Origin of the sequence: Spirillospora sp. NPDC052269, from assembly GCF_040679435.1 — a bacterium.
Classification (GTDB): domain Bacteria; phylum Actinomycetota; class Actinomycetes; order Streptosporangiales; family Streptosporangiaceae; genus Spirillospora.
The window spans coordinates 114798-170098 of sequence record NZ_JBFAUU010000019.1; the positions used below are offsets into that span (position 1 = coordinate 114798).

At 72.1% G+C, this 55301-nt stretch carries 57 protein-coding genes (1 of these 57 only partly in view); 23 read left to right on the forward strand and 34 right to left on the reverse strand.

What is annotated here, in order from left to right; translation table 11 throughout:
• The 7 genes from trpB to AB0L06_RS34330 form a co-directional block, all read right to left on the reverse strand.
• Window positions 1-310 carry the 5' end (the start) of a tryptophan synthase subunit beta gene (trpB, locus tag AB0L06_RS34300; RefSeq protein WP_500235320.1) on the reverse strand. Its footprint begins 968 nt before the window's first position, so 310 of the gene's 1278 nt are visible here — the first part of the coding sequence; it begins with the start codon at window positions 308-310; its stop codon lies off the left edge, out of view.
• Window positions 311-595: 285 nt separating this feature from the next.
• Entirely contained in the window at window positions 596-1402 is an 807-nt protein-coding gene (gene trpC, locus AB0L06_RS34305; RefSeq protein ID WP_500235401.1) for an indole-3-glycerol phosphate synthase TrpC, read from the reverse strand.
• A 150-nt stretch (window positions 1403-1552) separates the two neighbouring features.
• Entirely contained in the window at window positions 1553-2026 is a 474-nt protein-coding gene (locus AB0L06_RS34310) for a DUF2752 domain-containing protein (protein WP_500235321.1), read from the reverse strand.
• Window positions 2027-2112: 86 nt separating this feature from the next.
• On the reverse strand, window positions 2113-2793 hold the full coding sequence (locus AB0L06_RS34315) for a response regulator transcription factor (protein ID WP_500235322.1): 681 nt from the start codon (window positions 2791-2793) through the stop codon (window positions 2113-2115).
• 12 nt (window positions 2794-2805) lie between these two features.
• Window positions 2806-3516, reverse strand: coding sequence for a Trp biosynthesis-associated membrane protein (locus tag AB0L06_RS34320; protein ID WP_500235323.1), 711 nt, complete (start codon window positions 3514-3516; stop codon window positions 2806-2808).
• Window positions 3513-3902 carry a phosphoribosyl-AMP cyclohydrolase gene (hisI, locus tag AB0L06_RS34325; RefSeq protein ID WP_500235324.1) on the reverse strand — a complete coding sequence of 130 codons (390 nt, stop codon included), beginning with the start codon at window positions 3900-3902 and terminating at the stop codon, window positions 3513-3515. Before hisI ends, AB0L06_RS34320 begins: the two co-directional genes overlap by 4 nt.
• A gap of 363 nt (window positions 3903-4265) precedes the next feature.
• On the reverse strand, window positions 4266-4472 hold the full coding sequence (locus AB0L06_RS34330) for a cold-shock protein (RefSeq protein WP_018657218.1): 207 nt from the start codon (window positions 4470-4472) through the stop codon (window positions 4266-4268).
• Window positions 4473-6061: 1589 nt separating this feature from the next.
• Between AB0L06_RS34330 and AB0L06_RS34335 the strand changes: the two genes are divergently transcribed.
• From AB0L06_RS34335 to AB0L06_RS34350, 4 genes are all read left to right on the forward strand, one after another.
• Window positions 6062-7888, forward strand: a complete 1827-nt coding sequence (locus AB0L06_RS34335; protein ID WP_500235402.1) for an ABC transporter ATP-binding protein — start codon at window positions 6062-6064, stop codon at window positions 7886-7888.
• The gene (locus tag AB0L06_RS34340) at window positions 7885-9669 is read left to right on the forward strand and encodes an ABC transporter ATP-binding protein (protein WP_500235325.1); all 1785 of its coding nucleotides are present in this window, start codon (window positions 7885-7887) and stop codon (window positions 9667-9669) included. Before AB0L06_RS34335 ends, AB0L06_RS34340 begins: the two co-directional genes overlap by 4 nt.
• Window positions 9670-10228: 559 nt before the next feature.
• A complete protein-coding gene (locus tag AB0L06_RS34345; protein WP_500235326.1) occupies window positions 10229-11542 on the forward strand; it encodes a hypothetical protein in 1314 nt (437 codons plus the stop codon).
• A gap of 66 nt (window positions 11543-11608) precedes the next feature.
• Window positions 11609-12778 carry a winged helix DNA-binding domain-containing protein gene (locus AB0L06_RS34350; protein WP_500235327.1) on the forward strand — a complete coding sequence of 390 codons (1170 nt, stop codon included), beginning with the start codon at window positions 11609-11611 and terminating at the stop codon, window positions 12776-12778.
• 39 nt (window positions 12779-12817) lie between these two features.
• On the opposite strand, the gene AB0L06_RS34355 is transcribed toward AB0L06_RS34350, so the two are convergent.
• From AB0L06_RS34355 to AB0L06_RS34375, 5 genes are all read right to left on the reverse strand, one after another.
• Window positions 12818-13993, reverse strand: coding sequence for a hypothetical protein (locus AB0L06_RS34355; protein ID WP_500235328.1), 1176 nt, complete (start codon window positions 13991-13993; stop codon window positions 12818-12820).
• Between the two features lie 184 nt (window positions 13994-14177).
• Window positions 14178-15521 (reverse strand): sigma-70 family RNA polymerase sigma factor, encoded by a 1344-nt coding sequence (locus AB0L06_RS34360; protein WP_500235329.1) that lies wholly within the window; start codon window positions 15519-15521, stop codon window positions 14178-14180.
• A 256-nt stretch (window positions 15522-15777) separates the two neighbouring features.
• Window positions 15778-16041, reverse strand: a complete 264-nt coding sequence (locus AB0L06_RS34365) for a hypothetical protein (RefSeq protein WP_500235330.1) — start codon at window positions 16039-16041, stop codon at window positions 15778-15780.
• A gap of 59 nt (window positions 16042-16100) precedes the next feature.
• Complete coding sequence (locus tag AB0L06_RS34370; RefSeq protein WP_500235331.1) at window positions 16101-17324, reverse strand: hypothetical protein; 1224 nt, start codon at window positions 17322-17324, stop codon at window positions 16101-16103.
• A complete protein-coding gene (locus tag AB0L06_RS34375; protein ID WP_500235332.1) occupies window positions 17321-17851 on the reverse strand; it encodes a sigma-70 family RNA polymerase sigma factor in 531 nt (176 codons plus the stop codon). Before AB0L06_RS34375 ends, AB0L06_RS34370 begins: the two co-directional genes overlap by 4 nt.
• Window positions 17852-17920: 69 nt before the next feature.
• On the opposite strand from AB0L06_RS34375, the gene AB0L06_RS34380 reads away from it, so the two are divergent.
• The 5 genes from AB0L06_RS34380 to AB0L06_RS34400 are packed head-to-tail and all read left to right on the forward strand — an operon-like array spanning window position 17921 to window position 22982.
• Window positions 17921-19027: an acyl-CoA dehydrogenase family protein gene (locus AB0L06_RS34380; protein ID WP_500235333.1), complete on the forward strand. Its 1107-nt coding sequence runs from the start codon at window positions 17921-17923 to the stop codon at window positions 19025-19027.
• 1 nt (window position 19028) lies between these two features.
• Window positions 19029-19967 carry an acyl-CoA dehydrogenase family protein gene (locus AB0L06_RS34385; protein ID WP_500235334.1) on the forward strand — a complete coding sequence of 313 codons (939 nt, stop codon included), beginning with the start codon at window positions 19029-19031 and terminating at the stop codon, window positions 19965-19967.
• Between the two features lie 23 nt (window positions 19968-19990).
• A complete protein-coding gene (locus tag AB0L06_RS34390; RefSeq protein ID WP_500235335.1) occupies window positions 19991-21652 on the forward strand; it encodes a CocE/NonD family hydrolase in 1662 nt (553 codons plus the stop codon).
• A gap of 9 nt (window positions 21653-21661) precedes the next feature.
• Window positions 21662-22513 carry a GNAT family N-acetyltransferase gene (locus AB0L06_RS34395; RefSeq protein ID WP_500235336.1) on the forward strand — a complete coding sequence of 284 codons (852 nt, stop codon included), beginning with the start codon at window positions 21662-21664 and terminating at the stop codon, window positions 22511-22513.
• A gap of 55 nt (window positions 22514-22568) precedes the next feature.
• Window positions 22569-22982, forward strand: a complete 414-nt coding sequence (locus AB0L06_RS34400) for a VOC family protein (RefSeq protein WP_500235337.1) — start codon at window positions 22569-22571, stop codon at window positions 22980-22982.
• 33 nt (window positions 22983-23015) lie between these two features.
• Here AB0L06_RS34400 and AB0L06_RS34405 read toward each other — a convergent pair whose 3' ends face one another.
• Window positions 23016-23354, reverse strand: coding sequence for a HEAT repeat domain-containing protein (locus tag AB0L06_RS34405; protein ID WP_500235338.1), 339 nt, complete (start codon window positions 23352-23354; stop codon window positions 23016-23018).
• A 189-nt stretch (window positions 23355-23543) separates the two neighbouring features.
• Here AB0L06_RS34405 and AB0L06_RS34410 point away from each other — a divergent pair, with 189 nt between their 5' ends.
• Both AB0L06_RS34410 and AB0L06_RS34415 read left to right on the forward strand, forming a co-directional pair.
• Window positions 23544-23891: a VOC family protein gene (locus tag AB0L06_RS34410; protein ID WP_500235339.1), complete on the forward strand. Its 348-nt coding sequence runs from the start codon at window positions 23544-23546 to the stop codon at window positions 23889-23891.
• A 49-nt stretch (window positions 23892-23940) separates the two neighbouring features.
• Window positions 23941-24915 carry an alpha/beta fold hydrolase gene (locus AB0L06_RS34415; protein WP_500235340.1) on the forward strand — a complete coding sequence of 325 codons (975 nt, stop codon included), beginning with the start codon at window positions 23941-23943 and terminating at the stop codon, window positions 24913-24915.
• A 101-nt stretch (window positions 24916-25016) separates the two neighbouring features.
• On the opposite strand, the gene AB0L06_RS34420 is transcribed toward AB0L06_RS34415, so the two are convergent.
• Genes AB0L06_RS34420 through AB0L06_RS34430 form a run of 3 tightly spaced genes read right to left on the reverse strand, consistent with a single transcriptional unit; the run spans window position 25017 to window position 26465 of the window.
• The gene (locus tag AB0L06_RS34420) at window positions 25017-25682 is read right to left on the reverse strand and encodes a DUF899 domain-containing protein (protein ID WP_500235341.1); all 666 of its coding nucleotides are present in this window, start codon (window positions 25680-25682) and stop codon (window positions 25017-25019) included.
• A gap of 11 nt (window positions 25683-25693) precedes the next feature.
• On the reverse strand, window positions 25694-26044 hold the full coding sequence (locus AB0L06_RS34425) for an ArsR/SmtB family transcription factor (protein ID WP_500235342.1): 351 nt from the start codon (window positions 26042-26044) through the stop codon (window positions 25694-25696).
• Window positions 26034-26465 carry an SRPBCC domain-containing protein gene (locus AB0L06_RS34430; RefSeq protein ID WP_500235343.1) on the reverse strand — a complete coding sequence of 144 codons (432 nt, stop codon included), beginning with the start codon at window positions 26463-26465 and terminating at the stop codon, window positions 26034-26036. The genes AB0L06_RS34425 and AB0L06_RS34430 overlap by 11 nt, the downstream gene beginning before the upstream one ends.
• Before the next feature lie 131 nt (window positions 26466-26596).
• Between AB0L06_RS34430 and AB0L06_RS34435 the strand changes: the two genes are divergently transcribed.
• The 5 genes from AB0L06_RS34435 to AB0L06_RS34455 all read left to right on the forward strand — a co-directional run bounded on the left by AB0L06_RS34435 (window position 26597) and on the right by AB0L06_RS34455 (window position 32620).
• Window positions 26597-27634 (forward strand): hypothetical protein, encoded by a 1038-nt coding sequence (locus AB0L06_RS34435; protein WP_500235344.1) that lies wholly within the window; start codon window positions 26597-26599, stop codon window positions 27632-27634.
• A 39-nt stretch (window positions 27635-27673) separates the two neighbouring features.
• A complete protein-coding gene (locus AB0L06_RS34440) occupies window positions 27674-28396 on the forward strand; it encodes an N-acetyltransferase (protein WP_500235345.1) in 723 nt (240 codons plus the stop codon).
• Window positions 28397-28512: 116 nt separating this feature from the next.
• Window positions 28513-30924: a beta-glucosidase family protein gene (locus tag AB0L06_RS34445; RefSeq protein ID WP_500235346.1), complete on the forward strand. Its 2412-nt coding sequence runs from the start codon at window positions 28513-28515 to the stop codon at window positions 30922-30924.
• Window positions 30925-31014: 90 nt separating this feature from the next.
• Window positions 31015-31443 (forward strand): hypothetical protein, encoded by a 429-nt coding sequence (locus AB0L06_RS34450; RefSeq protein ID WP_500235347.1) that lies wholly within the window; start codon window positions 31015-31017, stop codon window positions 31441-31443.
• Window positions 31444-31609: 166 nt separating this feature from the next.
• Window positions 31610-32620 carry an SMI1/KNR4 family protein gene (locus tag AB0L06_RS34455; RefSeq protein ID WP_500235348.1) on the forward strand — a complete coding sequence of 337 codons (1011 nt, stop codon included), beginning with the start codon at window positions 31610-31612 and terminating at the stop codon, window positions 32618-32620.
• A 118-nt stretch (window positions 32621-32738) separates the two neighbouring features.
• Here AB0L06_RS34455 and AB0L06_RS34460 read toward each other — a convergent pair whose 3' ends face one another.
• The 3 genes from AB0L06_RS34460 to AB0L06_RS34470 all read right to left on the reverse strand — a co-directional run bounded on the left by AB0L06_RS34460 (window position 32739) and on the right by AB0L06_RS34470 (window position 34105).
• Window positions 32739-33500: a DUF6193 family natural product biosynthesis protein gene (locus tag AB0L06_RS34460; RefSeq protein ID WP_500235349.1), complete on the reverse strand. Its 762-nt coding sequence runs from the start codon at window positions 33498-33500 to the stop codon at window positions 32739-32741.
• Between the two features lie 190 nt (window positions 33501-33690).
• A complete protein-coding gene (locus AB0L06_RS34465; RefSeq protein ID WP_500235350.1) occupies window positions 33691-33876 on the reverse strand; it encodes a pentapeptide repeat-containing protein in 186 nt (61 codons plus the stop codon).
• Window positions 33857-34105, reverse strand: coding sequence for a hypothetical protein (locus AB0L06_RS34470; protein WP_500235351.1), 249 nt, complete (start codon window positions 34103-34105; stop codon window positions 33857-33859). The genes AB0L06_RS34465 and AB0L06_RS34470 overlap by 20 nt, the downstream gene beginning before the upstream one ends.
• A gap of 320 nt (window positions 34106-34425) precedes the next feature.
• Here AB0L06_RS34470 and AB0L06_RS34475 point away from each other — a divergent pair, with 320 nt between their 5' ends.
• Window positions 34426-34836, forward strand: a complete 411-nt coding sequence (locus AB0L06_RS34475; protein ID WP_500235352.1) for a toxin-antitoxin system YwqK family antitoxin — start codon at window positions 34426-34428, stop codon at window positions 34834-34836.
• 227 nt (window positions 34837-35063) lie between these two features.
• Here AB0L06_RS34475 and AB0L06_RS34480 read toward each other — a convergent pair whose 3' ends face one another.
• A complete protein-coding gene (locus AB0L06_RS34480; RefSeq protein WP_500235354.1) occupies window positions 35064-35603 on the reverse strand; it encodes a hypothetical protein in 540 nt (179 codons plus the stop codon).
• 159 nt (window positions 35604-35762) lie between these two features.
• On the reverse strand, window positions 35763-36251 hold the full coding sequence (locus tag AB0L06_RS34485; protein ID WP_500235355.1) for a MarR family winged helix-turn-helix transcriptional regulator: 489 nt from the start codon (window positions 36249-36251) through the stop codon (window positions 35763-35765).
• Between the two features lie 210 nt (window positions 36252-36461).
• Between AB0L06_RS34485 and AB0L06_RS34490 the strand changes: the two genes are divergently transcribed.
• Window positions 36462-36812 (forward strand): antibiotic biosynthesis monooxygenase family protein, encoded by a 351-nt coding sequence (locus tag AB0L06_RS34490; RefSeq protein ID WP_500235356.1) that lies wholly within the window; start codon window positions 36462-36464, stop codon window positions 36810-36812.
• A gap of 245 nt (window positions 36813-37057) precedes the next feature.
• Entirely contained in the window at window positions 37058-37486 is a 429-nt protein-coding gene (locus AB0L06_RS34495) for a DUF4267 domain-containing protein (RefSeq protein WP_500235357.1), read from the forward strand.
• Window positions 37487-37621: 135 nt separating this feature from the next.
• Here the strand turns inward: AB0L06_RS34495 and AB0L06_RS34500 are convergent, their stop codons facing one another.
• From AB0L06_RS34500 to AB0L06_RS34545, 10 genes are all read right to left on the reverse strand, one after another.
• On the reverse strand, window positions 37622-38464 hold the full coding sequence (locus tag AB0L06_RS34500; protein WP_500235358.1) for an ATP-grasp domain-containing protein: 843 nt from the start codon (window positions 38462-38464) through the stop codon (window positions 37622-37624).
• Window positions 38461-39222 (reverse strand): imidazole glycerol phosphate synthase subunit HisF, encoded by a 762-nt coding sequence (gene hisF / locus AB0L06_RS34505; RefSeq protein ID WP_500235359.1) that lies wholly within the window; start codon window positions 39220-39222, stop codon window positions 38461-38463. The genes AB0L06_RS34500 and hisF overlap by 4 nt, the downstream gene beginning before the upstream one ends.
• Window positions 39219-39605, reverse strand: coding sequence for a RidA family protein (locus tag AB0L06_RS34510; RefSeq protein ID WP_500235360.1), 387 nt, complete (start codon window positions 39603-39605; stop codon window positions 39219-39221). Before AB0L06_RS34510 ends, hisF begins: the two co-directional genes overlap by 4 nt.
• On the reverse strand, window positions 39602-40321 hold the full coding sequence (gene priA, locus AB0L06_RS34515) for a bifunctional 1-(5-phosphoribosyl)-5-((5-phosphoribosylamino)methylideneamino)imidazole-4-carboxamide isomerase/phosphoribosylanthranilate isomerase PriA (protein ID WP_500235361.1): 720 nt from the start codon (window positions 40319-40321) through the stop codon (window positions 39602-39604). The genes AB0L06_RS34510 and priA overlap by 4 nt, the downstream gene beginning before the upstream one ends.
• Before the next feature lie 43 nt (window positions 40322-40364).
• Entirely contained in the window at window positions 40365-41006 is a 642-nt protein-coding gene (hisH, locus tag AB0L06_RS34520) for an imidazole glycerol phosphate synthase subunit HisH (RefSeq protein WP_500235362.1), read from the reverse strand.
• Between the two features lie 2 nt (window positions 41007-41008).
• Window positions 41009-41602 (reverse strand): imidazoleglycerol-phosphate dehydratase HisB, encoded by a 594-nt coding sequence (hisB, locus tag AB0L06_RS34525; RefSeq protein WP_500235363.1) that lies wholly within the window; start codon window positions 41600-41602, stop codon window positions 41009-41011.
• A complete protein-coding gene (locus AB0L06_RS34530) occupies window positions 41599-42699 on the reverse strand; it encodes a histidinol-phosphate transaminase (RefSeq protein ID WP_500235364.1) in 1101 nt (366 codons plus the stop codon). Before AB0L06_RS34530 ends, hisB begins: the two co-directional genes overlap by 4 nt.
• Window positions 42696-44003: a histidinol dehydrogenase gene (gene hisD / locus AB0L06_RS34535; RefSeq protein ID WP_500235365.1), complete on the reverse strand. Its 1308-nt coding sequence runs from the start codon at window positions 44001-44003 to the stop codon at window positions 42696-42698. The genes AB0L06_RS34530 and hisD overlap by 4 nt, the downstream gene beginning before the upstream one ends.
• Before the next feature lie 516 nt (window positions 44004-44519).
• Window positions 44520-45341 (reverse strand): PhzF family phenazine biosynthesis protein, encoded by an 822-nt coding sequence (locus AB0L06_RS34540; protein WP_500235366.1) that lies wholly within the window; start codon window positions 45339-45341, stop codon window positions 44520-44522.
• A 74-nt stretch (window positions 45342-45415) separates the two neighbouring features.
• Window positions 45416-45733, reverse strand: coding sequence for a hypothetical protein (locus tag AB0L06_RS34545; protein WP_500235367.1), 318 nt, complete (start codon window positions 45731-45733; stop codon window positions 45416-45418).
• Between the two features lie 261 nt (window positions 45734-45994).
• Between AB0L06_RS34545 and AB0L06_RS34550 the strand changes: the two genes are divergently transcribed.
• Both AB0L06_RS34550 and ybaK read left to right on the forward strand, forming a co-directional pair.
• Window positions 45995-46741 (forward strand): LON peptidase substrate-binding domain-containing protein, encoded by a 747-nt coding sequence (locus AB0L06_RS34550; RefSeq protein WP_500235368.1) that lies wholly within the window; start codon window positions 45995-45997, stop codon window positions 46739-46741.
• Window positions 46742-46784: 43 nt separating this feature from the next.
• Window positions 46785-47285: a Cys-tRNA(Pro) deacylase gene (gene ybaK, locus AB0L06_RS34555; RefSeq protein ID WP_500235369.1), complete on the forward strand. Its 501-nt coding sequence runs from the start codon at window positions 46785-46787 to the stop codon at window positions 47283-47285.
• A gap of 24 nt (window positions 47286-47309) precedes the next feature.
• Here the strand turns inward: ybaK and AB0L06_RS34560 are convergent, their stop codons facing one another.
• On the reverse strand, window positions 47310-48236 hold the full coding sequence (locus AB0L06_RS34560) for a hypothetical protein (RefSeq protein ID WP_500235370.1): 927 nt from the start codon (window positions 48234-48236) through the stop codon (window positions 47310-47312).
• 244 nt (window positions 48237-48480) lie between these two features.
• Here AB0L06_RS34560 and AB0L06_RS34565 point away from each other — a divergent pair, with 244 nt between their 5' ends.
• Together AB0L06_RS34565 and AB0L06_RS34570 are read left to right on the forward strand one after the other, a co-directional pair.
• A complete protein-coding gene (locus tag AB0L06_RS34565; RefSeq protein ID WP_500235371.1) occupies window positions 48481-49242 on the forward strand; it encodes a DUF6882 domain-containing protein in 762 nt (253 codons plus the stop codon).
• A 58-nt stretch (window positions 49243-49300) separates the two neighbouring features.
• Entirely contained in the window at window positions 49301-50185 is an 885-nt protein-coding gene (locus AB0L06_RS34570; RefSeq protein WP_500235372.1) for an LLM class flavin-dependent oxidoreductase, read from the forward strand.
• Window positions 50186-50240: 55 nt separating this feature from the next.
• On the opposite strand, the gene dnaE is transcribed toward AB0L06_RS34570, so the two are convergent.
• Complete coding sequence (gene dnaE, locus AB0L06_RS34575; RefSeq protein WP_500235373.1) at window positions 50241-53771, reverse strand: DNA polymerase III subunit alpha; 3531 nt, start codon at window positions 53769-53771, stop codon at window positions 50241-50243.
• Window positions 53772-54004: 233 nt separating this feature from the next.
• Window positions 54005-55195: an AI-2E family transporter gene (locus tag AB0L06_RS34580; protein ID WP_500235374.1), complete on the reverse strand. Its 1191-nt coding sequence runs from the start codon at window positions 55193-55195 to the stop codon at window positions 54005-54007.
• Window positions 55196-55301: the final 106 nt, after the last annotated feature.

Sequence of the window (55301 nt, forward strand, 5' to 3'; positions counted from 1 at the left end):
CGCGCTTGAGCAGGATCCGGGCTCCCCCGGCGTGCCCGGCGAACCGCTTGGCCTCGGTCAGCAGGCTGGAGCGTCCCGCGTAGTTCGTGAGCAGGTCGTCCAGCTCGGCGATGAAGGACGGGTCGGCCTTGGCGGCGTCGAACTCGCGGGTCAGCTCGTCCAGGGCGGCCATGAGGGCCTCGGGGGCGAACCGCCCGCCGAAGGCCCCGAAGTGGCCGGTCGCGTCCGGGACCGGTGACCCGGACGACAGGGTCGTCCGCGAGGAGACGGCGGGAACGCCGGAAGCGCCGCGCGCGGCGTCGATGGTCATGGGTTGTTCTCGTCTCTGGGTGAGAGGGCTCGTCGGGTCAGTGAGATGCCGGACGAGCGCGCCATCGTTCGCGCAGCGGTTCAGCGAGCATGCCCGTACCCTACAGCCCACGGACCAGGCGCACTGCGATCCGGGGTGGGACGAGAGGCCGCCTTCGGGGAACGCGGACGCCCGGCCCCCCTCAGGGAGACCGGGCGCGGTGAGCGGAAGCGGCTCGGCCGCTCCGGACGAAGTGGATCAGCCGCTCCGGGCGGAAGCGGGTCAGGCGCTCCGGGCGGAGGCGGGTCAGCCGCTCTGGCGGAGGGCCGGGTGGGCGCCGGCGGCGACGAGGTCGGCGACGGCCGAGCGCGGGTCGCGGCCGATGACCAGGCTCTCGCCCACCAGGACGGCGTCCGCGCCGGACGAGGCGTAGGCGAGCAGGTCGTGCGGGCCGCGCACGCCGGACTCGGCGATCTTCACGACGCCCGCCGGGACGCGCGGGGCGATCCGGGCGAAGGTCTCGCGGTCGACCTTGAGGGTCCGCAGGTCGCGGGCGTTGACGCCGATGACCTTGGCCCCGGCGTCCACGGCGCGGTCGACCTCCTCCTCGGTGTGCACCTCGACGAGCGGCAGCAGGCCGATCGACTCGGCCCGCTCGACGAGGGAGACCAGCGCGTCCTGCTCGAGCGCGGCGACGATCAGCAGCGCGACGTCCGCGCCGTACGCGCGGGCCTCCCACAGCTGGTAGGAGGTGACGATGAAGTCCTTGCGCAGGATCGGGATGTCCACGGTGGCGCGGACCGCGGCCAGGTCGTCCAGGCTGCCGCCGAACCGGCGGCGCTCGGTCAGCACGCTGATGATCTTCGCGCCGCCCGACTCGTAGTCGCGGGCCAGCGCGGCCGGGTCGGCGATCGCGGCGAGCGCGCCCTTGGACGGGCTGCTCCGCTTCACCTCGGCGACCACCCCGACGCCGGGCGCGCGCAGCGCCGCCAGCGCGTCCCGGGGCGCCGGCGCCTTCGCCGCCCGGGCCTTGAGGTCGTCGAGCGACACCGTCCGCTGCCGGTCGGCGAGATCGGCCCGGACCCCCTCGATGATCTCGTCCAGCACGCTCACGCCGTGCCCACGCTCGCCCTCGGTCACGCAGGAGCCCCCTATTTTCCGGTCGATCCGTGCCCCGATCGTAGCCTCACCCGCAGGCGCCGCCCGCACCCGGGGGCGGCCTCGGAACCGCCCTTCCGGCGGCCTTCGAGGCCAGACCTCCACTCATGGGGCCAGGGCATGCGCGAACGGCAGATTCCGGACGACCCAGTACACCAGCAGCAGCCCGACGACCCCCGCCAGGGCGCCGCGCCGCAGCAGCACCGACGTGACCGGCTCGCCGCGCGCCGCGCAGTACGTCCAGCGCGCCCACAGGTATCCGGCCACCGGCATCAGCAGGAACGCGAGCGGGTTGAGGCCGAACGCCGCCGCCACGTGCCCGTGGGTCAGCGAGTTGACCATGCGCAGCCCGCCGCAGCCCGGGCAGTAGTACCCGGTCAGGAACAGGAACGGGCAGGTCGGATAGTGACCGGGCGAGTGCGGGTCGACGAACGTGACGACCACGGTGGCCGCCGCCGCCGTCCCGAGCAGGGCCAACGGCATCCAGGCCCGCCGGATCGCGGGCGGCGCCGGCCGTCCTCCGCCCGGAGGCGTCCCCCGCCTCTCCGCGCCGACCGTGTCAGGTGTTCCCTGGCTCACCCGACCAGCCTAAGCCGTCCCCGGCCCGCGGTTCAGGCGGCCGACCGCGAAACCGCCCACCCGATCCACCGGCCTCACTCTGAAGGTCAGGCGTCCAGGCGGTAGCCGACGCCGCGGACGGTGCGGATCGGGCTGGCCTCGCCGAGCTTGGCGCGGAGCTGGGCGATGTGGACGTCCACGGTGCGGCTTCCCGCGCCCGCGCCCGGGCCCCACACCGAATCCAGGAGCTGTTCGCGGGTGAAGACGCGGCCGGGATTGCGGGCCAGGTAGCCGAGGAGGTCGAACTCGGTGGCGGTCAGGCTGACGTCCGCGCCGTCCGCGTCGCAGGTGCGGGCGGCGGTGTCGAGGACGAGCCCGCCCGCGCGCAGTTCCCGCGTCACCTCGGACACGCTGTGCCGCAGCGCGCCCGCGACCGCGCGGACCAGGGCGCGGGGCCCGAACGGCCGCTCCAGGCGGTGCGCGCCGAGGTTGCGGGCGAGGGCGGGGTCGATCGGGCCGACGACCGCGACGACGCGTCCGCCGGGCGGCGCGGGGCGGGTGACCAGGGCCGACGCGACCCGCCGGTACAACTCCACGGGCGTCGTGGTGGTGGACAGGTCGAGGACCACCGCGTGCGGACGGAGCCGGGCGGCGGTGTCGGACGCGCCGGACAGGTCGGGCTCGACCTCGACCCGGTAGCCCTCGCGGGTCAGGCAGCGCCGCTGGAGTTCGGCCACGGCGGGGTCGTGCTCGACGACCAGGACGAGTTCACCCGCGCCGCCCGCCACTCCGCTCCCGCCTCACCGACGCCGCGAGGCGGCGTCGGTCGAGGCGTCCGTGTCGTGCTCCGTGTCGTCCGCGTGGTCCGTGTCGTCAATGTCGTCCGTGTGGTCCCCGGTCTCGGTGGGGTCCTCGCCCCGGTCGAGGGACTTCCAGAGGGCGGACGCGTCGTCACCGGACGCGGCGGGCCGGGCGGCGCCGGTGTCCGCGGCGTTCTGCCCGGTCACCGGCTTGGCGGCCTGCTCGGGGCGGGCGTACCGGGCGGACAGCCCGGGCCAGCGCGCGCCGCGCACCAGGACGATCAGCCCCGCCGTGGCGAGCAGCACGCCGCCCGCCATCGACAGGCCCCACCAGGGCTCGATGTGGACGGCGGGGTGCGCGCCGAGCTTCATCAGCGCGCTCTTCTCCCCCGCGATCCTCGCGACGTGCGCGGGGCGGGAGGCGGTCACCGACGTCGCCACGACACCGGCGCCGAACAGCGCGAGGAGAAGCCCGATGGCCGCGCGGAGGCGTCCGGACGTCGCGAACAGCGCGGCGAGACCGGCGAGACCGGCCCAGCCGAGCGCGGACGCGAGCTGCCCGACGTCGTGGCCGGTGAGGTGCTGGGTGTAGGGCGTGATCGCGTCCTCGGCGCGGACCGTGGCCCAGCGCTGCCCGGCGGCGAGCAGGGTCAGCCCCGCGCCGGCGGCGCACACCAGGGCCGCGACGCCTCTTTCCCGCGCGGGGGTCACGGCCGCTCGGCGGGCCGTTCCCCGACGACGGCGTCGAGGGCGTCGGCGTCGAAGCAGGTCCGGTCGCCGGTGTGGCAGGCCGCGCCGACCTGGTCCACCTTGATCAGGATCGCGTCCTTGTCGCAGTCGAGCGCGACCGACTTGATCCACTGCTGGTGGCCGGAGCTCTCGCCCTTCACCCAGTACTCCTGGCGGCTGCGCGACCAGTAGGTGGCGCGGCCGGTGGTGAGGGTGCGGTGCAGCGCCTCGTCGTCCATCCAGGCCAGCATCAGCACCTCGCCGGTGTCGTACTGCTGGGCGATGGCGGGGACGAGCCCGTCGGCGTCACGCTTGAGCCGCGCGGCGATCTTGGGATCGAGTCGAGACTCGGAAGGGGCAGCGGACATGCGTCCATTCTGCCGCAGGCCGCGGGCCGTCCGCGTCCAGGGCCCGGTTTCCCTCACCCTTCCTGGTCAGGACCGTCACGCCGGAGGGCGGTCGCCGGGGGCAGGGCGCGGCGTGGGCGCGGGGCGGGGCGCGGCATGCGCGCGGGGTGTGGCGGGGCGTCCGGGTGACGAAAAGCACAGCGTCGGAGTTCGCGACCGTGAGGCGGGGCCGAAGCGGGATCGAGGCGGCGCCGAGGCGAGGGCGAAGCGGCGTCGGATGCGGCTTCGGAGCAGCGTCGGATGCGGCGTCGGATGCGGCGTTGAAACGCAACGCAGCCCGCGTTCCGAAAAGCGGAACGCGGGCTGCGCGGACGACTACGGGTGTTACAGGGGGACGACCTGGTCGGCCTGCGGACCCCGGTTACCCTGCGTCACCTCGAACTGGACGCGCTGGTTCTCGTCCAGCGTGCGGTACCCGGAGGACTGAATCGCCGAGTAGTGCACGAAGACGTCGGGGCCACCGCCGTCGACGGCGATGAAGCCGAAGCCCTTTTCGGCGTTGAACCACTTCACGGTGCCCTGCTGGGGCATGTCTTTCTCCTTGCGGCAAAACGTGGGCCCACACCTCGTGAGCCCAGCGCGGCTGCTAGCGGAACGTCCTCGCCCCTGGGAAGGTCCCGCAGAAGCCAAAACGCCCGCCGCCATCAGTCCGCGGGCGTCCGTACAAACGATCGAGAACCACGACTGCAACCGACTGGACCACCGTATCACCGGATCCGCGCAAATCGCAGGAGCCACAGCCTTTCGTTCGCCGCTCCGAGCGGCATCGACCGGAGCGACTCATCGGGAGAACACCTGACGTACATCCGTCGATCCGAGTTCGGTGCTTGTTCGGTGCCGAGGGGCGCGGGGATTTCCGCTGGCCACCCCGGAGATTCGCACGATTCCGGACGCATGGGACGGCGTCCGGGCGGAGTGCGGAAGGGCGCCCGGAAGCGGCTTGCCAAGCGGACTCGCCGATTCGTAAACATCGGATAGTTCCGCCGAGAGCGGAGCGGGCGCCGGCAGGGAGCGCCCGCGGGCGCGGAAGCGACCGGGTGGTCATGTTCCAGGGGGCTCCGCGCGGGTCGCCGAGGACCCGATCGGCCCGGCGTACTAGGAGATACCGAACCTCCGGAACCTCTGGAACCTCCCGAGTCGCACCGGCATCACGACCCGATATCGGCGGATGGTCCCGATGCTCTTCCGGTGCGGCCGCACTCCGTCCGCCCGGGACGTCCGGCGGTGGCACTCACGGAGGTGTCGTGGAGCGCGAGGAACCTGTCCCCCACGGAACATTTCTAAGGACATAGCGGGCAATTTTTATGCGTTGACGACGAGTTCCACTCATGCGCGCGCATGCCGGAGGCCTTCCCATCGAGGCGTGCACGGCGGTTGTCCTCACGGTGAACAAAGAAGTCGGCGGCGTTCGCCATTTTCTCGACGTCAAGAAGAGCGTCCGAAGGGCCACTCGGCCGCCGCCCCGATTACCCCTCCAACACTTCACCGAACAACCCGGCGCGGGCCACCGCCGCACATTGACCTTCTCGGCGCGAGCCGCCGGGCATCCCGTCCCGGGCGCCGGAGCCGGTCGGGCCGTCCCCCCGGACGACCCGAACCTCGCACGTCAACACCGGCAAGGCGGGACGGGCCGTCCACGATAGGACCCCTCGGCGTCCGGGGCGCCTGCAGCCCCTACCGGGTGGGCGATCCAGGGCTTCGAGGGGCGTGGGCGAGGCCTCCGGGGGAGGCCGCCGGCGCCTCGCGGCGCGCGGGCCGGGGCGATCAAGCCGGGAATACCCGATACGCCCGGATGGTAGGGATAGTCGCGCCCCACAACCCTCCGGACCCAAGGAGCCCTCGTGCCAGCAGGCTCGTCCCCACGCGGAGCCTCGTCCCCCGAGCAAGCCACAGTTGAAGCCACAGCCGCCCCGGACGGCACCGCCGCCCTCAACGGCGCGGCGGTGCCCGACGTCGCGCAGGAGACCCGCGCCACGGTCGACGACGACGCCGCCGCGGCCCCGGACGACGGCTCCGCGGCGGCCCCGGACGACGGCTCCGCCGTCCCGGAGTCGGCCTCCGGCGATGACGGGCTGGGGGCCGGCGGAGCCTCCTCGACCGGGCAGATCCTGCGGGAGGGGATGCGGGTCCTGGGGGTGGCCATCCGGGCGGAGCCCCGGGTGTTCACCATCTCGGTGCTGGCCAGCGCCCTGTACGGGGCGATGACCGTCGGGACGGCGCAGGCGCTCGGATGGGCCACCCAGCACACCGTCCTGCCCGCGTTCGACAGCGGGCACACGACGGCGGGGGCGCTGACCGGGGCCGCGCTGGTGATCCTCGGGGTGGCGTTCCTCAAAGCGCTCGGCGTGGGCGGACGGCGCTTCTTCGCCGGGCTCATGCAGTACCGGATGCAGGCCCGGTACCGGCGCGCGGTCACCCGGCAGTACCTGAGGCTGCCGCTCGCCTGGCACCAGAAGCACCCGACGGGGCAGCTGCTGTCGAACGCCAACGCCGACGTCGAGGCGGCGTGGGCGCCACTCGCCCCGCTGCCGATGGCGGTAGGCGTGGTGTTCATGCTGCTGATCGCGGCCGTGTCGATCCTGCTGACCGACCCGGTCGTGGCGATCGTCGGGTTCCTGGTGTTCCCGGCGATCGCACTGCTGAACGTGGTGTACCAGCGGCGGCTGGCGCCGGTCGCGACCCGCGCGCAGCAACTGCGCGCCGAGGTCAGCGAGGTCGCGCACGAGAGCTTCGAGGGCGGGCTGGTCGTCAAGACGCTGGGCCGCGAGCAGGCCGAGACCGAGCGGTTCGCGACGAGCGCCGACGCGCTGCGGGACGCCAACATCGCGGTCGGACGCGTCCGGGGGATGTTCGACCCGGTGCTGGAGGCGCTGCCGAACCTGGGGGTGCTGGCCGTCCTGCTGATCGGGTCGGTGCGGCTGCAGTCGGGCGCGATGACGGCGGGCGACCTGGTGCACGTGGCCTATCTGTTCACGCTTCTGGCGTTCCCGATCCGGTCGCTGGGCTGGGTGCTGGCGGAGGTGCCGCGCAGCGTGGTCGGCTGGGACCGGGTCCGGTCCGTCCTGGACGCGGGCGGGTCGATGCCCTACGGCGAGGCCGAGCTGAAGGCGGGGGCGCCCGCCGCGCTGCGGGTCGAGGCCGTCCGGTTCGGGTACGAGCCGGCGGACGGCGCGCCCGCGGCGGACGTGCTGCGGGACGTGTCGTTCGAGGCGTCCCCCGGCCGGACGGTCGCGGTGGTCGGGCCGACGGGGTCGGGCAAGTCCACGCTGACCTCGCTGCTGGTGCGGCTGGTGGACCCGGCGGACGGGTCGGTCCTGCTGGACGGCCTGGACGCGCGGGACGTCCGGGCGGGCGGCATCGCCGCGACCGCCGCGCTCGTCCCGCAGCAGACGTTCATGTTCGACGACACCGTCCGCGGCAACATCACGCTCGGGCTGGACGTCCCGGACGAGCGGGTGTGGGCGGCGCTGCGGCTGGCGCAGGGCGACGGGTTCGTCGCGGCGCTGCCGGACGGCCTGGACACGAGGATCGGTGAGCGGGGCGCGACGCTGTCCGGCGGGCAGCGGCAGCGGCTGGCGCTCGCCCGCGCCGTCGTCCGCAGGCCGCGGCTGCTGGTCCTGGACGACGCGACCTCGGCGGTGGACCCGCAGGTCGAGCAGCGGATCCTGGCGGGGCTGCGGGAGTCGGAGGAGGGCGGCGCGGCGACCGTGGTCGTGGTCGCCTACCGGAAGGCGACGATCGCGCTGGCCGACGAGGTGGTGTTCATCGAGCACGGCCGCGTCGAGGCCCGGGGGACGCACGCGGAGCTGCTGGAACGCTCCGAGGGCTACCGGAACCTGGTGAACGCCTACGAGCGGGCCGAGGCCGAGCAGGAGGCGCTCGACGCCGAGGCCGAGGCCGACGCCGAGAGTGTGGAGAAGAGCGGCGGAGTGGGAGAGCTGGCATGACGGCGCTGAGTGAGTCCGCCGCGAGCGAGAGCGCGCTGAGCACGCTGCGGCGGGGGCTGCGGATCAGCCCCGAGTTCCGCGTCGGGCTGGCCGGGACGCTGCTGCTGGCGCTGATCGCGACGGCGGGCCGGATCGTGGTCCCGGTCGCGGTGCAGCAGGTGGTCGACAAGGGGATCGGGAAGAACGGCGCGCACCCGGACCTGCCGTTCATCCGGACGGCGGTGGCGCTGTGCGCGGTCGGCGTGCTGATCACGGCCGTCAGCGCGTACCTGATGAACGTCCGGCTGTACAAGAGCAGCGAGACGGGGCTGGCGGCGCTGCGGGTGCGGGCGTTCCGGCACGTCCACGACCTGTCGATGCTGACGCAGAGCGGGGAGCGGCGCGGCGCGCTGGTGTCCCGGGTCACCGGCGACGTCGACCAGATCAGCCAGTTCATGCAGTTCGGCGGGCTGATGATCATCGTGTCGGCGGGGCAGCTGGTGGTGGCGAGCCTGCTGATGGCGGTCTACTCGTGGCCGCTGATGCTGCTGGTGTGGGTGTCGTTCGTGCCGCTGGCGTGGGCGCTGCGCCGGTTCCAGCGGATGATCTCCGGCGCGTACACCAAGGTGCGTGAGCGCACCGGGGACCTGCTGTCGGTGGTCAGCGAGAGCGTCGTCGGCGCCGCGGTGATCCGCGCGTACGGCGCGGAGGAGCGCACCGCCCGCCGGGTGGACGAGACGGTCGACGCGACCCGGGCGGCGCAGACGCGCGCGCAGAGGCTGATCGCGATGACGTTCCCGTCCAGCGAGCTGGTCGCGGCGCTCGCGACGTCCGCGGTCGTGGTGTGCGGGACGCTGCTCGGCCTCGGCGGGCACCTGACCGCGGGCGAGCTGATCGCGTTCCTGTTCCTGGTGACGCTGTTCGTGTCGCCGATGCAGACCGCGACCGAGGTCCTGAACGACGCGCAGAACGCGGTCGCGGGCTGGCGGCGGGTGCTGTCGGTGCTGGACACCGAGCCGGACGTCGCCGACCCCGGCGCGGACGGCGAGACCCTGCCGCGCGGCCCGATCGAGGTCGAGTTCGAGCGGGTCGGGTTCGCCTACCCGGGCGGTCCGCCCGTCCTGCACGAGGTGGACGCGCGGATCGCGCCGCGCACGCGGATCGCGATCGTCGGCGAGACCGGGTCGGGCAAGACCACGTTCGCCAAGCTGCTGACCCGGCTGATGGACCCGGTCGAGGGCGAGGTCCGGGTGGACGGGGTGCCGCTGCGGCGCGTCCGGTTCTCCTCGCTGCGGGAGCGGATCGTGATGGTGCCGCAGGACGGGTTCCTGTTCGACGCGTCCCTGGCCGACAACATCCGGTACGGCCGCGCGGACGCCTCGGACGCCGACCTGCGGCTCGCGCTCACCGAGCTGGGCCTGGCGGACTGGCTGGACGGACTGGCGCAGGGCCTCGCGACGCCGGTCGGGCAGCGCGGCGAGTCGCTGTCGGCGGGCGAGCGGCAGCTGGTCGCGCTGGCCCGCGCCTACATCGCCGACCCCGACCTGCTGGTGCTGGACGAGGCGACCTCGGCGGTGGACCCGGCGACCGAGGTCCGCATCCAGCGCGCCCTGGACGGCGTGACCCGCGGCCGGACGGCCGTGTCGATCGCGCACCGGCTGTCCACGGCCGAGGCCGCGGACGAGGTGATCGTGTTCGACCAGGGCCGGATCGTCCAGCGCGGGCCCGCGTCCGAGCTGGTCAAGGTGCCCGGCGTGTACGCCGACCTGCACGCCTCCTGGGTCGCCCAACGCAAGATCTGACCGCGCCGCCCGGCGCGGAGTCTGACCGTCCCGCCGCAGGGTCTGATCGCCGTGCGGCGCGGGTCTGATCGCCGCGCGGGGCGGAGTCTGACCGTCCCGCCGCGGGGTCTGATCGCCGCGCGGCGCGGGTCTGATCGCCGCGCGGCGCGGGTCTGATCGCCGCGCGGGGCGGGTCTGATCGCCGCGCGGGGCGGAGTCTGGTCGCCGCGCGGGGCGGAGTCTGACCGTCGCGTCGCGCGGGGCTGAGCCGTGGGGTGGGGCGGGGGCCGCGAGTGGTCTTGTGAGATTGCTCGCGGGGCTTTGCGGTGGGGGTGCTCGCCGGCGGGCGGGGCTGGGGCCTCGGGGCCGCCGGGGACGGGGCTCCGGGGGCCGTGCCGTGGGCGCTCTCGGGCCGTCTGGCAGGGGCTTTCCGCCGTCCGGCGGGGAGTTCCCGGGCCGTCCGGCGGGGGCTCCGACGCCTGCGTGGCAAGGGGTTCGGGGGGTGTCAGGCGGGGTACGGCCGTGTCGCGACGCGGGAAAGCACTTGCCCGATATCTGGTCGAGTGCGCATTCTGCTGGGGTGAACAACGAGGTCGTGGTGGAATCGGCGAGCACCCTGCACGGGCAGCTCCAGCGTGGACTCGGCAGGGCGGCGCGCCGTGCCGCCGAGCGGCGCGGCGCTGGCGAGTACGTGTACGACTGTCTCCGGCGGGACCCGAGATGGGACCGCCAGTGCGAGTCGCGCGGCCTGTACTACGCCCGGTTGATGGTGGATCTGGAGCTTCCGGTCGGTCCGGTCGCCGACCACCTGTTCGACCCGGCCGACCACCTGGACGAGGACGGCCGCTGGCAGGGCCTGCGGGTCGGGCTGGCCCTGGAGACGCTCGCGGACCTGGTCCGGCTCAGCCGCCGCGAGGCCGCCGAGCCGCTGCGCCGGTACGCCCACGAGGGCGCGCACTGGTTCGAGGCCCTGGAGCAGCTCGTCAAGCTGCGGGATCCGGCGCTGACCTGGGATCTGGACGATCTGGTGGACTCCCACTGCGACGACCGCGACCTGGACGATCTCGTCTGGGACGTGGGCAACCCCGTCCTGGAGATGTGGGCGGCGCGGAAGCCGCGCGTCGCGGCGGCGCTCGCGAAGCAGCGGGAGCGGAAGGCGCGGCGTCCGGCGGGACGCATGCGCGACCCCCGGGACCGCTTCGCGCGCGCGGGAGGGGCCGCCGGGGTGGGCGGCGGTGAAGGCGGGCCCTCCGACACCGAGTTGGTCGAGCTGGCCCGTCAGGGCGACGACACGGCCATCGCGGCCCTGTTCGAGCTGGGCCGCAGGCGCGTGCCCGCGTTGCTGGACCTGGCCGAGGAGCTGCTGCCGCAGCGCAAGCCGCGCTGGATAGGCGCCGTGGGACGGGCCGTCGAGTTCTACGGCCCCGAGGCGCTGCCTCGTGCGCGCGTGTGGGCGGCGTCCCCCGGTCCTTGCTCGTACGTCGGTCTCCGCATGGTCGCCAACCACGGAACCCGCCAGGACATCCCGCTGCTCATGGACGAGCTGACCGACGCCCTCGACCGGGAGGACTGGGGCTCGGCGGCCGAGCCCGTGGAGGGTCTCGGCAGGCTCCGCGCGGGTCAGGCCGTCCCGCTGCTGAAGTCCGCCTGGTCCGACTCCGAGTACGCGTTCCTGCGCCGCCGCATCCTGACCGCGCTGATCCGCACCGCGCCGCACACCGCCGAGTCCTACACCGTCGAGGGCCTGTGGGACTGCGAGGAGCCCGTCCGGCAGACGGCGGCGGAGTTCGCGCCGATCACCGAGGAGACGCGGACCCGGCTGCAGCGCCTGGCCCAGGACGTCCCCGAGAGCCCGGAAGTGCGCGCGTCCGCCGCCGCCCGTCTCGCCCACTGAGGCGGCCCCGGCGCGGGTCCGGCGATGATCGGGACGGGCGTGGCGGCGCGCCACTAGACTTCGCTCATGCGTTCGATCAGCACCGCCGAGCGGCGCGCCCGGCTCGGCCTCCGGCACCGGCTCGCCGCGGACGGGCGCACCGACGATCCCGTGGCGGTCGCGCGGTCCCTGACCGCGTTGCACGCGACCGATCCGGCGACGGTGTTCCTGCAGGTCGCGGCGCGCAGCCGCACCGCTGAGCCGACCCACGTCGAGCAGGCGCTCTACGACGACCGGACGCTGCTGCGGCTCCTGGCGATGCGCCGGACGATGTTCGTCGTCCCGACCGACTTCCTGCCGGCGCTGCAGGCGGCCGTCGGCGACCAGCTGGCCGTCAAGCAGCGCCGCGCGTACGGCAAGCACATGGCGGGCGCGGGACTCGGCGACGGCGACCTGGACGGCTGGCTCCGCGACGTCGAGGAGTCGACGCACCGGGCGCTGCTCGAGCTCGGGGCCGCGACGGGCGCGCAGCTCAGCGCGGCCGAACCGCGGCTGCGCAGCAAGGTCGTGCTGGCCCCCGGCAAGTCCTACTCGACCACGACCGGCATCACGACGTGGGTGCTGGTCACGCTCGGCTGCGAGGGACGGATCGTCCGGGGCCGTCCGAACGGGTCGTGGGTCAGCAGCCAGTACGTGTGGTCGCCGATCGAGACGTGGCTGCCGGGCGGCGTGCCGTCCATGCCGGTGGACGAGGCGCGCGCCGAGGTCGTCCGCCGTTACCTGCGCACGTTCGGCCCGGCGACCGCCGTCGACGTCAAGTGGTGGACGGGCTGGACCGCGGGCGAGGTGAGGAAGGCGCTCGCCGGGCTCGACACGGCCGAGACCGACGCGGGGCTCGTCCTGGCCGACGACCTCGAGCCGGTGCCCGCGCCCGAGCCGTGGGCGGCGCTGCTGCCCGCCCTCGACGCCACGCCGATGGGCTGGAAGGAACGCGACTTCTACCTCGCCCCCGGGCACGTCCCGGCGCTGTTCGACCGCAACGGCAACATCGGGCCGACGGTGTGGTGGGACGGGCGGATCGTCGGCGGCTGGGGGCAGGACGCGGGCGGCGAGGTCGTGTTCCGGTTCCTGGAGGACGCCGGTTCGGACGCCGAGGCCGCCGTCGCCGCCGAGGCGGAGCGTATGTCGGCGTTCCTCGGCGGCGTCCGGATCACCCCGCGGTTCCGAACGCCGCTGGAACGCGAACTGGCGTCCTGACCGGGCACCCCTTCGCGAGGCGATCGCTTGTCGGAGGCGTCAGGACTCGTCGCGCTCGCCGGGGGATGCCCCCTGATGGCGCGGGCGGCCCTGAGCGGGCCGGTTCGTCCATCCCGCCTGCCGGACGATCTTGTACCGCCACCGGTCTCCGGGGCGCAGGCCCGCGTCGCGCGTGCCGGGGGGCACGACGACCTCCTGGCCGACGACGAGCCGCCCGGCGCTGGGGTCGATGAGCAGTTCGGAGTCGATCGTCCCGTGATCGGGGGTCGTCATGCGCAGCGCGACGCCCTGGCGGGGCCGGCCGGTCGCGTCGGTCGCCGTCACGAAGCGGACGCCGCGCAGGCCGGCCAGCAGCCGGTAGGTCGCGGCGCGGACGTCGTCGTCGATCGGGACGTCCACGAGAAGGAACGACGCGCTCCGGTACAGGTACTCGTCGGGGTTCGGGACGCGTCGGTGATCGGCCTGCACCGCGTGGTTGAGGAGCGCCGCCCGCAGTTTCGCCGGGTCGGCGGGGAGCCCGGCCGCCTCGTCGGCGTCGAGGTCGAGACCGGACTCGCCACCCTTCGTGCCCGGTCCGGAGGACCGGTCGGGCTCCCTGGCGCGCAGGTCGCGGGAGCCGGGCCTCCCGTCCGCCTCCCACTCGGCCTCGTCGGCCGCGCCGACCGGACGCACGGTGACCCGGTCCCCTTGCCACCGCAGGCTCCGCGCCTGGTACTTCTCCCCGGCCCGCCTCCCCTGGGCGTCCCGCGCCGGGAGCGGGTCGCCGGCCGAGGCGAGGACGTGGTCGTCCTGCTCGACCCGCACGGCGTACCTCACGCCGGGGCGGGCCGAGGAGCGGACGACGACGGTCTCGCCGAGCAACGACCTCTGGTACCAGAGCCTCCCCGGGCCGTGGGAGTCCGGCATGGCGTCGGCGGCGGCGAGGAGCAGCCGCGCCGCGTCCCCCTTTCGGTACTCCACGGGCTCGGCCCCGTAATACGGAGGGGCGTCCCGGAAGATCCCCGTGAACTGGGACAGCGCCGTCACGCCTGTCACCACGACGACGCCGAGCAGGAGTCCCTCCTTGGAAGGCCTCCGGAGGGCGAACGTCCGGCGGCGGCCGCCGTCCTCCCCGGCCTCGTGCTGGTCGCCGGTCAGCGCGTGCGCGGCCCGGATCTGACCCGGCGACCTCGCCTCGGTGGACTCGGTGAAGCTGTCTCGCGCTTCCTGGTTCACGCCGGCATCCCTCTTCTCATCACCTTCTCAGACGCGCCGGGCCAGGCCCGCTATGCCGTCCCGGCGAAGAATCGGGAGGACGTCCGGGACCCGGCCGCGGGCGCTGGGCCGACACTGGTAGTTGGCCGCGACCCGCTCGCTGTTTCACGGGAATGTCGCCGAGGTGCAGAGATGTCCGCTGATCTCAGGGTTCGTCCGGCCCGGCGGGAGGAGGTTCGTCGGCGGGCAGGAGGCTTTCGGCCGACTGGTTCGTCCAGCCGGCCTGCCGGACGATCTCGTAGTGCCACCGGTCCCCCGGGCGCAGGCTCGCGTTGCGCGTGCCGGGGGTCACGACGACCTCCTGGCTGGCGACGAGGCGTCCGGTGCCGGAATCGATGAGCAGCTCCGAGTCGACCGTTCCGTACCTCTTCGTGGTCGTGCGGAGCGCGACGCCCTGGCGCTGCCGGCCGTTCGCGTCGGTCGCCGTCACGGTGCGCACGCCGCGCAGGCTGGCCAACAGCCGGTAGGTCGCGATGCGGACGTCGTCGTCGATCGGCTCGTCCACGAGAAGGAACGAAGCGCCGCGGTAGAGGTACTCGTCGGGGTTCGGAACGCGCGTGTGCCCGACCTTCACCGCGTAGTTGAGCAGCGCCGCCCGCAGTTTCGCCGGGTCGGCGGGAAGGCGGCGCGCACCCTCGACGCCGAAGTCGAGAACGGGCCCGCCTCCCATCTCCGGTCCGATGGAACGAGACGGTTCCCCGACGTGAAGGTCACCGGCGTCGGGCTTCCCGTCCGCCTCCCACTCGGCCGCGTCCGCCGCGCTCGCCGGACGCACGGTGAGCTTGTCTCCCGGCCAACTCGCGCTCAGCACCGGGAACCTCTGTCCACCCGGCGCCGCATGGGAGGTCGGCTCCGGGAGCGGCTTGTCGGGCGAGGCGAGGACGTGGTCGTCCTGCTCGACCTGCACGGTGTACTTCACGCCGGGCCGGATCGGCGAGCGGACGACGACGGTCTCGCCGATGGACGACTTCCGGTACCAGAGGCTCCCCCGGCTCGGGGACTTCGCCGTGCCGTCGGCGGCGGCGAGGGCCTGGGCGACCTCGGGGTAGCTCAACTCCCCCAGCGCCACCAGCAGGAGGACGTCGCGGTCCCCGTGGGCGAGTCCGGCGAGGGCGGCGCTGAGCCTGCCGTCCCCGGCGGCGACGGCGCTCACGACCCGGTCCTCATGGCCTTCGGAGACGTCCCGGTTCTCCAGCCGGGCCATCGCGCGGTAGCGGCGCGACTCGCTGCGGCGGTGGCGTCCGATGAGGTTGGTGGCGATCCCGTACAGCCATGGCCGGGCCGAGTCCCGGGAGACGTCGAACCTCCCGCGGCCGCGGAACGCGATCAGGAAGGTCTCCGCGGCGATGTCGTCGGCGGCGTCGGCGCCGAGCCTTCGGTCCACGTATCGGTGGATCTCCGCGTAGTGGCGGTCGAAGATCTCGGCGAACCGCTCCGGGCGGGCCCGGGAGGCCGCGATGATCCCGCCGTCGGACGCGTCCACCGTCACCGGCGGCGCGTCCCGTCCTGCGACCTGCTCATCACGGCTCCTTCGTGGGGGGGAGGGGGGTTGACACCCGTATTTGCCCGCTCCCCGTCCGCCCCTTCTCAGGAGTTCCGTTTTCTCGCGCCCCCACGCGGGCGCGGTTGTCCAGTGATTCGTCCGTGGCCCTAATCGCTGGGAGGCATGGGCGTCCCCGTGCGATCTTCGTAACGCGCGGGGCGGCGGGCCGGGCCCTTCACCGGCTCGCCGCCCCCGACACGTCTCAGGAGGGCCGGGCGGGTTCGCGGGCGGTCTTGGCGGCGCGGTCGATGAGGCCGGCGATGACCTGGGCGGTCTCCGGGGGCTGCTTGGCCAGCCAGTTCAGGACGGCGCGGTCGTAGTCGCCGAGTTCGATGTCGTACTGGGCGCAGACCGCGAGCAGGAGGTCCTGCGTGCGGGCGCGCATCACGCCCCGCTTCCCGTGGGAGACATAGATGTCACGCACCTCGGTGTAGGCGTCGTTCTCGGTCTCGTAGGGTCCGCTCATCTCACCTCTCCGTTCGCTTCACCCATTCTTCGCCACAGAACGATTCTTGTTCCGCTAGATCACCGGACCTGGCCAAGCTGCATACCGTCACCGTTCTGCCAGAGCAGCCACCCGCCCGCCGCGAACACCCGGCCGGGCCAGATGATCTGGCGGCCGGTGCGCAGGTCGTAGACGAACGAGCCGACGCGTCCGCCCGAGTCGGTCGCGGTGTAGGCGATGACGTGGTCGCCGACGGTCAGCTGCCCGTCCTCGCCCACGTCGAGCGCCTTGGGAAGTCGCAGCGACGGCCCCGCCTCGTGGTGGTTCAACCCGAGGGTGAGGAGACTCCGCCCGTTCACCCAGACGGACGTCGTCGTGTTCGCGGCGGTGTACAGCAGAGGGGAGCCGTCCTCGGTCAGCCTGATCGGACCCGCCCCCTTCGGAAGCTGATCGACCACCGCGATCCGCGGCGGGGTGTACGGAAGGGTGTACTCGACGACGCGCCCGCTGCTGGGCACGGCGGTGACCAGCAGCGAGCCCCGCAGAGCGAGCGGGGTGGCCTTGTTGAGCCGAAGCGTGTTGTTGAAACCCTCGGTCCGGTTCCTGACGGCCGCCGGGTCCGGGCACCCGCCGCTCACCTGGAGGGTCCCGGTGGGCGCGCTGACCACCGCGTTGCGGCCGTCCGTCCAGACGCCGCGGGTGCGGGAGGCGGGGGCGTAGGACGTCACGCGCTTCCCGCGGGCGTCGACGCACATCAGCTCACCCCGCGAGTTGATGAGCACCCGCGCCTGAGGGGACATCGCGGACGCGACGGGCGACCCGATCTCGTGCTCCGCGTGCTGATAGGTGTCGGGCGCGTCCAGGCGCTTCGGCGAGGGCACGGGCGGCTTGCGCACGTCGGTTCCGCGCGAGGGCCCCAGGAGCCACACCTGGTTTCCGAGCCGGGCCAGGAAGGATCCGTCGGGGGCCAGCGCCATCGGCGTCGCGGGCACGTGCGCCTTCGCCGCCGGAAGTTGGAAGGGCCCTGTAGGGCCCGTCAGGTCTTGTGGGTTGCCCTGGGCCTTGACCAGGGGCCCGGAACTCGCGAGGGTCGGAGCGGCGCCGTGGGCGCGGCCGCCGGTCGTGAGGGCGACCGGGATCGCGACGGCGAGAACGGACGCGACGGCGCCGGCCGTGAGCGCGTACCGGCGGCGAACGGACCGGCGGACGCGGCGGTTGTTCTCGGTGGCGGCGTCCGGGGTGGGCCGGACGGTCGCGGCCTGGGTCGCGAACGCCGTTCTGAGACGGTCCTCGATGTCGTTCATGCCGACTCCTTGAGGTGCTTGCCGAGCGCGGCGATGGCGCGCGACGCGTGGGCCTTGACGGTGCCGACGGCGATGCCGAGGGCGTCGGCGGTCTCGCGTTCGCTGAGGTCGAGCCAGTATCGGAGGACGAGCACCTCGCGCTGGCGGCGCGGGAGGGCGTCCACGGCCCGGAGCAGTTCGCGGACGTCCTCGCGGTCCACGGCGGCGGACTCGGGGGTGCCGGACGCGGTGGGGAGGGTGACCATCTGGGCGTGTTTGCGGCGGGCCATGCGCAGGTGGCGGAGCCTGCTGCGGGACGCGTTGCAGACGGTGGCGCGCAGGTAGGCGAGCGCGGCGTTCGGGTCGCGGAGGAGGCGGCGTCTTCGGTGGAGGCGGACGAAGGCGTCCTGCGCGACGTCCTCGGGGTCGTCGGCGCCGAGCAGCGCGGCGAGCCGGACGAGGCCCCAGAAGTGCGCCTCGAACAGCTCGTCGTACGGCACCCCCGGGACGGGCAAGGCGACGTCCTCCGCCATCAGGTGTTGGATCACGGACCAGAGACGAAGCAGGCGGCCCGGGGTTTACCGTAAACCCAGACTTTTCGGAGAGGGGTGCGGCCGATGGCGTTGCCCGAGTTGGAACCGGGGGTGCTGCCGCCCGAGGCCGAGCGGCTCCGGGGGGACGTGCGGGGGTTCCTCGCGGCGGCGGAGTTCGAGCCGCGCGTCGACTCGTGGCTGACCGGCGCGGATCCGGGCTTCAGCCGGGAGCTGGGCGCGCGCGGGTGGCTGGGCATGACGCTGCCGGTCGAGTACGGCGGGCGGGGACGGTCGGCGCTGGAGCGGTTCGTGGTGATCGAGGAGCTGCTCGCGGCGGGCGCGCCGGTCGCGGCGCACTGGATCGCGGACCGGCAGATGGGCCCGAGCATCCTCGCGAACGGCACGGACGAGCAGAAGCGGGCCTTCCTGCCCGCGATCGGACGCGGCGAGTGCTTCTTCGCGATCGGGATGAGCGAGCCCGACTCGGGATCGGACCTGGCGTCCGTGCGCACGCGCGCCGAGCGGGTGGACGGCACGTGGCGGCTGACCGGGACGAAGGTGTGGACGAGCGGCGCGCACCTCGCGCACGCGATGGTCGTCCTGGCGCGGAGCACGCCGGGCGCGACGCGGCACGAGGGACTGAGCCAGTTCATCGTGAGGCTGCCGGGCGACGGCGTGACGATCCGTCCGATCCCGGGGCTGTCGGGTGAGCACCACTTCAACGAGGTCGTGTTCGACGGCGCTCCGGCGGAACTGTTCGGTCAGGAGGGGGACGGCTGGCGGCAGGTGACGGCGGAACTGGCGTACGAGCGGTCCGGTCCGGAACGGTTCCTGAGCACGTTCGCGCTGGTCAGGCTCGTGTGTTCGCTGACGCCGGGGGTCGCGTCCGGACGGCTTCTCGGACGCCTGTGGGCGCTGCGGCAGGCGTCCCTCGCGGTCGCGGGGGCGCTCGCCGCCGGGCGCGCCCCGGACCTGGAGGCGGCCCTGGTCAAGGACCTCGGGACGCGGTTCGAGCGCGAGGTGATCGACGTGGCGCGCGAGCAGCTCGGTGTCGAGCCCGACCCGTCGTCCCCGGACGTGGCGGCGCGGCTGCTGGCGCAGGCCGTCGTGCAGGCGCCCGGGTTCACGCTGCGGGGCGGGACGAACGAGATCCTGCGCGGCATCGTCGCGCGCGGCCTGGGGGTGCGCTGACATGTCGGACGACGTGAAGATCCTCGGAGAGACCGCGCACGCGATCCTCGCACTGGACGATCCGTGGCCAGCGCTGGTGGAGGCAGGTCTGACGGGTGTCGGCATCCCGGAGGACGCGGGAGGCAGTGGCGGCGACCTGGCGGAGGTGGCCGTCCTCCTGCGCGCGCAGGGGTACCACGGCGCGGCGGTTCCGCTCGCGGAGACGCTGCTCGCCGGACGGCTGCTCGCGGAGACGATCCACCCGGTGCCGCCCGGACGGCTCACGGTCGTCCCCGGACGGTTCGCGCGGCGGGTTCCGTGGGCGCGGGACGCGGACCGGCTCGTCGTCCTCGACGGAGGCCACGCCGCCGTCGTCACCCCGGCGCACGCCGACGTCACCCCCGGGACGAACGTGGCTGGTGAGCCGCGTGACGACGTGCGGGTCAAGGGCGTCCTGCGGGAGGTCGAGTGTCCGGTTTCGGCCGCCGACGTGATGCTGTGCGGGGCGCTGTTCCGGGCCGTCCAGCTGACGGGGGCGATGCGGCGGGTGCTGGAACTGGCGGTCGGCTACGCGGGCGAACGGGAGCAGTTCGGACGTCCGATCGGGCGCTTCCAGGCCGTCCAGCAGCAGCTCGCGGAACTGGCCGGGGAGGTGGCGGTCGCGGACGTCGCGGTGCGGGCGGCGCTGCGCAGCCCGGACGAGGAGGTCGCGATCGCGGCGGCGAAGCTGAACGCCTCGCGCGCGGCGGGCGTCGTCGCGGACCTGGCGCACCAGGTGCACGGCGCGATCGGCGTGACGTCGGAGCATCCGCTCGGCGCGCTGACCACGCGCCTGTGGGCGTGGCGGGACGAGTTCGGCGGCGAAACGCACTGGGCGCGTCGGCTCGGCGAACTCGGGCGGGTGCCGTGGGAGACGGTCACCCGAACCGGCTCCTCACCGACTACCGTTACTTACCAGTAGCCCCCATTGGGAGACCGAGACGCATGGCCCTACTCGATCGCCTGCACACTCCCCCGCTCCGTGTCCCGCGCTATGCCGTCCATCGCGACATCCCCGTCCGGATGCCGGACGGCGTGACGCTGCTCGCCGACCGGTACGTCCCGCACGGCGTCCGGAATCCGCCGACGCTGCTCGTCCGCACGCCCTATGGACGGCGTGGTCCGGCGGCGCTGCTCAACGGCCTGCCGTTCGTGCCGTTCGGGTTCCAGCTCGTCGTGCAGAGCGCCCGCGGCACGTTCGGGTCGGGCGGCGAGTTCGACCCGCTCGGCAGCGAGCGCGACGACGGCGCGGCCACGCTGCGCTGGCTGCGCGAACAGCCCTGGTTCGGCGGGTCGCTCGGCCTGTACGGCGCGTCCTACCTGGGCTATTCGGCATGGGCGCTCGCGTCCGAGGGCGGCCCGGAGCTGAAGGCGATGGCGCTGCAGGTGACCGCGTCGTCGTTCCGCGAGGCCGCGTACGTCGGCGGGTCGTTCGCGCTGGAGTCCACGCTGACCTGGACGGACCTCACGCACCGGCAGACCACCCGGCTCGGCATGCTGACCGCGCCGATCGTGTCGCGCCGCCGGGCGGTGCGGGCCGCCGCGTCGCTGCGTCCGCTGGCCGAGCTGGACGTCCTGACCGGCGGCGCGCCGATGCGCTTCTACCAGGACCTCCTCGCCGCTCACGCGGACGGCACGGACTACTGGCTCAGCCGTGACTTCTCCGGGACGGTCGGACAGGTCGAGTCCCCCGTCACGCTCCTCGGCGGCTGGTACGACGTGTTCCTGCCCTGGGAGATCCGGGACTACCTCGCGCTGCGCGCCGCCGGGCACCGGCCGTACCTGACGATCGGGCCGTGGTGGCACGCGGACGCCCGGCACGGGATCGTCGCGTTCCGCGAGGCGCTCGCCTGGTTCCGCGCGCACCTGCTGGACGACCCGTCCGGCCTGCGGAAGCACCCCGTGCGCCTGTACGTGACGGGTGCGCGCGAGTGGCGCGACTACCGCGACTGGCCGCCGCCCGGGATGCGCCAGGAGCGCTGGCATCTGCACAAGGGCGGCGGGCTCGGCCCGGACGGCCCGCAGCGACACGAGCCCAGCACGTACCGGTACGACCCGGCGCGTCCGACGCCCGCGCTGGGCGGCCCGACGCTCCTCGGGAGCTCGAAGCCGGTGGACAACCGTCCGCTGGAGCGGCGCCGCGATGTCCTGGTCTTCACGTCGCCGCCGCTGACGTCCGACCTCGAGGTGATCGGGCCGGTCACGGCGGACGTCCACCTGCGGTCGAGCCGCCCGCACACCGACCTGGTCGTCCGGCTGTGCGACGTGGACGCCGACGGCGTGTCCCGCAACGTGTGCGAGGGCGGGCTGCGGCTCACGCCCGCCCACCCGGCGGACGGCGACGGCGTGCACCGGGTGACCGTGGACCTGTGGCCGACCGCCCGGCGGTTCCGGCGCGGGCACCGCGTCCGCGTGCACGTGACCAGCGGCGCGTACCCGAAGGTCGCGGCCAACCCCGGCACCGGCGACCCGCTGACCAGCGCGGCGCGGCTCTCCGTCCCCGCCGACCAGGAGGTGTTCCACGACCCGGACCGTCCGTCGGCGATCCTCCTGCCGGTCGTCGAACGGGCCTCCGAGGCCGCCGTGGCGGACCCGGCCCCGGAGTAGGGTCTGCGGATGAGCGACTGGCAGATCACCGGGGACCTGGACGCCTTCGAGGCCGCGGCGGGCCCCCTGCTGCGCGCCGACACGATCCGGAACACCAACCACCTCACCGTCCTCGGCGTCCTGCGCGGTTCCGGCCCGCACGCCTTCGGCCCGGCCGACCCGCTCTTCGGCTGGTTCGGCGGTCCGGAGCCGGTCGCCGCCTTCCTCTGGACGCCCGACCTCCCGATCCTCCTCACGACCGCCACCGACGACGCCGCCCGCGCCCTCGCGAACGTCCTGCCGATCACCACCGCCACCGGCGTGAACGCCGAACCGTCCGCCGCCACCGCGTTCGCCGGAGCCTGGCGCGCCCGCACCGACACGATGTCCTGGCGGCTCGAGGAGCATCGCCTCTACCGGCTGGGCGATCTCGTCCCGCCGAACCCGATGCCGCCCGGCACCGCGCGGGTCGCGACGTCCGCCGACAGCGCGCGCGTCATGGACTGGCTGGACGCCTTCGCCGCCGAGTCCTCCGGCAGTGCCCCGCGCCCCGTGGCCGAGGCGCGCCTGGCGTCCGGCTGCTTCGTCCTGTGGGAGGTGGACGGCGAGCCGGTCGCGCTCGCCGGACGCACCCCCGCCCTGGACGGCATGACCCGTGTCGCCAACGTCTACACCCCGCCCGCCCACCGCCGCCGCGGCTACGGCGCCGCCGTCACCGCCGCCGTCAGCCGCTCCGCCCTGGACACCGGCGTCCGCGACATCGTCCTGTTCACCGATGTCGCCAACCCGACCAGCAACGGCATCTACCAGTCCATCGGCTACCATCCGGTCACCGACCGCGTCATCATCGGCTTCACGGAGAACGACGGCCGACGGCCGTGAATCGTCGTCCCCACATGAGAGATTCGTCCGGAGAGGCCGATCTCGAGGAGTCGTCGTGAGCACGTTGAAGCGCGTCCGCACCGTGATCTACCCCGCCCGTGACCTCGCGGCGGGCATCGCGTCGTGGACCGCGGTCCTCGGCTCCGGCCCGGCCTGGGAGTCCCCCGACTTCGCCACGTTCACCGGCGAGGTCGAGGTCGGGCTGTCCCGGCTCCCCTGGTTCGAGCACCCGCTGGTGTTCTGGCAGGTGGACGACATCGCCGAGGCCCACCGCGAACTGCTGGACGCGGGCGCCGTCGCCATGACCGAGGTCGCGGGCGGATCGATGGCCGAACTCGGTGCCGCCCCCGTCACCAACGGCGACCCCGCGACCGGCATCGTGGAGGTCCCGGGCCGCAGACTCGCCGTCCTCAAGTCCGCTGACGGCAACCTGATCGGCCTCCTCCAGGACATGCCGACGTCCTGGTAGCGCGGGCCGGGCCCCTTCGCGTCGTCCGTGCCGTCAGTCGATCCAGCCGTTGCCTCGGGCCTTGTCAAGGGCCGTACGGGACTCGCGGCTGTCGAGCATCTCCAGGCCGCGTACCGCCCAGAGCCGGAGGGACTCGTCCTCGTTGGCCAGCTGGACGGTCAGGACCGGCAGCGCCTCCGGCGACCGGGCCTCGGCCAGCAACTCCAGCAGCCAGCAGCGCAGCCCCTGGTCGGGCTCCCGCTCGAACTCGGCCGCCAGCTCAGCCACGTAGGAGTCGGCGTGCTCGCGCAGGAAGTCGAAGCCGTCCTCCCGACGCTGCGGATCGGCCGCGCGCATCATCGTCATCGCCTTCTCGAAGCGCTGCACCGACATCCCTCGAACCCCATTCCCGTCCGTTCCCGCGCATGCAGGAGTATTCCGAAGTTTCGAGGTACACGTCCCCCGACCACAGCGGCTCCCGCCCGGCTGGACGGTAATCCCCTGGCACACTCGCGAGAGCGCCTGCCCCGTGTCGTGTGGCGGAAGCCCGTCCGGCGGCGCCGGGCTTCCTAGGATCGCGGTATGACCATCGACTTGTTCGCGGGCATCCCTGTTAGCGACTATCAGGCGGCGCTGGCGTGGTACGAGCGACTGTTCGGAACGCCTCCGGCGTTCGAGCCGGACGACAGCGAGTCCGTCTGGGAGGTCGCCGAGCACCGCTACGTGTACGTCGTCCACCTGCCCGAACGGGCCGGGCACGCCCTGCACACGGTGTTCGCGTCCGACTTCGACGCGCGGGTCGCGGAGATCGTGGAGCGCGGTCTCGCCCCGGACCGGCGGGAGACCTACGAGAACGGCATCCGCAAGGCGACCTTCCGCGATCCCGACGGCAACGAGTTCTCCTTCGGCGGCGCCCCGTCCGAGGTTTAGGCGCGGGTGAGTGCGGTACGCCCCGCGACGTAGAAGGGGACACGCCATCATGCACCGGACCGTCCACACCAACGGCATACGCATGCACGTGACCGAGGCGGGTCGCGGACCGGCCGTGCTGCTCCTGCACGGGTTCCCCGAACTCGGCTACTCGTGGCGGCACCAGATCCCCGTCCTCGCCGACGCCGGATTCCGCGTCCTCGCACCTGACCTGCGCGGATACGGCCAGACGACCGCACCCGCCGACTCGTCCGCCTACAGCCTGCGCGAGAACCTCGCCGACCTCACCGGGCTCCTGGACGCGCTGGGCGAGCACTCCGCGGCCGTCGTGGGCCACGACCAGGGCTCGCCCATCGCGTGGGCAGCCGCCCAGCTCCATCCCGAGCGGTTCCCCGCGGTCGTCTCGCTGGGAGTGCCGTACACCGCCCGGATGCCGATGCCGATCACGCAGCTCATCAGGAGGAGCTACCCCGGCAAGTTCAACGTCGTCTTGTACTTCCAGGATCCTGGGGTCGCCGAGGCCGAGCTGGACGCCGATCCGTCGCGGACGCTCCGCATGACGATGTACGCCCTGTCCGGCCAGGCTCCGTCCGACCTGGTGCCGCGGTGGCTGTTGGAGACCCCCGAGGGGGCGGGGTACCTGACGCCGCTCCCCGATCCCGGTGTCCCGTCGCGCTGGTCGTCCTGGCTCACCAACGCCGAGTTCGACCACTACGCGCGCGAATACCAGCGGACCGGATTCGACGGGGCGATCCGCAGGTACCGGACGTTCGACTTCGACTGGTCGGACCTGCCCACGGTCGGCACCGTCAAGATCCACCAGCCCGCCCTGTACGTCACGGGCGACCTCGACTCGGCCTACCGCTTCCAGACCGACCTCAGCCCAATGCGCGCCGGGGTGCCGGGGCTGCGCGGCGTCGAGATCATGCCGGGCTGCGGACACTGGACGCAGCAGGAGCGTCCCGTCCAGGTCAACCGGCTCCTCGTCGACTTCCTGAGGGCCTCGTACGCCCGGACGGGATGAACCACTCAAGACGGGCACGGACACCAGGTTTGGGAGCGAAGGGGATGGTCGCAAGGCGACCCCACCGCGGGGTCCCGCGGCGGCGTCGCTGACGGCGTGGTTCAGGAGGTGTGGGAGTCGTGCCAGTTCCACCACTGGTAGGGCGGGGTCTGGGGGTGGCCCTCGGGTGAGTCCTCCCAGTTCTCCTGGCGGCCGAGGGCGGTGATGTCCAGGTACGCCCAGGTGCCGCCCATGGACTCGTCCCCGCGCCCGTTGACGAAGTACGTGCGGTAGACGGTGTCACCCTCGCGGATGAACGCGTTGGTGCCGTGCCACTCGTCCACGCCGTGGTCGACGTCGAAGTCGTCGGTCATGGTGACCCAGGGCATCGTCCAGCCCATGCGGTCCTTCATCCGGGCGATCTCCGCCTGAGGACCGTGGGACGCGAACACGAGCGTCGTGTCGCGGGCGTTCAGGTGGGCGGTGTGGGCCACCTGGTCGGCGACCATCGAGCAGCCGACGCAGGGACGGTTCGGCCAGTCGCCGACGCCCGGGTCGAAGAACGCGCGGTAGACGATGAGCTGGCGGCGTCCGTCGAACAGGTCGAGCAGGCTCGCCTTGCCGTCCGGGCCGTCGAACACGTACGGCTTGTCGACGCGCAGCCACGGCATGCGGCGGCGCTGCGCGGCGAGCGCGTCACGGGCCCGGGTGAGTTCCTTCTCCTGCACGAGCATGCGCTCGCGCGCGGCGTCCCACTCCTCCCGGGAGACGACGGGTTGCGTCTTCATGGTCATGCCCCCTACTTGTCGAGATGGTTCCTCAGGGCGTCCAGCGGCCCGTCCCAGTCGCGGGCGAGAGCGGCCAGGTACTGCTGCGCGACCTGCATCGGCGCGGAACGGAGCCGGTACCGGACGCGCCGCCGCTCGCCCGGCTCGGCCGTCACCAGGCCCGCGTCCGCGAGCAGGGCGAGGTGCTTGGCGACGGCCTGCCGGGTGATGGGCAGGCGTCCGGCCAGGTCGGTCGCCGTGGCCGGCCCGCCCGCCGCCAGCTCCGCCAGGAGGGCCCGGCGCGTCGGATCGGCCAGGGCCGCGAAGACCTGCTCCGCTACGGCCTCGGCGTCGGGCTCGGGCCCTTCTTCGTCAGGCCGCATCGAGGTGTTCGGCGAGGTTGCGGAACTGCTGCGCCCAGCCGTCGACGTTGCCGCTGAAGGCCTTGGCGTGCTCGTCCTCCGGGAGCTGCGCGAAGCCGGTCTCGACCACGGTCAGCCGCGTCCCGGCGCCGGACGGCTCGAGGGTGAACTCGACGTAGGTGCGGCGCGGGTCCTCGTCCGGCAGGCCGTAGACCTTCCAGGTGAACCCGAACACCTTCGGCTCCTCGACGCGCTCGACCCGCACGCGCTGCGAGAACCCGTTGCCGAACTTCATCCACCCCGCGCCGCCCGGCTCCAGCTCGAGGCCGGCGGACTCGGCGAACCAGGCGCCGAGCCCCTCGGCCGTGGTGAGCGCGCCCCACACCTTGGCGGGCGGGTGCGCGAGGTCGACGGTCCGCTCGATTCGATCGGGAAAGCCCATGACGTCCTCCTTATGGCAACCTTCTGGTTGCAACACTATGGCAACCGATCGGTTGCGTCAACCGGGGGATGTCCTCCGCCGCTGCTAGCGTCCGGCGCGTCCGCCAAGATCACCCCCCGGAGGCTCCCCCGATGCGTCACGGCACTCCCTTGCGCTTCCCCGAACTCGACCGCCTGAGGGACTTCGACGCCGCCCACCGCGGCTTCCACGTCAACGGCTTCGCCGTCGAGCACGGCAATCCCTACACGGACGCGGAACTGGACAACCGGGTCGTCTCCTTCGGAGAGGCCAACGCGAGCGGATCGATGTACGCGATCTGGCTCCGGGACGACCGTCCTGACCTGGGCACACTGCCCGTCGTCGCACTCGGCGACGAAGGCGGGCTGCACATCGTGGCCCGCGGCTTCCGCGAGTTCCTCCGCCTGATCGCGTCCCTGCCGGACGACTGCGAAGCCGACATCGACTGGAAGTGCTTCGGCGTCCGCGGCGGCGCCTCCGACGACGAAGACGATGACCAGGACGAGGACTACGGGGAAGAGGAGGACGACGAGGACTTGGACAACTCCGAGAACCGGGCGGCCTTCCTCGCCTGGCTGCGCGAGGAGTTCGACATCACTCCCACGGACGGCTGGGAGGCGATCGTGGACACCGCGCAGGCCGAGCACGCAGCGGAGTGGGCGGCCTGGGTCCATCCGCTCGTCCCGGACGCGGTCTTCTCCCCGATCCACGATCTGAACCGGCTCGACCAGTTCCGTGCCCAGTTGTACAAGGGCTTCGCCAACGGCTTCTGGCTGCACCGCGAGTTCAACGAGCGGCACCGGAGGAACCTGCCCCGGCTCAAGAACCCGGCGCGTACCGAAGCGATGGCCGTCTTCGGCTCGAACGACACCGACACCTTCTTTGCCCTGGACGCCGACGGACGCGTCCTCGCCCTCGGCAAGGACGCGGGCCTGCACGTGGTCGCCCGCGACCTGCGCACGTTCCTCCAACTCCTCGCGGGGCTCACCGACGCCGAGATCTGGTGCGACGAGGACCAGGTCGCCCTGCGCCCCTGCGAACCGGCCCCGGCCTGCACCGAGTACGTCGAGTGGCTCGAGAACACCCTCGGCCTGCGCCCCGCCGCGGCGCCGGAAGCCCTCCTCGCCGAGGCACGCGCAGACCGCATTTAACTCATCGGAATCCCTCAAAACCACTGTTAACCTGCCCGGATGGAGATCACGACGCTGGCCGAGCGGCCGGAGCTCGAGCGGGCACTGACGGACCTGAGCGAGGAGTGGCCGGGGTTCAGCGGGTACGACCCGGTGACGCAGACCCGGTGGGCGGACATCCCGCGCTTGTTCCCCGAGTTCGTGATCGTCGCGACCGAGGGCGACGAGCTGGTCGCCCGCGGCTTCAGCGTGCCGTTCAAGTCCCGGGGCCCGCTCCCCGGGACCGGCTGGGACCAGGTCGTGATCTGGGCGTTCCGCGACCACACCGCCGGGGTCGAGGCCGACACGGTCAGCGCGATCGAGATCACCATCCGCGGCGACCACCGCGGCGCGGGCCTGTCGGGCACCATGCTCGCGGCGATGCGCGTCAACGCGAAGGCGCGCGGGTACGGCGAGCTGGTCGCGCCCGTCCGCCCGAACGCCAAGCACCTGGAACCGAAGACGGCGATGGCCGAGTACGCGTTCCGCACCCGCGAGGACGGCCTGCCGCACGACCCGTGGCTCCGCGTCCACGTCCGCGCCGGCGGCGTCATCGACTCGATCGCGCCCGCGTCCATGGTGGTCGCCGGGTCCCTGGCGCAGTGGCGCGACTGGACGGGCCTGCCGTTCGACGTGCCCGGCCCGGTCGAGGTTCCGCAGGCCCTCGTGCCCGTGACCTGCTCCGTCGAACACGACCACGCCGTCTACGTGGAACCCAACGTCTGGGTGCGCCACACCCTCTGACCATCCGCTCTGTCGCCCGGGTCCGGCGGTACGCTCGCCGCGCCCCGGGACGGCGGACGTCGTTCTGGAGCGTGCACCGGGCCTCTCCGCCCGCCCGCTCCGAAAGGACACGACGGATGGCGTTCACCTCGTCCCGCATCGGCGGCCTGGTCGCCCGGCTCGACCTTGAGCGGAAGGTCCGGCTGCTCACCGGGGCCTCGGTCTGGTCGCTGCACGCCGAACCGGCCGTGGGCCTGCGTCCCATCGTCGTCTCGGACGGCCCGAGCGGCGTGCGCGGATCGTCCCTGGACGACCGGGACCCGTCCGCGAGCCTGCCGTCGGCGACCGCCGTCGCCGCGACCTGGGACCTCGGGCGCGTGCGCCGCCTCGGCGCGCTCATCGCCGCCGAGGCCCGCCGCAAGGGCGTCGACGTCGTCCTCGGCCCCACGGTGAACCTGCACCGCTCGCCGCGCGGCGGACGGCACTTCGAGGCGTTCAGCGAGGACCCGTTCCTCACCGGCGAGCTCGGTGCGGCGTACGTGTCGTCCGTCCAGGCGCACGGCGTCGCGACGACCGCGAAGCACTACGTCGCCAACGACAGCGAGACCGACCGCATGACCGTCGACGTCCGCGCGGACGAGCGGACCCTCCGCGAGGTGTACCTCGCGCCCTTCGAGCGGATGGTCGAGGAGGGCGCCTGGCTGGTGATGTCGTCCTACAACGCGGTGGACGGCGTGACGATGTCGGCGAACCCGCTGCTGCGCGCGCCCCTCAAGGACGAATGGGACTTCGACGGCGTCGTCATCTCGGACTGGCTCGGCGTCCGCGACACCGAGCCGTCCGCGCGGTCCGGGCAGGACCTCGTCATGCCCGGCCCCGACGGCCCTTGGGGAGCCGCCCTCGTCGAAGCCGTCCGCGCCGGGCGCGTGCCCGAAGCCGCCATCGACGAGAAGGTCGCCCGCCTGCTGCTCCTCGCCGAACGGGTCGGCGCGCTCGCCGACGCCCCGGAGACGCCCGAGCCCTGGGCGGACGACGACATCGCGGCGCTGCTCCGCGAATCCGCCGCGGACGGCATGGTGCTCGCCCGCAACAACGGCGTCCTCCCCCTCACCACGCGTCCACGCGTCGCGGTGATCGGCCAGCACGCGCTCCGCGCCCGGAACCAGGGCGGCGGATCCGCCACCGTCTTCCCCGCCCACGTCGTCACCCCGTTGGAAGGCCTGCGCACCGCACTCGGGGACGACGCGGTGGCGTACGCGCCGGGCCTGCCTCCGGCCGACGAACTGCGCCCGTTCCCGCGGACTTCCGTCGTCGACCCCGCCACGGGCGAGAACGGCGTCCACGTGCGCTACCTCGACGCCGAGGGCACGGCGTTCGCCGAGGAGGTCTTCCCGAGCGGACGCATGGCGTGGCTCTTCGACCCGAACCTCGCCAAGGCCGCGGCGGTCGAGGCCACGACCCGGTTCGTCGCCTCCCGCGACGGACACCACGAGCTCGGCTTCGCCGGAATCGGCCGAGTCACCTTCACCATGGACGGCCAGGTACTCAGCACCGCCCCCGTCATCCCCGACCGGATGAACTTCCTGCACCCCCCGCACCGCGTCTTCGCGCGCGACCTCACATCCGGCCAGGCCGTCGACCTGCACCTCGTCTTCACCCCGAACCTCCCGGCGGGCTTCCCGTTCGCCCTCCTCGCACTCGGGGAGAAGGATGTCTTCGGCGACCCCGCCGAGGAACTCGCCCACGCCGTCGCGCTCGCCGCGTCCAGCGACGTGGCCGTCGTGGTCGTCGGGACGACGGAGGCGATCGAATCCGAGGGGTCCGACCGTCCCGGCCTCGTCCTGCCCGAGGGCCAGGACGACCTGGTCGCCCAGATCAGCGCGGCGAACCCGCGCACGATCGTCGTCGTGAACGCGGGCGCACCGGTCACGATGCCCTGGATCGACGACGTCGCGGCCGTCCTGCTCACGTGGTTCCCCGGACAGGAGTTCGGCCACGCCCTGGCGGACGTCCTCACCGGCGCACAGGAACCCGGCGGCCGAATGCCCACGACCTGGGCCGCCCGGGACGAGGACGTCCCCGTCTGGAGCGTCGACCCGGTCGACGGACGCCTCGCCTACACGGAAGGCATCCACATCGGCTACCGCGCCTGGCTGCGCCGGAACGGCCCCGCCCCGGCGCTCCCGTTCGGCAGCGGCCTCGGCTACACCGACTGGGACCTCGGCGAGCCGCACGTCCACCAGAACACCGTCGAGATCGGCCTCCTCAACACCGGAACCCGCACGGGCAAGCAGGTCGTCCAGGCGTACCTCTCCCGCCCCGACTCCACCATCGAACGCCCGAAGACCTGGCTCGCAGGCTTCGCCGTCGTCCACGCCGCCCCCGGCACGTCCACCACCGTCCGCATCGACCTCCCGCCCCGAGCCTTCCGGCACTGGGACGAGAAAACCCACACCTGGGAAGTCGAACCCGGCGACTACGTCCTCCGCATCGCCTTCTCCGCAACCGACCCGGGCCGCACCACCACGGTCACAGCCCCGAAAACCTGAGGCCGACCCGACCAAGGGTGTGGCTAGCCCCACCCGCCCGTGCGTCCAGCCCCATACCGGCCTGATCAGGCGCTGAATAGCGTCCTGAGCATGGAAAACAACACGTACACCACGACCTCCGAGACCCGCGGCACCCGGAACGCCATCGCCACGCTGAGGAACACCCTCAAGGTCTACATCGCCCTCAGCACCGCCGCCCTCGCAGCGGTCATCGCGGTGTCGAGCACGGGCCACACGGTGAACACCTTCATGTGGATCCGAGCAATCCTGCTCCCCCTGGTCGCCGTGCTGATCTACCGCATGACCCTCTCGGCATCACAGGGCTCGCGACGAGCCTTCGAGCGCCTGAAGACCCTCACGGTCATCCTGCCGATCGCGATCATCGGCGTCGACCTGATCCCCGGCGTCTGCCCGCTCTGGTACACCGCGATGCAGACCCTCTGCATGCTGCCCGTCATCGCCGCCGCCCTCATCACCCGCGGCCACACCCTGCGCACCACCTTCCCCAAAAGCTCCTGAACGGCGTCCGAACGGCCCGTGCCCATCCGTCGACCTCCCCGAACCGCAGAGCCGATCAACATCGCGGAGGGAGCGGCTCAGTGTTGACTCGGCGGCGGGCCCTGATGATCCTGTGAACCCAACGTCTGGATCCGCCACACCCCGCTGATGGGCTTGATGATCACCGATGACGAACAAGGACGCTCTGCGAAGGGCCGGGCTGGAGCTGGCCGAGAGCCTGCACCCCCTGCCGGAAGATGCCTTCGACTGGCCGCCGAGGTTCCCGGACGGCCCCATTCCTGACGACTACGTCGCCCTGCTTTCACGAACCGGCCCAGGAACGGTGGCAGGCGTGCTCCAGCTCCTCGCGCCAGGAGCCGTTGAGGGCTTCGACATGACGATCGAACAGCACGTGCACGCGCAACCGCATCCGGAAGCGCGACTGTGGGGTGTGTTCAGCAGCGGGGAAACCTGCTGGTGGTTGCCCATCGACGACGCCCCCGAGCGGTGGCTGGTGGTGCTGGACGGCAACGGATACCAGCAGCTGAACCTCACCACCACCGAATTCATCGACGAATGGCTGGACGGCCTTCTCGACCTGCCGGTCCTCTCCCTCGGCCCGGCGAAACGCCCGCGTACATGGACGCGCGCCGGACAACCGATCCGTCCCGAACCCTTGGAAGCCGGTAGGCGCGACCCGCTGGCGCAGTTGTCGACCATCATCGGCCCCGGTGTCAGCGCCACCTACGACTGGGAGGCCATTGAGCGCGAGGTGGGCGTCCCCCGGCTGCCGAACGACTACAAGCGGTTCTTCGAGACATACGGCGGCGACGGTGTCCCCCTCCAAGGCATCTTCCTCGCGTTCCCGGACACCCTGGCCAAGGACCACCGAGCCCATGCCGGTCTCGTCGACAACCTGCGGGATCATCGTCGTGTCGCCCACTCGGAGCCCGGTGGTCTGCTCTTCTGCGGCAGCACCGAGGGGCGCGACATTCTCTTCTGGGACACCGCGGGGCCGGATCCCGACCGCTGGCCGGTGGTCAACGCGGCCTACGGCGGGATCGAGAAGTTCGGCCCGCTGACCGAACTTCTCGTCGCCGAGCTCACCGGCGTCGGGCTGGGCTTGGTCGCCTGCTCCCTCGGCAACCCCGCGGAGTGGGCATGGCCGCACTGGGGTCCACGCCCACGCCGCTTCTGACCCCCGCCTGGTAAGGCCCGTGAGGACGGGCCGTTCGTGGCCGTCGGACGGGGTGGAGCGACGAGCCCGCCCCGCCGACGCCCGCGAGGACTCACAGGAGCCCGCTCCGCCCCCACTCCTATGTGGAACCCGCGGCAGGCTTGCCGAGGTCGTGCGCGTTGCCCGCGACCGCCGGCCCGCAGTCATCAGGGAGGCTGGCTACGACCAAGGCGACGGCGGCCTCGGCGCCGCCAACTTCCTCGACAGCACGTACGTCTGACCCGATTTCGTGCCACCACACGACGCGGTAAGTCCCACCCCCTCGGCTACCGATTCCGGGCAGGTCGTCCGTGTAGGGATATCCGATGCAGCGGCTGAAAAGCAGCACCCGATGGCTGTGAAGAGGGAACAGCGCTCGTAGCCGCGGCTGAGCGTAGGCCGCCTCGATCAGGTCATGGTCGACGTGCCGAGCTATGGAGGTGCGATAGAGCGCCCACTTGGCTTCGGTCGCCTCACCGGCCTCGTGCGCTTCCGCGAGCGGACCATACTCAACGAACGGACAGGCGTCCTTCAACTCACGCAGCCGCGCACCTGCCTCCCACAAGCCGACGGCCTTGACCGCCCCGAGCAGGTCTCCGGTCTGGGCCTTGGCCATCATGACGCCCCAATCCCAGAACTCCATCAGGAACAATCGCTCCAGACCTGCGGCCAGGATGCTCACATGCCGGTGACCGTTCCCGACACGGGTTGCACAGTCCCACCAGCCAGGAGCACCGGACGGCGATGCCGTCAGCTCATGGCCCGCCTCGTCCAGCGCGACCTGCACGGCGGCCCGAAGACTCCCCGCCAGTCCAATCTCCGGATAGAGGCGGATGTACTTCTCTCGCGGCTGTCCTGTCATGACTACGACCCGTTGGCCTCTCGGAGCGCATTTGAGAAGGGTTCTGATATGCCGGTTCGAAGGGGCGTGGGCCTTGCCGGGGGCGGGTTGGCCGTTGCGTGTCAGGCGCCGGGTCATGAGTCCGATTCTCTGCACCAACGCGGAGCGAAGGACCTGGCGTTCTAGAGTCGCGGGCGTGAAGGTGGAGCGGCTACTGGGCCCAGCCGATGACCTGGTCGATCTCCAGGGCTCGGGTGATGGCGTTGTCGAACCTGGCACCGGTGACATCGGTGAGGCCGTGCGGTGGCGCACCCGTGTTGACCAGCCCGAACTGTGCTGAGGTCAAATCGGTGTCGCGCAGGTCGGCGTCCCGAAGGTCACATCCGGCCCAGCTCACGCCCCTCAGCGACGCACCCCGCAGATTTGCTCCTCGCAGGTCGCAGATTGAACGAGCAGCCATCCAGGGTGGCGTGGCGCAGGTCTGTTGTGACGAAGGAACAGCGGTCGAACCACAGATTCAACGCGCATAGTGAGGTGAGGTCTTGGCCGTCCAGCACTTGGCGGGTGACGGTGGTGTAACGCCCCAAGGCGCTGAGCGTCCGCTTGGACGGCGCTTCGTCAGCCATAACACCATGATGCCAACTCCGCCGATGGTTGAGCACCTTGATAAAACCTGGCTCCCTGCCCCATCCGTCGACTGGCACGAAGAACTCGCGCGAATAGGCGCTGGCTGGGGATCGGTCCGCTCGTCCCCTGCCAGACGTGACACCCGTGCTATGCCTGCCCGCACAGGTGCCGCCGTGCCCGGCAACGTCCCTCGGACGACCATAGTGATTTGGCAGAATCGGCTCGGACCGGATGTCGCGAGTCACCGGCGACCGCAGGAACATGCGAGCCGGCGGACAGGACGCGCACGTCGAACCAGACAACAAGCTAGGAAGCCTTCATGGATCGAGTCCCAGCAGACCGAGTCGTCTACGCAGACGACGGCCTCTACTATCTGGACGACGTGCCCTTCACCGGAGTCGCGTTCACGGAAAAGGATGGCGCCCTCAGGTCTGAGGCGACGTACCGGGAGGGTCTGCAGTGGGGGGCGACGAAGGAGTGGTATCCGTCGGGGCAGCCAATGGCGACCTCGACCTTCACTCAGGGGGCAAGGCATGGACGGGCTCGCGAATGGCACAAGAACGGGCAGCTCGCAGAGGACGGCGAGTACGAGTACGGCATTACGTTGTGGACGAAGCAGTGGGATGAGAACGGCGTCCTTGAGGACGACTACACGCTCACGGAATCCGACTCGGACCATCAGACGCTGCTGCGCTTCCGGGCGCTCTACGGCGAAGCCCAGCAACCGTAACAGGGCTGCCACTCACCTGTCCGACGTGACGACCAGCAGCGCCGCGGTCACCACGCCCACGGCGCTGCACGACCGCTGGAGAGCCAAGTCCCGGTACTGCCTGTGACGTTGACGCCGGGGTCCGGCACGGACCTTCCCATCGAGGCGGGTTTCGTCAGATCGCAGGCGGGGGCGGGCCGCTGACGAAACCTTCTGGCCACCGTCTCTGCCGTATTCCGAGAGCGCCCTCAGACGAGCATCCCGCGCACCAATGCGTCAAGCTCGGAGGCTGATTCCGGAGTCAGCCGGTAGAAGCCCTCCAAGCTGACCGAGCGTTCGAGGCGCCCGTCCTCAGTGACGTACTTGAGCGTGCGTGTCTTGCCTCGCGCGTTCCGCCAGGTGAGGCGGGAGAGAAGATCCCCGGGCACCGGAAGGTCGAATCGGACGGGAGTGGCGTCCACGTGGATCGGCTCGGCGCCGCAGTCGTAGGCGCCGAGCATCGCCCAATCCTCGTGCCCCGGACAAGCCGAGTCCCTCCAGCGCACCGGGACGGACCCGCAGCACCCACCGCGCTCAAGGTCCACGATGCGCATGCGGGTGACCACATGGACGACGTAGCGGTTGACGTGAAGCGCGTACACCTCGTCGCCGGGCTGGGCACCCCTCCAGGCCGGAAGTGATTGGTGACTGCCTCCGAACGCGACCGGCGGCCGCTCGCCCACGCGACCGTGCTTGCGAAGGGCGCGGCACCTGTCGTGGGTCCAGAGGACGGTGAAGGCATCCGGCATGCGGTGATCGTACGGATGGACACCGACAAACAGACCCCGCGCCGCCGCCGACGCAGCGCCCTATGAAGAGCAACCGCCCGTTCGGGATCTCGACTCAGGGATCACCTCAGGCTCGGGCAGTTCCCGCGCGTCAATGGTGAGTGTTCGGCTCGGCTGTGGTCAGTAGTTCTGGACTTCTTTGGCCCAGGCTTTCATGCCGGCTGCGAAACCTTGCTGGTCTCGGGGGGACAGGGTGTCCAGTACGCGCAGCAGTGGCGCGGCCCGTTCGGCGACGAAGCGTTCGACGGCGGGGCGGTGCTCTTCGGCGAGCGATACCAGGGTGCGGCGGCGGTTGTCCGGGTCCTCCTGACGCTGCACCAGACCGGCCCTGCTGAGAGTGCCGACGATTTCGCTGACCGTCGACAGCGACACACCGATCCGGGCTGCCAGCTCGGACACGCTGAGCGTGCCTGAGGCCGCGAGCTGCGGCAGGACCGCGCCGTGGCGGCCGGTGAGCCCGTGCGTCCGGAAGATCTCGGTCAGCTCTTCGGGCATCTCACTGGGGCCGCGGCGAAAGAAGGCCTCCACCAGGGGCACGAAGCCGATGATCTCCCGGACGTCGTCGTCCCCGGGCAGTTGCGGATCGCCCGGAACGGGATCGCTTGTCATGCGCCGACTCTATCGTCTACGATCCCCAAACTGTTTGGAAATCCAAAGTGACTTGGGCGACTCGGCGCTCAGCGGAGTCGTCCTCGGCCAGTCCCGCCCCGACCACGCAACCCCATCCAGGATCCGGACACCAAGCCCCTCGAACCGCCGGCGCCACCAGGACGCGGCCCCAGCGACACCCACCGACCGACAGCGAGAGGAAGTACCGAAATGGCCAAGCTGCAGAGTCTCGACCCGCACACGCCGATGTTCGCGCAGTTCAAGGAGAAGACCGGGCCCATCGTCCTGGCCAACACCTTCCTCGTCCCGACGGAGAGGACCGAATCGTTCCTGGCCCTGTTCCGGAGGCAGGCCGAGTTCATGAAGGCTCAGCCGGGATTCGTCTCCCTGCAGATGCACAAGGGAACAGCAGGCAGCCAGCTTCTGATGAACGTCGCGGTCTGGGAGTCGACCGAGGCCCTCGCCACGGCGCTCGGCACCCCAGAGTTCCAGCGCATGGCGGCTGAGTTCCCCGACGACATCGTGTCCTACCCGCACATCTTCGAGCAGATCGAGGTGTGACACGGCAGCTGCAGCCGGGGCAGGGCGGCCAGAGAATCCCTCTGCCCTGCCCCGCGCAGTCACGCATCCCCGCACCCGTACCGGGTCGCCAAGCACCCACCACGCGGCGACACCCCGACTAAGGGGATCCCGTCCGTCCTGCCCGCACCGGTCCCGACTCATCTGGCACGTCATCGGCCTCCCCAGCCGCCCCCCCCCATCACGTCCCCGGCCGCACCCAATCTGAACGTCAAGGGAGAAGCACCATGTCGCTCAAGAAGCTCAACACCGTCCTGGCCACGCTCAACGTCCTGTTCGTCCTCTACCTCGGGGTGTCGTTCGTCTTGAGCCCCGCGACGTCCACCCCCGACTTCGGTCTGCCGAGCTGGCCGTCCGGCGACGGCGGCGGCTTCCTCGTCGTGAAGGGCTTCCGCGACATCGCAACGGGCCTGGCTCTGGGGGCCCTGCTGATGACGGGCCACCGCCGGGCCCTGGGCTGGGTCCTGCTGTTGGAGGCCGTCGCGCCGTTCGGCGACATGCTCAACGTCCTGGCCCACCACGGCTCCAAAGCCGCCGCGTTCGGCATCCACGGCCTGACCTCGACGCTGGTCGCGGCCACCGGCCTGCTGATCCTCCGCGAGACCGGCAAGGCCCTCAAGATCGCCGCCCCAGCGCCCGCCGCGCAGCCCGCCTGAAGCCGCATGCCCCGGAGGGGGCCGAGCCGTCCGCCGTCCCGGCGTCGCGGGCTGAGTGGGGTGCTGCGCGAACGGTCCGTCGCAGTCGGCTGCGACGGACCGTTCGGACGCGTGAGTTGTTGGGCCCCGGGGTTCTTAGAGGCGGGCGGCGATGGCCTTGGCGTACGCTTCGGCGGCTTCGGGGGCGATGTCGAGGAAGAGGGAGGGCTCGGTGAGTTCGAGTTCCATGAGGACGGGGGTGCCGTCGGGGCCGGTGACCATGTCGACGCGGGCGTAGAGGAGGTCGGGGGCGCCGGGGATGGCGGCCAGGGCCTGGTCGGCCAGGGCGAGCTGGGCTTCGGTGGGGGTGGTCGGGGTGATGACGCCTCGGCCGTCCCCGTCGGTCACGAGGCCCTCGATGCCCGCTCCTGCGCGCAGGATCGGGGACTTGCGGGCGGCGTGGCTGAACTCGCCGTCGCAGAAGACCAGGGCGGTCTCGCCTTCGGTGTCGATGGCGGAGAGGAAGGGCTGGACCATCGCCGGGCTGCCGCGCAGGGCGGACAGGTGGGCGCGGGCCTGGTCGTCCTCGGCGCCGCGCTTCCAGCGGGCGGTGTCGCGGGAGCCGGCGGAGACGGCGGGCTTGACGACGAACTCGTCCCAGTCGGGCAGGTCGTCCGGGTCCCACAGGGTCGGGACGGTCGGGACGCCCGCCTCGGCGAGGTTGCGTAGATAGCGCTTGTCGGTGTTCCAGCGCAGCACCGGCGCCGGGTTCGCGACGCGCGGCAGGGCCTCGGCCCAGGCCAGGAACTCGGCGGGACGGTCGATGTAGTCCCAGGTGGAGCGGATCACCGTGAGGTCGTAGGACGACCAGTCGGCGGACGGGTCGTCCCAGATGACCGATTCGGCGGTGACGCCGAGATCGGCGAGCGACGTGCGGAGCAGCTCGGCCTCGTAGCCGCCGTCGGGGATCGCGGCGAACGTGGCGAGGGCTACCTTCATCTGACGGGGAGTCCTTCCTGGCGCAGGGCGGCCTTCACGTCGGGGATCGTGAGTTCGCCGAAGTGGAAGACCGACGCGGCGAGGACCGCGTCGGCGCCGGCGGCGACGGCCGGGGCGAAGTCCCCCACGGCGCCCGCGCCGCCGGACGCGATGACCGGCACCGACACCTCGGCCCGGACAGCCCGGATCATCTCCAGGTCGAAGCCGGACTTGGTGCCGTCGGCGTCCATCGAGTTCAGCAGGATCTCACCCACGCCGAGGTCCTCGGCACGCCGGGCCCACTCGACGGCGTCGAGGCCGGTGCCGCGGCGTCCGCCGTGCGTGGTGACCTCGAAGCCGGACGCGGTGCCCTCGGCGCGGCGCGCGTCCACCGACAGGACGACGCACTGCGACCCGAAGCGGTGCGCGGCCTCGCGCAGGAACTCGGGACGGGCGATCGCGGCGGTGTTGATCGACACCTTGTCGGCGCCGGCGCGCAGCAGCGTGTCGACGTCCTCGACGGTGCGGATGCCGCCGCCGACCGTCAGCGGGATGAAGACCTGCTCGGCGGTGCGGCGCACCACGTCGTAGGTGGTGGAGCGGTCCCCGGACGAGGCGGTGATGTCGAGGAAGGTCAGCTCGTCGGCGCCCTCGGCGTCGTAGCGGGCGGCCAGCTCGACCGGGTCGCCCGCGTCGCGCAGGTTCTGGAAATTGACGCCCTTGACGACGCGTCCGGCATCGACGTCCAGGCACGGGATCACGCGTACGGCGACGGTCACGAGGCCCCCCTGTAGGCGTCGATCTCGATCTCGACCAGCTGGCGCGGGTCGAGGAGGCCCGCGACGACGAGCATGCTCGCGGCGGGACGGACCTGGCGGAAGAACTCGGCGTGGGCGCGGCCCACGGCCTCGGAGTACGCGGCGTCGGTGACGTACATCCGGGTGCGGACGACGTGCTCGCGGCCGAGGCCGAGCCGCTCCAGCGACCACAGCGCGATCTCGATCGCGGTGCGGGTCTGCTGGTAGGGGTCCCCGACGTGGACGACCTCGCCGTCGACGGTCGAGGTGCAGCCGGAGACGAAGGCGTGGTCGCCGGCGAGGACGGCCCGGGAGTAGCCGATCTGGTCCTCCCAGGGGCCGCCCGAGGTGATGCGCTCGATCAACGCACGGCCTCCAGCGCCTCTTCGAGGGTGAACGCGCCCGCGTAGAGCGCCTTGCCCACGATCGCGCCCTCGACACCGTCCGCGACCAGGCCCGACAGCGCGCGCAGGTCGTCCAGGGACGAGACGCCGCCGGACGCGATGACCGGCTTGTCCGTCCGGGTGCAGACCTCGCGGAGCAGGTCGGTGTTCGGGCCGCGCAGGGTGCCGTCCTTGGTGACGTCGGTGACGACGTAGCGGGGGCAGCCGTCGTCCTCGAGCCGGGCCAGGACCTCCCACAGGTCGCCGCCCTCGCGGGTCCAGCCGCGGGCGGCGAGGGTGGTGCCGCGGACGTCCAGCCCGACCGCGATCCGGTCGCCGTACTCGGCGATGATCTTGCGGCACCAGGCCGGGTCCTCCAGGGCGGCGGTGCCGATGTTGACCCGGCGGCAGCCGGTCGCGAGGGCCGCCTCGAGGGACGCGTCGTCGCGGATGCCGCCGGACAGCTCGACCTTCACGTCCAGCCGTCCGGTGACCTCGGCGAGCAGCTCGCGGTTGGAGCCGCGGCCGAACGCGGCGTCGAGGTCGACCAGGTGGATCCACTGGGCGCCCGCCTCCTGCCAGGCGAGGGCGGCCTCCAGCGGGGCGCCGTAGGAGGTCTCGGTGCCCGCCTCGCCCTGCACCAGGCGCACGGCCTGGCCGTCGGCGACGTCAACGGCGGGAAGCAGCGTGAGTGACATGAGGTCCTTACCCGAAAGGAGTGGGAAGAGAAGAAAGGGAAGGTCAGTCGACCGTGGCGAGCCAGTTCTCCAGGAGCTGGGCTCCGGCGTCGCCGGACTTCTCCGGATGGAACTGGGTGGCGCACAGGGGGCCGTTCTCGACGGCGGCGACGAAACGGTCGCCGTGCTCGGCCCACGTGACCAGCGGCGGCCTGATGTTGCCGGACGGGTCGGCCTGCAGCTCCCAGTTCTTCACGCCGTAGGAGTGCACGAAGTAGAAGCGCGTGTCGGCGGAAAGGCCCGCGAACAGCTTCGAGCCGGACGGGACGTCCACGGTGTTCCAGCCCATGTGCGGCAGGACGGGCGCGGACAGCCGCTCGACCGTCCCCGGCCACTCGTCGCAGCCCTCGGTCTCCACGCCGTGCTCGACGCCCCGCTCGAACAGGATCTGCATGCCGACGCAGATGCCGAGCACCGGACGGCCGCCCGCGAGCCGCCGTCCGATGATCCGCTCGCCCCTGATCTTCCGCAGTCCCGCCATGCACGCCTCGAACGCGCCGACGCCGGGGACGACCAGGCCGTCCGCGGCGAGGGCGGCGTCGAAGTCGGACGTCACGGTGACGTCCACGCCGTGCCGGGCGATCGCGCGCTCGGCCGAGCGCAGGTTCCCCGACCCGTAGTCGAGGACGACGATCGACTTGCCCATGCCTACAGGGCTCCCTTGGTGGACGGGATGCCGTGCACCTTCGGGTCGAACGCGACCGCGTCGCGCAGGGCCCGGGCGAGCGCCTTGAACTGCGCCTCCACGATGTGGTGGGCGTTGCGGCCGTAGGGGACGTGGACGTGCAGGCAGACGCCCGCGTTGGAGACGAACGACTCCAGGATGTGCCGGGTCATCGTGGTGTCGTACTCCGCCCCGATCATCGGGGCCATGCGCTCGGGCTCGCTGTGCACCAGGTACGGACGGCCCGCGATGTCGACGGTGACCTGCGCGAGCGCCTCGTCCAGCGGCACCGAGGCGTTGGCGAACCGGCGGATGCCCGCCTTGTCGCCGAGCGCCTCGCGGAACGCCTGGCCGAGCGCGATCGCGGTGTCCTCGATCGTGTGGTGGCTGTCGATGTACAGGTCGCCGGTGGTCTTGACCGTCAGGTCGAACGAGCCGTGCTTGCCGAGCTGGGCGAGCATGTGGTCGTAGAAGCCGACGCCGGTCGCGACGTCGACGACCCCGGTCCCGTCGAGGTCGATCTCGACGAGGACCTCGGTCTCCTTGGTCCCCCTCGAGACCCTGCCCGTGCGGCTCACTTGCTCTCCTTGGTCGCGGCCCTGAGTGCGTTCTTGAAGGCGTCCATCTCGGCCGGGGTGCCGACGCTGACCCGCAGCCACTCGGGCGGCCCGACCTCGCGGATCAGGACGCCGCGGTCGAGCATCCCCTGCCACACACGGCGGCGGTCGGGGAACGTCCCGAACAGGACGAAGTTGGCGTCGGAGTCGGCGACGCGGAACCCCTCGGCCCGCAGCCACTCCACGATCGCGTCGCGTTCCCGGCGCAGCGCAGCAACCGAGCCGAGCAGCTCGCCGGCGTAGGCGAGCCCCGTGCGCGCGACGGCCTGCGTGACGGCCGACAGGTGGTACGGCAGCCGGACGAGCAGCAGCGCGTCGATGACGGCCGGGTCGGCGGCGAGGTAGCCGAGGCGCGTCCCGGCCATCGCGAACGCCTTGGACATCGTCCGGGTGACGATCAGCCGCGGGTGGCCGTCCAGCAGGGTCAGCGCGGACGGCGTGCCCTCGCGGCGGAACTCGGCGTACGCCTCGTCCACCACGACCATGCCCGGGGCCGCGTCGAGGACGGCCTCGATCGCGGCGAGCGGCAGCGCGGTGCCGGTCGGGTTGTTCGGCGAGGTCAGGAACACCACGTCCGGCTGGTGCTCCCGGACGGCCCGGACGGCGGCCTCGGGCTCGAGCCCGAAGTCCTCGTCGCGGAAGGCGTTGACCCAGCGGGTGCCGGTGACCCCGGTGATGATCGGGTGCATCGAGTAGGACGGCTCGAACCCCAGGGCCGTTCGGCCGTGCCCGCCGAACGCCTGCAGGATCTGCTGGATGATCTCGTTGGAGCCGTTCGCCGCCCAGACGTGGCGCCCGGTCAGGCCCACGCCGGGCGTGTCGGCGTTGAGGAACGCGGCCAGGCCGTCGCGCAGGGCGACGGCGTCGCGATCCGGGTAGCGGTTCAGCGCGCCCGCGACGTCCATGACGGCGTCGCCGAGCGCCTTCACGAGCGGCTCGGACGGCGGGTACGGGTTCTCGTTGGTGTTCAGCGCGACGGGAACGTCCAGCTGGGGTGCCCCGTAGGGCTCCCGGCCCCGCAGATCGTCGCGGATGGGGAGGTCGGAGAGGGACGTCACGAAGGGATCTCCCAGTCGAAGCGGGCCTTCATCGCGGCCCCGTGGGCGGGCAGGTCCTCGGCCTCGGCGAGCGTCACCACACGAGCGGTGGCGTCCGCGAGGGCGGCCCGGTCGTACTTCACGACGTGGACGCCGCGCAGGAACGACTGGACCGACAGGCCGGACGAATGGCAGGCGCATCCGCCGGTCGGCAGGACGTGGTTGGAGCCCGCCAGGTAGTCCCCCAGCGACACGGGGGCGAACGCCCCGATGAAGATCGCGCCGGCGTTCCGGACCCGCGCGGCGACGGCGTCCGCGTCCGCGGTCTGGATCTCCAGGTGCTCGGCGGCGTAGGCGTCGACGACCTTCAGGCCCGCCTCGACGTCGTCCACCAGGACGATCCCGGACTGGCGGCCCGCGAGCGCCTCGGTGATCCGCTCGCCGTGCTTGGTGCGGCCCACCTGGACCGCCAGCTCGGCCTCGACCGCGTCCGCGAGCTCGACCGAGTCGGTGACCAGGACGGCCGCGGCGAGCACGTCGTGCTCGGCCTGGCTGATCAGGTCGGCGGCGACGTGCACCGGGTCGGCGGTGCGGTCGGCGAGGACGGCGATCTCGGTCGGGCCGGCCTCGGAGTCGATGCCGATCACGCCCTTGAGCAGCCGCTTGGCCGCCGCGACCCAGATGTTGCCGGGTCCGGTGACCAGGTCGGCGCGCGGGCACTCCTCGGTGCCGTAGGCGAACATCGCGACGGCCTGGGCGCCGCCGGCCGCGTACACCTCGTCCACGCCGAGCAGCGCGCACGCCGCCAGGATCGTCGGGTGCGGCAGGCCGCCGAAGTCGCGCTGCGCGGGCGAGGTGACCGCGAGCGAGGGAACCCCGGCCTCCTGCGCCGGGACGACGTTCATCACGACGCTGGACGGGTAGACGGCGCGTCCGCCCGGTACGTACAGGCCGACGCGTCCGACCGGGATCCACTTCTCGGTGACGGTGCCGCCGGGCACGACCTTCGTCGTGACGTCGGTGCGACGCTGGTCACGGTGGACCATGCGGGTGCGGCGGATCGCCTCCTCCAGCGCGTCCCGGACGGCCGGGTCGAGCTCGGCGAGCGCCTTCTCGATCTCCTCGACCGGGACGCGGGTGGACGCGAGGGCGACGCCGTCGAACCGCTCGGTGTACTCCCGTACGGCCGCGGCCCCGCGATGGCGCACGTCCTCACAGATGGGCCGCACCTTCTCAAGGGCGGCCTCGACGTCGAGTTCGGCGCGGGGCAGCACGGAGCGCAGGTCGCCGGGAAGCGATTCGCGCAGGTCGATACGGGAGATCACCCGTTCAGTCTACGGAGTGAGTCCAATCGGCGAAGCACCGTCTCACCCGGCGAGACGTGCGTCACGACGTCTCAGGGGACGTATGTGACACAGGCGACACCAGAGCGCGGGCGCGGCGCCGGGCGACAAGGGAAGTCTCTCCTCTGGGCAAGGCGCTCCCCAGCCCGCCGAACGTGATCGCGTCCGTCCCGCCCCTGAACGTGGACACGATCACATCGGAGTCGAGGCGCGGCCGTCCGCTGATCAAGGTGCGGAGTTCCACTGACCGGGGGCCGGGTCCCGCTGATCGGGCCCCGGAGGTCCCGCTGATCGGGCTGCGGCGGTCCGCTGGCCGGGGCCCGGCGGTCCGGCCGATCCGGCGGTCCGCTGACCGGGCCCGGCGATCCGCTGACCGGGCCCGGTGATCCGCTGACGCCCCGGTTCCCGCCCTCCCAGTGCGGGATCCGGGGCGTAGCGCGTTCCAAAAGCGACTTCCGATCGCGGACGCCTTCCGTTACGTCCGCCTTCCGCGATCTGTCAGGCGGTGAGCGTCCCGTCCAGGACGGTCACGGCTCCCCCGATGAGGGCGACCCGGCCGCCGCTCAGTTCCGTCCGGACGTGCCCGCCGCGCTCGGACGCCTGGTAGCCGGTCAGGTCGGCGCGGCCGAGGCGGGCGGCCCAGAACGGCGAGAGGGCGCAGTGCGCCGAGCCGGTCACCGGGTCCTCGTGGCCGCCGAGCCCGCGGGCGCCGAAGAACCGCGACACGAAGTCGTGGTCCGCGCCCGGGTCGGCGGCCGCCGTGACCATCACGCCGCGCGCGTCGATCCCGCCGAGCGCGTCGAGGTCCGGGGTGAGGGTCCGGACGGTCTTGGCGTCGGCGACCTCGGCGAGGACGTCGTTGACCGACGTCCGGCCCGTCCAGGCCACCGGGACGCCGAGCGCGGCGGACAGGCCGTCCGGCTCGATGATCTCCTCCGGCGGGCAGGCCGGGAAGTCCATCGCCAGGCCGCCGCCCGGCGCGGGCGCCACGGTCAGGACGCCGCTGTGCAGCGTCCGGAACCGGAGCGGCCTGTCCGGCGCGGCCGTGCCCGTGCTGAACAGCGCGTGCGCCGAGGCCAGCGTCGCGTGCCCGCACAGGGTCACCTCGACGCGCGAGGTGAACCAGCGCAGCTCGAAGTCGGCGTCCGGATCCTCGTCCGGGCCCGTCAGCGGCCGGACGAAGGCGGTCTCGGAGTGGTTCATCTCCGCCGCGACCCGCTGCATCCAGCCCGGGTCGGCGGGACCGTCCAGCAGACAGACCCCGGCGGGATTCCCGGCGAACGGGCGATCGGTGAAAGCGTCGACGACCAGCATCCTCATGGGTTCGACGCTAGCCGCGCACCCACCTCGGGCGAAACAGCCAATCCGCGCCAGTGGACTGCTCGGCCGGTTCGTCAGGCGCGGCTGGTCAGGTGCAGGAGCGCGGCCACACGCTCCCGGATCCGCGTGCGCGCCGTCCGCCGGGCGACGTCCCCGGCGTCCATGGCGGACGCGGCGTCCACGGCGTCCACGGCGTCCGGGTCGGCCGCGGCGGGGCGGACGGTACGGCAGGCGTCGGGGCCGTGGCCCTCGATGCAGCGAGCGTCGTGGCCGTGAACTTCGTGACCGTGGGCGGGATCACCGCAGAAGTGCGCGTCCAAGCGGCGAGGGGAGGCGACGATCCAGCCGAGCACGAAGCCCATGGACAGGCTCGCCACTCCCGTCATGAGCATGTTGAGCCACATTTGTCGGGCGTTCTCCAGGTCCGTCCGGAGAGCGAACCCCCCGGGAGTACGGCGACGCTAGCGACACGCGCAGCCCCCTGACCGGCGGCTTTACCGGAACCGGCCCGACCTGACCAGAAACCCGTGCCCCGTTCCGGCCACCCTTGGGTGCCCGGCGGGCGGCTGCCCTCGCGGGGCCCGGCGACGTAGTCTGGCGAAGAGGGCAGCTGTCGCGCCCGGGCCCGGGCGGGCACGAGTGGGGAGGACGCGATGACCGATCGGATCGCGCTGTTCCCGCTGAGCACCGTCCTGTTCCCCGGCGACGTCCTGCCCCTCCACCTGTTCGAGGAGCGTTACCGCACGCTGGCGTCCGACCTGAGGGACGGCCCGGAACCCCGCCGGTTCGGGGTGGTCGCACTGGAACTCGGCCGCGAGACCGCCGGTTTCGGCGATCCGGGCGCCCCCGGCAATCCCGAAGGACCGAACGGCAGCGGCGGCGTCTCGGGCGGCATCGGTCCGCCCACCGCGCCGGTGCGGCTGGCGGAGATCGGCTGCGTCGCCGAGCTGCGGAAGCTCGACGAACTGCCGGACGGCCGGTTCGACATCGTCACGGTCGGCGGAAGCCGGTTCCGCCTGAAGGAGCTGGACCGTTCCCACCCCTACCTGTGCGGGGACGTGGAGTACCTGCCCGAGGAGGCGGGAGCGGCGGGCGACGACCTGGTCCGGCGCGTCCGGCAGCTGTTCCACCTCTACCGGCACCGGCTCGCGGCGGCGGGCGTCGCCCCTGGCGCGAGTGACCCGGCGGAGCTGCCGAAGGACCCGATCGCGCTGTCCTACCTGGTCGCCGCGGCGACCGTGCTCGACCCGGCGGACAAGCAGCGGCTGCTCGCCGCCGAGGACGCCGCGCACCGGCTGCGCGCCGAGCGCGACCTGCTGCTGCGCGAGACCCGGCTGCTGGACGCGCTGCCGACCGTCCCGGCCGGGCAGTTCCTGGACGCCTCGGCCCACCCCAACTGACCGCTCCCCGCGCCTTGATCGTCCTGTGCGGCAGACTGGGCGCATGGCGAAGGGGAAGAAGCAGCAGGGCGGCGCCGGCACCCCGGCGACGGTGGCCGCGACCAAGGCGAGGCTCGAGTTCGAGCTGCACCCCTACGAGGTGGACCCGGACGCCGAGTCCTACGGCGAGGCCGCGGCCGAGGCCCTCGGCATCGCGCCCGACCGGATCTTCAAGACGCTGCTCGCCGAGGTGGACGGCAAGCTGACGGTCGGGGTCGTCCCGGTGTCGGCCACGCTGGACCTGAAGGCCCTCGCCTCCGCCGCCGGGGGCAAGAAGGCGCAGATGGCCGATCCGCACGACGCCGAGCGCGCCACCGGGTACGTCGTCGGGGGGATCAGCCCGCTCGGGCAGAGGAAGCGGCTGCCGACCGTGATCGACGAGTCGGTGTCAGCCCTCGCGACCGTCTACGTCTCGGCTGGACGGCGCGGCCTTCAGATCGAGCTCGCTCCCGCCGACCTCGTGCGGCTCACCGGAGCCCGGCTCGCCCCCATCGCCCGTCGCTAGCCCGCCGTCCCGGCCGGACGTCCATTACCCGCCCGCCTTTTCCGCGTCGGCGTCACCATCGGTGTCGGCATCAATTCTCTTTGCCGCATTTACCGAAGTCCCACCATCCGGCGGATGGCCATTGTCGGCCGCGGGCCCGCCCTCATTCGAGGACCGGTCATCCCCGCCCGAGGGATGCCCCCCAGCCGCGGCTCCCCCGCCACCCCCCGCAGGCAGTTCGCCATTGGCCGCAGACCGCGCGTCCGCAGACTGTTCGCCATTGGCCGCGGACTGCGCGCCGCCCTCCGCAGGCCGCGCGCCGCCGTCCGCGGGCTGTTCGCCATTGGTCGCGGGCCGGGCGCCGCCATCTGCAGGCCGCGCGCCGTCCGCGGGCTGTTCGCCGCCGTCCGCGGGCTGTTCGCCGTTGGCCGCGGGCTGCGCGTTGCCGTCTGCGGACGGCACGTCTGTTTCTGCGGGCTGTGTGGCTGTGCTTGTGGCGGGCAGGCGCTTGACGAGTATCTCGAGCACCGCGTACGTGGCGACCGCGGCCAGCGGCCAGAAGACCAGGACGCCCTTCGCGCGGACGTCGGCCGGGCCCCTGACCTCCGTGCCGTCCGCGCCGGTGCGCAGGACATGCTGGTAGTGAGAGAGCCCGAACCGGTGGCCCACCCACCACGCGAGCAGGGACGCGGCCGTCCCGCCGAGCGCGAGGCCGATCAGCAGCGGCACGTCGTTGTCGCGGCCGCCGAACCAATAGGCGACCAGGCCGCACAGCAGCCCGGCCACGAGGCCGATCAGGGCGAGCCGGACGTCGGTGCCGATCGGCGCCTGGGACTCGCCGTCGGCGATGAAGGGCTCGCCGTGCACCACCACGAAACCGACCGCGGGCGCCACCGCGTGCCACACGAGCCCGGCGACCGGGCCGAGCACCGCGACCAGTGCGGTGGTGACCACGGAGGTCCGCACCGCCATCAGGGACCGTCCCCGCACCTCGTACGCTCCTCACGGGCCGTACGCCGCGCCCGTAGCCGTCCGTCGCCGATCAACAGCGAAAAGCCTAGCCCCCTCCCCGGGCGGCCCGGGACCGCGGCCCCACCGCCCGCATCCCTGCCCCACTACATATCGGGACATGTCGGAAACAGCTGAGGAACCGGTACGGTCTTTCGCCGGATTCCCCCCTCCGAACCCCCGGTTTCTTGAGATAATGTTGCCCGACATGTCCGGATTCAGTCCCGCGTTCGAGCGCCTCGGCGCCGCCCTCTCCGCGGTCGTCCTGCAGCAGCAGGAGACGCTCGCGGAGTTCCTGCCGCGCGAGGACTGGAGCGCCGACCTGACCGCCCGCACCTACACCAGCGGCGGCGTCACCGTGCGGGTCTCGCTGCTCGGCAGCTACGCCACCCGCGAGCGCACCTGGCTGTGGGGCTGGGCCAACCCCCAGTTCGGCGAGGACCACCCCGCCGTCCTCCCGACCCTCCCGATCCGGGCCCTCGGCGAGCGCCTCGGCATCCCCGAGTTCGTCACCCCCGAGGTCGACCTGTCCTGGTACGAGGGCCCCGCCGGGCACGGCGGCGAGCTGGTCGCCATGGCGGCGGGCGGCGTCCTCGGCGGAGGCGGCTACATCGGCGCCGGGTACGACGGCGGCTCGGCCTACCTGCACGTGGACGACCCGCAGGCCCCGCCCGCCGGCTGGGACCCGGTGCCCGTCCCCCGGCTGCTCACCAACGCGGCCGGCCTCTTCCCGCGCGACCCGCGCCTCACCCTCGCCCGGCTGCTCAGCCACCACCGGGTGCCCTACCGGGAGCGGGACGACGTCACCGAGGTCGCGCTCCCCGGCGGCGGCACGGCCCGAGCCGTGTTCGACGACCGCGGACGCTTCGCCCGCTGGGACGCCGAGCCGGCCCCCTCCGCGCTGCCGGACGGCCCGGGCGTTCCAGGCCCAGGCGTTCCGGGCATCCCAGGCGTCCCCGCCGTCCACTGAGCCGGATCGTCCATAGAGGCGATGCCGCGCGTGATCATGCTCGGCTAGGTTGCGGGGCATGCGATTCGGGATCCAACTCAACCCCGTCGCGAGCGGGCTGGAGAACATCCGCGCGCTCGCCCGGCAGGCCGACGCTGCCGGCCTCGACCTGCTCGGCGTCCAGGACCACCCCTACGCCGCCGACCTCGCCGACACCTTCGCGCTGATCGCGACCGTCCTCGCCGACACCGAGCGGATCCGCGTCTTCCCGGACGTGGCGTCCCTGCCGATGCGCGGGCCCGCCATGGTCGGCAAGCAGGCCGCGACCCTCGACCTGCTCAGCGGCGGACGGTTCGAGCTCGCCCTCGGCGCGGGCGCGTTCTGGCCCGCCATCGAGGCGATGGGCGGGCCGGTGCGCAGCACCCGCGAGGCCCTCGCCGCGCTCACCGAGGCCATCGAGATCATCCGCGCGATGTGGCGGCCCGGCGAGACCGTCCGGGTCGAGGGCGAGCACTACACGGTCAAGGGCGTCCACGCCGGGCCCGCGCCCGCGCACCCCGTCGGCATCTGGCTCGGCAGCGTCGGCCCCCGGGCGCTCGCCCTGACCGGACGCGTCGCCGACGGCTGGGCCGCGCCCATCCCGCACTACCTGAACTACGAGAAGTGGCCCGAGGCGCAGCGGATCATCACCGACGCCGCGGTCGAGGCCGGGCGCGACCCTGCGTCCATCACGCGCATCTCGCAGCTGGTCGGGCACATCACCGACACCCCGACCGGACCGCCCGACCTCACCGGCGAGACGCCCATCCACGCCGACGCCGCAACCTGGGCTCGCGTCCTCGCCGACCTGGCCGCCGACGGCGGCTTCGACACCTTCGTCTACTGGCCGGAGCAGGCGGGCGAACACCAGCTCCGCCTCTGGACGGACGAGGTCGTCCCCGCCACCAGGGAACTCCTCGCCTGAGGACGGCGAGAAGGGGCCGGGACGGCGATCCGTCCCGGCCCCCTTCGTCAGCCCGTCAGCTCAGGCAGGACGGCCCGAGCAGCTGCTTCAGGTCGCCCATCAGCGCCGGGGACGTCGCGACGCGCAGCCGGTCGTCCAGCCGGACGACCGTCGTGCGCGGGCCGTTCTGGATGTGCAGGTGCACCTCGGAGTTGCCCGGGTGCGTCGTCAGGACCTCCTTGAGGCGGCTGACGACCGGCGGGATGCAGCGGCCGAGCGGCATCGTCACCGACAGCGGGCCCACCGAGTCGGTCACCGTCAGGTCCGGCTGCGTGACCTCCATCGCGATGATCTTCGCGACGTCCTCGCGCCGGTCCAGGCGCCCCTTGACGACCAGGATCGCGTCCTCCGCCAGCAGCGTCGAGCACAGCTGGTAGGACGACGGGAAGCACATCACCTCGATCGCGCCGCCCAGGTCCTCCAGCTGGAACATCGCCCAGGAGTTGCCCGTCTTGGTGACCTTGCGCTGCAGGCCGCTGAGCAGGCCCGCCACGACCACGATCTGGCCGTCCGGGCGCTCGCCCTCGTTCAGCGACGCGATCGAGGACTCGGCCTCGCGCTCCAGCACGTGCTCGATGCCGAGCAGCGGGTGGTCCGACACGTAGAGGCCGAGCATCTCCCGCTCGAACGACAGGAGCGTGGTCTTGTCCCACTCCTCGTCCTCGGGGATCGCGACCGCGAACGCGTCCTCGCCCGTCTCGTCCTCCAGCGCGCCGAACAGCGAGTCCTGCCCGATCGCCTCCTTGCGCTTGATGTCGATGACCGAGTCGATCGCCTGCTCGTGCACCATCAGCAGCGCCTTGCGCTGGTGCCCGAGGTCGGCGAACCCGCCCGCCTTGATCAGCGACTCGACGACCCGCTTGTTGCAGACCTGCGCCGGCACCTTGTTCAGGAAGTCGTTGAAGTCGGTGTAGGCGCCCTTCTCGCCGCGCGCCGCGATGATGCCGTCGACGACGTTCACGCCGACGTTGCGGACCGCGCTCAGCCCGAACCGGATCTCCTTCTCCCCGATCGGGGTGAAGTCGGCCTCGGAGGTGTTGACGTCCGGCGGCAGCACCTTGATGCCCATGCGGCGGCACTCGTTCAGGTACAGCGCGCTCTTGTCCTTGTCGTCGCCGACGGACGTCAGCAGCGCCGCCATGTACTCCGACGCGTGGTTCGCCTTGAGGTAGGCCGTCCAGTACGACACCAGGCCGTAGGCCGCCGAGTGCGCCTTGTTGAACGCGTAGTCGGAGAACGGGACCAGGATGTCCCACAGCGTCTTCACGGCCTCCTTGGAGAAGCCGTTGTCGATCATGCCCTGCTGGAAGCCCTCGAACTGGGCGTCCAGCTCGGCCTTCTTCTTCTTGCCCATGACGCGGCGCAGCAGGTCGGCCTTGCCGAGCGTGTAGCCCGCCACCTTCTGCGCGATCGACATGACCTGCTCCTGATACACGATCAGGCCGTAGGTCGTGCCCAGGATGTCCTCGAGCGCCTCCGCCAGCTCCGGATGAATCGGGGTGATGTCCTGCTGGCCGTTCTTGCGCAGCGCGTAGTTGGTGTGCGAGTTCGCACCCATCGGGCCCGGACGGTACAGCGCGCCGACCGCGGAGATGTCCTCGAACTCGGTCGGCTTCATCAGCCGCAGCAGCGAACGCATGCCGCCGCCGTCCAGCTGGAACACGCCCAGGGTGTCGCCGCGTCCGAGCAGCTCGTAGGTCGGCGCGTCGTCCAGCGGGATCTTCAGCAGGTCGAGGTCGATGCCCTTGTTCTTCTTGATGTTGTCGACCGCGTCCTGGATGATCGTCAGGTTTCGCAGGCCGAGGAAGTCCATCTTCAGCAGGCCGAGCGTCTCGCAGGTCGGGTAGTCGAACTGCGTGATGATCGCGCCGTCGGAGTCGCGCCGCATCACCGGCACGTGGTCGATGATCGTCTCACCGCTCATGATCACGCCCGCGGCGTGCACGCCGGTCTGCCGGATCAGTCCCTCGAGACCCTGCGCCAGGTCGATGACCTGCTTGACGTCGGTCTCCTCCTCGTACAGCTTCCGCAGCTCGCCCGCCTCGCCGTGGCGCGGGTGCTTGTCGTCGAAGATGCCCGAGAGCGGGATGTCCTTGCCCATGACGGCGGGCGGGAACGCCTTGGAGATGCGGTCGCCCAGCGCGTACGGGAAGCCGAGGACGCGGCCCGCGTCCTTCACGGCGGCCTTCGCCTTGATGGTGCCGAAGGTGGCGATGTAGGCGACCTTGTCGGCGCCCCACTTCTCCGTGGTGTACCGGATGGCCTCGGCCCGCCGGTCTTCAGGGAAGTCGATGTCGATGTCGGGCATCGACGCGCGCTCGGGGTTCAGGAACCGCTCGAAGATCAGGCCGTGCGGGATCGGGTCGAGGTCGGTGATGCCCATCGCGTAGGCGACCAGCGACCCCGCCGCGCTGCCTCGGCCCGGTCCGACCAGGATGCCGTTGCGCTTGGACCACATGATGAAGTCGGCGACGACCAGGAAGTACGACGGGTACCCCTTGCCGACGATGACGCCCATCTCGTACTCGGCCTGCTTGGCGTAGCCCTCCGGGAGGCCGTCCGGGAACCGCTCCTCGAGGCCCTTCCAGACCTCCTTGCGGAACCAGGTGTCCTCGGTCTCGCCCTCCGGCACCGGGAACTTGGGGCTCAGGTCCCGGAACTCGAACATGCCCTCCGGGTCGACCCGCTCCGCGATCATCAGCGTGTTGCGGCAGCCCTCCACCCACGCCTCGGAGTTGTCGATCGACCGCATCTCGTCCGCGGACTTGATGTAGTAGCCGCTCCCGTTGAACCGGAACCGGTCCGGGTCGGCGAGCTGCTTGCCCACCTGGACGCACAGGAGCGCGTCGTGCGCGGTCGCCTCGGACTCGTGCGTGTAGTGCGAGTCGTTGGTGACGACCGGCTTGATGTCCAGCCGCTTGCCGATCTCCAGCAGGCCGTCGCGGACGCGGTGCTCGATGTCGAGCCCGTGGTCCATCAGCTCCAGGAAGTAGTTGTCCTTGCCGAAGATGTCCTGGAAGTTCGCCGCCGCCTTCAGCGCCTCGTCGAACTGCCCGAGCCGCAGCCGCGTCTGGATCTTGCCCGACGGGCATCCCGTCGTGGCCATGAGCCCCTCGGAGTGCTCGGCGAGCAGCTCCTCGTCCATCCGCGCGTACTTGAAGACGAACCCCTCCATGTACGCGCGCGAGCTCAGCTTGAACAGGTTGTGCAGCCCCTGCCGGTTCCGCGCCCAGATCGTCTTGTGGTTGATCAGGCCGCCACCGGACACGTCGTCCCGCTTCTGGGACGGATCCCCCCAGGTCACCTTCTTCTTGTGAAAACGGGACTCGGGCGACATGTAGGACTCAATCCCGATGACCGGGGTCACGCCCACCGACTTCGCGTTCTTCCAGAAGTCGTAGGCGCCGTGCATGTTGCCGTGGTCGGTCATCGCGATCGCGGGCATCTTCTGCCGGTCGACCTCGGCGAACATCTGCTTCAGACGCGCGGCGCCGTCCAGCATGGAGTACTCCGTATGGACATGCAGATGAACGAACGAGTCAGCCACGGCTGGTGCGCCTCCTGAGTTGTCGCATGCGACCGCCCACGCGCCCTGCGGCACGCGTCGGCTCGAACCTGGCCCGGGGGAAGATCGTCGCCCCAGGAGCCCACCCGAGACGACGTGGCCACAAGAGCCTAACCCCGCCCGCTCACCACAGGAGCCTCAACACGCTGACGCCCGGCTTGCCCCGAAGTCGACCGATCGACGCGAGCCGTCCGGGGCCGGTCCGGAGGGGCCGGTCAGGTCGCTTCGGCGTCCGTGGGCGGGGGCTCCTGGCCTTGGGTGACCAGTTTGGAGACCGTTCTCGGGGGGTGGTCCTCGGGGGGTTCGGGTGGGCCTTCGGGGTCTTCGGCCGGGGTGGGCTCCCCGGTGCCTCTCAGGGCGGGCCAGGCCCGGTAGACGACCGCGACGATGGGGACGGCCACGGCCGCGCCGGGAAGGCCGCCGAGGACGCCGCCGACGGTGATCGCGATGATGACGGCCAGGGGATGGAGGCGGACCCAGCGGCCGACGACCATCGGCTGCAGGAGGTGGGACTCCAGCTGGTGCTCGACCAGCAGGATGCCGAGGAAGATCAGCGCCGCGACGCCGCCCTTGGCGCCGAAGGTGACGGCCACGGCGAGGCCGCCGCCGACGAAGATGCCGACGATCGGGATGAAGCTGCCCAGGAAGATCACGACGGCGAGTGGGGCCACCAGGGGGACGCCCATGACGGCCAGGACGACCGCGAGGACGATGGCGTGGATCGCGGCGACCAGGACCGTCCCGTGGACGTACTGGGACAGGGTCTCCCAGGCGGCGCGGCCCGCGCGGTCGACGCGTGCGCGGTAGCGGCCGAGGCCGCTGATCGACCAGCCCCAGATGTTCGGGCCGTCCTTGAGCAGGAAGAACGTGACGAAGAGCAGGAACACGATCGCCGCGAGGGCCTCGATCGTGGCCGTGCCCCAGTCCAGGGCGGTGCTGGCGAGCATGCCGCGCCGCGCCTCGACCCACTTGGTGCCCTGGTCGACCGCGTCGTTCAGCTTGGAGTGCTGGACGTGCAGGGGGCCGTTCTCCAGCCAGTGCTGGACGGACTTGGAGGTGTCCTGCACCTCCGAGACCAGCTTGGGGAACTCGTCGTTGGCCTGGATGCCGACGTAGGTGCCGATGCCGCCGAGGACGGCCAGGGAGAACAGCAGGGTCACCCAGGTCGCCGCGAGGGGCCCGAGGCCGAAGCGCTGGAACCGGACGGTCAGCGGGCGCAGCAGCGCGGTCAGGAACAGCGCGATCGCGCACGGCAGGAAGACGATCTTGAGGGTGCCGACGATCCAGGTCAGGCCGTAGACGACGATGCCGATCGCGATGAGCCGCCAGGCCCATGCCGCCGCCGAGCTGAGCAGCGGCGGCACGAGTGGTGTTCCGCGTCCGCTCGTCGTCTGGTCGTTGGCCACTGCGCGCCCCGTCCGTGCGATGGTCGTGAAAGCCGTCACGGCAAGGTTAGGGGCCTTCGGCGTGATCTGGGGAGTTCTGGCAGGCAGGCGATTGCACGTCTCGGCC

Bases quoted from the DNA above. Each gene is read 5' to 3' on its own strand.
- AB0L06_RS34335 (WP_500235402.1), top strand. From the start codon at position 6,062: ATGCGGGTCCTGGGGGTGGCCATCCGGGCGGAGCCCCGGGTGTTCACC.
- AB0L06_RS34480 (WP_500235354.1), bottom strand. From the start codon at position 35,603: ATGCCGGATGCCTTCACCGTCCTCTGGACCCACGACAGGTGCCGCGCC.
- AB0L06_RS34380 (WP_500235333.1), top strand. From the start codon at position 17,921: ATGGCGTTGCCCGAGTTGGAACCGGGGGTGCTGCCGCCCGAGGCCGAG.
- AB0L06_RS34560 (WP_500235370.1), bottom strand. From the start codon at position 48,236: ATGGCGGTGCGGACCTCCGTGGTCACCACCGCACTGGTCGCGGTGCTC.
- AB0L06_RS34370 (WP_500235331.1), bottom strand. From the start codon at position 17,324: ATGAACGACATCGAGGACCGTCTCAGAACGGCGTTCGCGACCCAGGCC.
- AB0L06_RS34460 (WP_500235349.1), bottom strand. From the start codon at position 33,500: ATGACAGGACAGCCGCGAGAGAAGTACATCCGCCTCTATCCGGAGATT.
- AB0L06_RS34430 (WP_500235343.1), bottom strand. From the start codon at position 26,465: ATGGGCTTTCCCGATCGAATCGAGCGGACCGTCGACCTCGCGCACCCG.
- AB0L06_RS34340 (WP_500235325.1), top strand. From the start codon at position 7,885: ATGACGGCGCTGAGTGAGTCCGCCGCGAGCGAGAGCGCGCTGAGCACG.
- AB0L06_RS34395 (WP_500235336.1), top strand. From the start codon at position 21,662: ATGAGCGACTGGCAGATCACCGGGGACCTGGACGCCTTCGAGGCCGCG.
- AB0L06_RS34475 (WP_500235352.1), top strand. From the start codon at position 34,426: ATGGATCGAGTCCCAGCAGACCGAGTCGTCTACGCAGACGACGGCCTC.
- AB0L06_RS34385 (WP_500235334.1), top strand. From the start codon at position 19,029: ATGTCGGACGACGTGAAGATCCTCGGAGAGACCGCGCACGCGATCCTC.
- AB0L06_RS34450 (WP_500235347.1), top strand. From the start codon at position 31,015: ATGGAAAACAACACGTACACCACGACCTCCGAGACCCGCGGCACCCGG.
- AB0L06_RS34410 (WP_500235339.1), top strand. From the start codon at position 23,544: ATGACCATCGACTTGTTCGCGGGCATCCCTGTTAGCGACTATCAGGCG.
- AB0L06_RS34495 (WP_500235357.1), top strand. From the start codon at position 37,058: ATGTCGCTCAAGAAGCTCAACACCGTCCTGGCCACGCTCAACGTCCTG.
- AB0L06_RS34485 (WP_500235355.1), bottom strand. From the start codon at position 36,251: ATGACAAGCGATCCCGTTCCGGGCGATCCGCAACTGCCCGGGGACGAC.
- hisI (WP_500235324.1), bottom strand. From the start codon at position 3,902: ATGTCCGCTGCCCCTTCCGAGTCTCGACTCGATCCCAAGATCGCCGCG.
- AB0L06_RS34405 (WP_500235338.1), bottom strand. From the start codon at position 23,354: ATGTCGGTGCAGCGCTTCGAGAAGGCGATGACGATGATGCGCGCGGCC.
- AB0L06_RS34330 (WP_018657218.1), bottom strand. From the start codon at position 4,472: ATGCCCCAGCAGGGCACCGTGAAGTGGTTCAACGCCGAAAAGGGCTTC.
- AB0L06_RS34440 (WP_500235345.1), top strand. From the start codon at position 27,674: ATGGAGATCACGACGCTGGCCGAGCGGCCGGAGCTCGAGCGGGCACTG.
- hisH (WP_500235362.1), bottom strand. From the start codon at position 41,006: ATGGGCAAGTCGATCGTCGTCCTCGACTACGGGTCGGGGAACCTGCGC.
- priA (WP_500235361.1), bottom strand. From the start codon at position 40,321: ATGTCACTCACGCTGCTTCCCGCCGTTGACGTCGCCGACGGCCAGGCC.
- AB0L06_RS34545 (WP_500235367.1), bottom strand. From the start codon at position 45,733: ATGCTCATGACGGGAGTGGCGAGCCTGTCCATGGGCTTCGTGCTCGGC.
- AB0L06_RS34470 (WP_500235351.1), bottom strand. From the start codon at position 34,105: ATGGCTGACGAAGCGCCGTCCAAGCGGACGCTCAGCGCCTTGGGGCGT.
- AB0L06_RS34365 (WP_500235330.1), bottom strand. From the start codon at position 16,041: ATGAGCGGACCCTACGAGACCGAGAACGACGCCTACACCGAGGTGCGT.
- AB0L06_RS34490 (WP_500235356.1), top strand. From the start codon at position 36,462: ATGGCCAAGCTGCAGAGTCTCGACCCGCACACGCCGATGTTCGCGCAG.
- AB0L06_RS34565 (WP_500235371.1), top strand. From the start codon at position 48,481: ATGTCCGGATTCAGTCCCGCGTTCGAGCGCCTCGGCGCCGCCCTCTCC.
- AB0L06_RS34500 (WP_500235358.1), bottom strand. From the start codon at position 38,464: ATGAAGGTAGCCCTCGCCACGTTCGCCGCGATCCCCGACGGCGGCTAC.
- AB0L06_RS34455 (WP_500235348.1), top strand. From the start codon at position 31,610: ATGACGAACAAGGACGCTCTGCGAAGGGCCGGGCTGGAGCTGGCCGAG.
- AB0L06_RS34390 (WP_500235335.1), top strand. From the start codon at position 19,991: ATGGCCCTACTCGATCGCCTGCACACTCCCCCGCTCCGTGTCCCGCGC.
- AB0L06_RS34570 (WP_500235372.1), top strand. From the start codon at position 49,301: ATGCGATTCGGGATCCAACTCAACCCCGTCGCGAGCGGGCTGGAGAAC.
- AB0L06_RS34445 (WP_500235346.1), top strand. From the start codon at position 28,513: ATGGCGTTCACCTCGTCCCGCATCGGCGGCCTGGTCGCCCGGCTCGAC.
- ybaK (WP_500235369.1), top strand. From the start codon at position 46,785: ATGGCGAAGGGGAAGAAGCAGCAGGGCGGCGCCGGCACCCCGGCGACG.
- AB0L06_RS34435 (WP_500235344.1), top strand. From the start codon at position 26,597: ATGCGTCACGGCACTCCCTTGCGCTTCCCCGAACTCGACCGCCTGAGG.
- AB0L06_RS34350 (WP_500235327.1), top strand. From the start codon at position 11,609: ATGCGTTCGATCAGCACCGCCGAGCGGCGCGCCCGGCTCGGCCTCCGG.
- AB0L06_RS34415 (WP_500235340.1), top strand. From the start codon at position 23,941: ATGCACCGGACCGTCCACACCAACGGCATACGCATGCACGTGACCGAG.
- AB0L06_RS34425 (WP_500235342.1), bottom strand. From the start codon at position 26,044: ATGCGGCCTGACGAAGAAGGGCCCGAGCCCGACGCCGAGGCCGTAGCG.
- AB0L06_RS34540 (WP_500235366.1), bottom strand. From the start codon at position 45,341: ATGAGGATGCTGGTCGTCGACGCTTTCACCGATCGCCCGTTCGCCGGG.
- AB0L06_RS34550 (WP_500235368.1), top strand. From the start codon at position 45,995: ATGACCGATCGGATCGCGCTGTTCCCGCTGAGCACCGTCCTGTTCCCC.
- AB0L06_RS34420 (WP_500235341.1), bottom strand. From the start codon at position 25,682: ATGAAGACGCAACCCGTCGTCTCCCGGGAGGAGTGGGACGCCGCGCGC.